At 65.6% G+C, this 57,671-nt stretch carries 41 protein-coding genes and 1 riboswitch (2 of these 42 cut by a window edge); of the genes, 27 read left to right on the top strand and 14 right to left on the bottom strand.

Going from position 1 to position 57,671, the window contains the following annotated elements:
• From BFN03_RS08390 to BFN03_RS08315, 16 genes are all read left to right on the top strand, one after another.
• Positions 1-63, top strand: the end of a protein-coding gene (locus BFN03_RS08390) for a tRNA (adenine-N1)-methyltransferase (RefSeq protein WP_070380735.1). The gene continues 792 nt to the left of window position 1, outside the view; only the last 63 of its 855 coding nucleotides appear in the window; its start codon lies off the left edge, out of view; it ends in the stop codon at positions 61-63.
• A 210-nt stretch (positions 64-273) separates the two neighbouring features.
• Positions 274-2,049: a proteasome ATPase gene (gene arc / locus BFN03_RS08385; protein ID WP_070378636.1), complete on the top strand. Its 1,776-nt coding sequence runs from the start codon at positions 274-276 to the stop codon at positions 2,047-2,049.
• A gap of 267 nt (positions 2,050-2,316) precedes the next feature.
• Entirely contained in the window at positions 2,317-3,660 is a 1,344-nt protein-coding gene (locus BFN03_RS08380) for an MFS transporter (protein ID WP_084385550.1), read from the top strand.
• Positions 3,661-3,734: 74 nt separating this feature from the next.
• Positions 3,735-4,112: a nitroreductase family deazaflavin-dependent oxidoreductase gene (locus tag BFN03_RS08375; RefSeq protein ID WP_070380734.1), complete on the top strand. Its 378-nt coding sequence runs from the start codon at positions 3,735-3,737 to the stop codon at positions 4,110-4,112.
• Positions 4,113-4,185: 73 nt separating this feature from the next.
• Entirely contained in the window at positions 4,186-5,685 is a 1,500-nt protein-coding gene (dop, locus tag BFN03_RS08370) for a depupylase/deamidase Dop (protein WP_070378634.1), read from the top strand.
• Positions 5,686-5,855: 170 nt separating this feature from the next.
• Positions 5,856-6,050 (top strand): ubiquitin-like protein Pup, encoded by a 195-nt coding sequence (locus tag BFN03_RS08365; protein ID WP_070378633.1) that lies wholly within the window; start codon positions 5,856-5,858, stop codon positions 6,048-6,050.
• The gene (gene prcB / locus BFN03_RS08360) at positions 6,047-6,931 is read left to right on the top strand and encodes a proteasome subunit beta (RefSeq protein ID WP_070378632.1); all 885 of its coding nucleotides are present in this window, start codon (positions 6,047-6,049) and stop codon (positions 6,929-6,931) included. The genes BFN03_RS08365 and prcB overlap by 4 nt, the downstream gene beginning before the upstream one ends.
• Positions 6,928-7,710, top strand: coding sequence for a proteasome subunit alpha (gene prcA, locus BFN03_RS08355; RefSeq protein ID WP_070378631.1), 783 nt, complete (start codon positions 6,928-6,930; stop codon positions 7,708-7,710). Before prcB ends, prcA begins: the two co-directional genes overlap by 4 nt.
• Before the next feature lie 87 nt (positions 7,711-7,797).
• Complete coding sequence (gene pafA, locus BFN03_RS08350) at positions 7,798-9,156, top strand: Pup--protein ligase (RefSeq protein ID WP_198163430.1); 1,359 nt, start codon at positions 7,798-7,800, stop codon at positions 9,154-9,156.
• 78 nt (positions 9,157-9,234) lie between these two features.
• Complete coding sequence (locus BFN03_RS08345) at positions 9,235-10,224, top strand: helix-turn-helix transcriptional regulator (RefSeq protein ID WP_070378629.1); 990 nt, start codon at positions 9,235-9,237, stop codon at positions 10,222-10,224.
• Positions 10,221-11,198, top strand: coding sequence for a helix-turn-helix transcriptional regulator (locus BFN03_RS08340; protein WP_070378628.1), 978 nt, complete (start codon positions 10,221-10,223; stop codon positions 11,196-11,198). The genes BFN03_RS08345 and BFN03_RS08340 overlap by 4 nt, the downstream gene beginning before the upstream one ends.
• Positions 11,195-12,259, top strand: coding sequence for a 2-dehydropantoate 2-reductase (locus BFN03_RS08335; RefSeq protein ID WP_070378627.1), 1,065 nt, complete (start codon positions 11,195-11,197; stop codon positions 12,257-12,259). Before BFN03_RS08340 ends, BFN03_RS08335 begins: the two co-directional genes overlap by 4 nt.
• Before the next feature lie 78 nt (positions 12,260-12,337).
• The gene (tatA, locus tag BFN03_RS08330) at positions 12,338-12,607 is read left to right on the top strand and encodes a Sec-independent protein translocase subunit TatA (protein WP_070378626.1); all 270 of its coding nucleotides are present in this window, start codon (positions 12,338-12,340) and stop codon (positions 12,605-12,607) included.
• Between the two features lie 71 nt (positions 12,608-12,678).
• Positions 12,679-13,719 (top strand): twin-arginine translocase subunit TatC, encoded by a 1,041-nt coding sequence (gene tatC / locus BFN03_RS08325; protein ID WP_070380733.1) that lies wholly within the window; start codon positions 12,679-12,681, stop codon positions 13,717-13,719.
• Positions 13,720-13,737: 18 nt separating this feature from the next.
• On the top strand, positions 13,738-16,470 hold the full coding sequence (locus BFN03_RS08320) for a DEAD/DEAH box helicase (RefSeq protein ID WP_442971877.1): 2,733 nt from the start codon (positions 13,738-13,740) through the stop codon (positions 16,468-16,470).
• A gap of 101 nt (positions 16,471-16,571) precedes the next feature.
• Entirely contained in the window at positions 16,572-17,210 is a 639-nt protein-coding gene (locus tag BFN03_RS08315) for a DUF4333 domain-containing protein (protein WP_070378624.1), read from the top strand.
• 86 nt (positions 17,211-17,296) lie between these two features.
• On the opposite strand, the gene BFN03_RS08310 is transcribed toward BFN03_RS08315, so the two are convergent.
• The 5 genes from BFN03_RS08310 to BFN03_RS08290 form a co-directional block, all read right to left on the bottom strand.
• Complete coding sequence (locus BFN03_RS08310) at positions 17,297-18,031, bottom strand: S1 family peptidase (protein WP_070378623.1); 735 nt, start codon at positions 18,029-18,031, stop codon at positions 17,297-17,299.
• Between the two features lie 39 nt (positions 18,032-18,070).
• A complete protein-coding gene (locus BFN03_RS08305; protein ID WP_070378622.1) occupies positions 18,071-18,823 on the bottom strand; it encodes a S1 family peptidase in 753 nt (250 codons plus the stop codon).
• Positions 18,824-18,871: 48 nt separating this feature from the next.
• A complete protein-coding gene (locus BFN03_RS08300) occupies positions 18,872-19,597 on the bottom strand; it encodes a S1 family peptidase (protein WP_070378621.1) in 726 nt (241 codons plus the stop codon).
• 353 nt (positions 19,598-19,950) lie between these two features.
• Positions 19,951-20,667 (bottom strand): S1 family peptidase, encoded by a 717-nt coding sequence (locus BFN03_RS08295; RefSeq protein ID WP_157109580.1) that lies wholly within the window; start codon positions 20,665-20,667, stop codon positions 19,951-19,953.
• Between the two features lie 117 nt (positions 20,668-20,784).
• Positions 20,785-21,741 carry a 5'-3' exonuclease gene (locus BFN03_RS08290; RefSeq protein ID WP_070378619.1) on the bottom strand — a complete coding sequence of 319 codons (957 nt, stop codon included), beginning with the start codon at positions 21,739-21,741 and terminating at the stop codon, positions 20,785-20,787.
• 37 nt (positions 21,742-21,778) lie between these two features.
• Between BFN03_RS08290 and BFN03_RS08285 the strand changes: the two genes are divergently transcribed.
• Positions 21,779-22,918 (top strand): M24 family metallopeptidase, encoded by a 1,140-nt coding sequence (locus BFN03_RS08285; protein ID WP_070378618.1) that lies wholly within the window; start codon positions 21,779-21,781, stop codon positions 22,916-22,918.
• A 78-nt stretch (positions 22,919-22,996) separates the two neighbouring features.
• Complete coding sequence (locus BFN03_RS08280; protein WP_070378617.1) at positions 22,997-23,755, top strand: polyprenol monophosphomannose synthase; 759 nt, start codon at positions 22,997-22,999, stop codon at positions 23,753-23,755.
• Here BFN03_RS08280 and BFN03_RS08275 read toward each other — a convergent pair.
• Entirely contained in the window at positions 23,715-24,137 is a 423-nt protein-coding gene (locus tag BFN03_RS08275) for a pyridoxamine 5'-phosphate oxidase family protein (RefSeq protein WP_070378616.1), read from the bottom strand. The two genes, BFN03_RS08280 and BFN03_RS08275, sit on opposite strands and share 41 nt — an antisense overlap.
• Positions 24,138-24,226: 89 nt before the next feature.
• On the opposite strand from BFN03_RS08275, the gene BFN03_RS08270 reads away from it, so the two are divergent.
• From BFN03_RS08270 to BFN03_RS08250, 5 genes are all read left to right on the top strand, one after another.
• Positions 24,227-24,970, top strand: coding sequence for an SDR family NAD(P)-dependent oxidoreductase (locus BFN03_RS08270; RefSeq protein ID WP_157109689.1), 744 nt, complete (start codon positions 24,227-24,229; stop codon positions 24,968-24,970).
• Entirely contained in the window at positions 24,967-26,202 is a 1,236-nt protein-coding gene (cbiE, locus tag BFN03_RS08265) for a precorrin-6y C5,15-methyltransferase (decarboxylating) subunit CbiE (RefSeq protein WP_070380732.1), read from the top strand. The genes BFN03_RS08270 and cbiE overlap by 4 nt, the downstream gene beginning before the upstream one ends.
• The gene (cobM, locus tag BFN03_RS08260; protein ID WP_070378614.1) at positions 26,199-26,948 is read left to right on the top strand and encodes a precorrin-4 C(11)-methyltransferase; all 750 of its coding nucleotides are present in this window, start codon (positions 26,199-26,201) and stop codon (positions 26,946-26,948) included. The genes cbiE and cobM overlap by 4 nt, the downstream gene beginning before the upstream one ends.
• Before the next feature lie 2 nt (positions 26,949-26,950).
• Positions 26,951-27,703, top strand: a complete 753-nt coding sequence (locus tag BFN03_RS08255) for a cobalt-precorrin-6A reductase (RefSeq protein ID WP_070378613.1) — start codon at positions 26,951-26,953, stop codon at positions 27,701-27,703.
• A gap of 86 nt (positions 27,704-27,789) precedes the next feature.
• Entirely contained in the window at positions 27,790-28,131 is a 342-nt protein-coding gene (locus BFN03_RS08250; protein WP_070378612.1) for a hypothetical protein, read from the top strand.
• A 510-nt stretch (positions 28,132-28,641) separates the two neighbouring features.
• On the opposite strand, the gene BFN03_RS08240 is transcribed toward BFN03_RS08250, so the two are convergent.
• Positions 28,642-29,076, bottom strand: a complete 435-nt coding sequence (locus BFN03_RS08240; RefSeq protein WP_070378610.1) for a cupin domain-containing protein — start codon at positions 29,074-29,076, stop codon at positions 28,642-28,644.
• A gap of 204 nt (positions 29,077-29,280) precedes the next feature.
• Between BFN03_RS08240 and BFN03_RS08235 the strand changes: the two genes are divergently transcribed.
• Both BFN03_RS08235 and BFN03_RS08230 read left to right on the top strand, forming a co-directional pair.
• Positions 29,281-29,700, top strand: coding sequence for a hypothetical protein (locus BFN03_RS08235; protein ID WP_070378609.1), 420 nt, complete (start codon positions 29,281-29,283; stop codon positions 29,698-29,700).
• A gap of 12 nt (positions 29,701-29,712) precedes the next feature.
• Positions 29,713-30,132, top strand: a complete 420-nt coding sequence (locus tag BFN03_RS08230; RefSeq protein WP_070378608.1) for a hypothetical protein — start codon at positions 29,713-29,715, stop codon at positions 30,130-30,132.
• An 87-nt stretch (positions 30,133-30,219) separates the two neighbouring features.
• On the opposite strand, the gene mdlC is transcribed toward BFN03_RS08230, so the two are convergent.
• From mdlC to cobG, 4 genes are all read right to left on the bottom strand, one after another.
• Positions 30,220-31,806 carry a benzoylformate decarboxylase gene (gene mdlC, locus BFN03_RS08225; RefSeq protein ID WP_070378607.1) on the bottom strand — a complete coding sequence of 529 codons (1,587 nt, stop codon included), beginning with the start codon at positions 31,804-31,806 and terminating at the stop codon, positions 30,220-30,222.
• 142 nt (positions 31,807-31,948) lie between these two features.
• Positions 31,949-33,451: a precorrin-2 C(20)-methyltransferase gene (locus tag BFN03_RS08220; protein WP_070378606.1), complete on the bottom strand. Its 1,503-nt coding sequence runs from the start codon at positions 33,449-33,451 to the stop codon at positions 31,949-31,951.
• Positions 33,448-34,074, bottom strand: coding sequence for a precorrin-8X methylmutase (locus BFN03_RS08215; RefSeq protein WP_070378605.1), 627 nt, complete (start codon positions 34,072-34,074; stop codon positions 33,448-33,450). The genes BFN03_RS08220 and BFN03_RS08215 overlap by 4 nt, the downstream gene beginning before the upstream one ends.
• Positions 34,075-34,099: 25 nt before the next feature.
• Positions 34,100-35,233, bottom strand: a complete 1,134-nt coding sequence (gene cobG / locus BFN03_RS08210; protein ID WP_070378604.1) for a precorrin-3B synthase — start codon at positions 35,231-35,233, stop codon at positions 34,100-34,102.
• Positions 35,230-35,382, top strand: a riboswitch (cobalamin riboswitch). It overlaps the preceding gene by 4 nt.
• 57 nt (positions 35,383-35,439) lie before the next feature.
• Here cobG and cobN point away from each other — a divergent pair.
• Complete coding sequence (gene cobN / locus BFN03_RS08205) at positions 35,440-39,045, top strand: cobaltochelatase subunit CobN (protein WP_070378603.1); 3,606 nt, start codon at positions 35,440-35,442, stop codon at positions 39,043-39,045.
• Positions 39,046-39,105: 60 nt separating this feature from the next.
• On the opposite strand, the gene BFN03_RS08200 is transcribed toward cobN, so the two are convergent.
• The 3 genes from BFN03_RS08200 to BFN03_RS08190 all read right to left on the bottom strand — a co-directional run bounded on the left by BFN03_RS08200 (position 39,106) and on the right by BFN03_RS08190 (position 42,311).
• Positions 39,106-39,924, bottom strand: a complete 819-nt coding sequence (locus BFN03_RS08200) for an oxidoreductase (protein WP_070378602.1) — start codon at positions 39,922-39,924, stop codon at positions 39,106-39,108.
• Positions 39,925-40,152: 228 nt separating this feature from the next.
• The gene (locus BFN03_RS08195; RefSeq protein ID WP_070380731.1) at positions 40,153-41,190 is read right to left on the bottom strand and encodes an acyl-CoA dehydrogenase family protein; all 1,038 of its coding nucleotides are present in this window, start codon (positions 41,188-41,190) and stop codon (positions 40,153-40,155) included.
• An 83-nt stretch (positions 41,191-41,273) separates the two neighbouring features.
• On the bottom strand, positions 41,274-42,311 hold the full coding sequence (locus BFN03_RS08190) for an acyl-CoA dehydrogenase family protein (RefSeq protein ID WP_070380730.1): 1,038 nt from the start codon (positions 42,309-42,311) through the stop codon (positions 41,274-41,276).
• Positions 42,312-42,636: 325 nt separating this feature from the next.
• Between BFN03_RS08190 and BFN03_RS08185 the strand changes: the two genes are divergently transcribed.
• Positions 42,637-57,671, top strand: partial view of a non-ribosomal peptide synthase/polyketide synthase gene (locus tag BFN03_RS08185; RefSeq protein ID WP_070380729.1) — the 5' portion only. The gene runs 11,695 nt beyond the window's last position; only the first 15,035 of its 26,730 coding nucleotides appear in the window; its start codon is at positions 42,637-42,639; its stop codon lies beyond the right edge, outside the window.

Below are 57,671 nucleotides of genomic sequence, written 5' to 3'. Positions count from 1 at the left end.
GCGCGGCGACTGGCCGAGGGAACCGTCACCCCAAAGCCTCAGCGCCGATCCGGCAAGGGGTGACCTGTTACCTGAGGGGCACGGATTATCACGACGAATTCGTTGGTTGTGCAGAAGAAAGGAACTCGCGCAGCAGATAGTAGGGCACGATGTTGGATTCGGTGACCGGGGCGCGGTGTCGTATGCCAATTCGCAATCGGCAGAATCCGTGTCACGGAGCAGAACACGGGCCGTCCCGGTAGCGTTGATAGATCTCAGTGGGAGGAGACGCACATGAGCTCGACAGAGAACCCCGATCCGGTTGCGGCTGCACGAGAGCTCGAGGCGTTACGGGCGGAGGCGTCGGCACTACGCAGGCAGCTCGCGGAGACTCCGGAACAGCTTCGTGAGATGGAATCCCGAGTTGACTCGCTGTCCATCCGCAATACCAAGTTGATGGACACCCTCAAGGAAGCACGTCAGCAGCTCGTTGCGCTTCGGGAGGAGGTCGATCGCCTTGGCCAGCCCCCGAGCGGCTACGGCGTTCTCCTCGGCGTGCACGACGATCAGACGGTCGATGTATTCACATCCGGTCGCAAGATGCGGTTGACCTGCTCACCCAATGTCGATGCCGAGACTCTCAGTCTCGGCCAGACGGTGCGCCTCAACGAGGCACTCACCATCGTGGAGGCCGGTACTTTCGAGCGTGTCGGGGAGATTTGCACGTTGCGCGAGGTTCTCGACGACGGTCAGCGCGCGCTCGTGGTGGGTCACGCGGACGAGGAGCGGATCGTCTGGCTGGCCAAACCCCTCGCAACCGTCGTAGCCGACAGCGAGAAGGAAACGATCGCGTACGACGCGGACTCGCCCACCCGCAAGCTGCGCCCGGGTGATTCCCTGCTGGTGGACTCGAAGGCCGGCTACGCGTTCGAACGAATCCCGAAGGCCGAGGTCGAGGATCTGGTCCTGGAAGAGGTCCCGGACGTGCACTACGACGACATCGGTGGCCTCGGTCGGCAGATCGAGCAGATCCGGGACGCCGTCGAGTTGCCATTCCTACACAAGGATCTGTTCCACGAATACGAACTCCGGCCACCGAAGGGTGTGCTGTTGTACGGTCCACCCGGCTGCGGCAAGACGCTCATCGCAAAGGCGGTGGCCAACTCGCTGGCGAAGAAGATCGCGGAAGCCCGGGGGCAAGACAGCAAGGAAGCCAAGTCCTACTTCCTCAACATCAAAGGTCCCGAACTGCTGAACAAGTTCGTCGGTGAGACCGAGCGGCATATTCGGCTCATCTTCCAGCGGGCCAGGGAGAAGGCGTCCGAAGGCACTCCCGTGATCGTGTTTTTCGACGAGATGGATTCGATTTTCCGCACTCGCGGATCGGGTGTCTCCTCCGACGTCGAGACGACCGTCGTACCACAGTTGCTCAGCGAGATCGACGGCGTCGAGGGGCTGGAGAACGTCATCGTGATCGGTGCCTCCAACCGCGAGGACATGATCGATCCAGCGATTTTGCGTCCTGGCCGTCTGGACGTGAAGATCAAGATCGAACGCCCCGACGCGGAATCGGCGCAGGATATCTTCTCCAAGTACCTCGTCGAGACACTTCCGGTACACACCGACGATCTGGCGGAGTTCGGGGGTGATCGCACCGCCTGCATCCGGGTGATGATCGAGCGGGTTGTCGACCGCATGTACGCCGAGAGCGAGGAGAACCGGTTCCTCGAGGTCACTTACGCCAACGGCGACAAGGAGGTCCTCTACTTCAAGGACTTCAACTCGGGTGCGATGATCCAGAACATCGTCGATCGCGCCAAGAAGTACGCGATCAAGTCGGTACTCGACACCGGTGCCCCGGGACTGCGGGTCCAGCACCTGTTCGATTCGATCGTCGATGAGTTCTCGGAGAACGAAGACCTGCCGAACACCACCAACCCGGACGACTGGGCGCGCATCTCGGGCAAGAAGGGCGAGCGGATCGTGTACATCCGCACGTTGGTGACCGGCAAGAACGCGAGCGCGAGCCGCGCCATCGACACCGAGTCCAACACAGGTCAGTACCTGTAGCTCGTCTCATATCGCCGCGGGAACTCGAGCGCGGTGCCGGATCGGGCCTCGAACGCCGAACTCGGGAGTGCGCGATGCGCTGCGCCGGGCTGCCCCCGGTTCTGTGGTAGGTGTGGATCTGTGATGCTCATCAACCGCGAACCCCCTTTTCCCGCCCCACATAGCTGACCGTGGCGTGTGGGCGGGAAAGGAGTCGCGGTGCCCATCAGCAACGCTCGCACTCGAGGGCGATCTCAGGCCTCGCGCACTCGTGCAGGAGATGCGACTATGTTCGCGGCTCTTCTGCTCAGTGTGCTTGCCTTTCAGCTCAACTCGACGATGATCTCCCCGGCGATCCCGGAGATGGCGCGGTCGTTGGGGACCTCCGTAGACCGTGTCGCACTGTCCCAGACCCTGTTCTTTCTCGTCGCGGGGATCGCCGGCGTCGTGTTGTCCCGGTTCAGCGATTACGCCGGACGGCGCACTGTCCTCATTTGGGTTCTCGCGGCAATGTGTGTCGGCACCCTGATTGCCGTTTTCGCCCCCAATGTCTGGGTGCTGATCGTCGGTCGACTGATTCAGGGCGCTTCCGGGGTCACCTTTCAGATCGCCTACCTGGTGTTGCACGAGACGATGACACCCACCCAGTTCGGTGTCGCGCTCGGGGTGATCATCGCGGCCAATGGCGGCGTCGCCGGTGTCGATGGGCTCGTCGGCGGGATTCTCTCCGACACCCTGGGCTTCCGGGCCATCTTCGCTGTCATCGCGGCGTTGAGCCTGTTGGCGATAACACTTGCGGCCAGATACGTGCCCGGGACCATGCGTCGCTCTGCAGGGAGAATGGACTGGTTGGGTGCGATTGTGCTGTCCGCGGCCCTCACCTGCTTGAGTGTCGGACTCACGAACGGTTCGGCGAACGGCTGGACCAGCAATTGGGCGAGGATTCTCCTCTCCGGAACGATTCTGTTGGCGGTGGTGTTCTGGCACGTGGAAAAGCGGCGGCGCGACCCTCTGATCGCAGTGAAGCACCTGCGTTCGCGCCAGGTCTGGCCGATCATGGTGACGACGCTGTTTACGCTTGCCGGGTTCTTCGTCGCGATCAACATCACGGTTATCCTCCTGAGCCAGGACCCGCTCAACGGTTATGGCATGAACGCCACGATGTCCGGTTTGTTGTTCCTCGTACCGCTGTCTCTGATCGGATTCTTCTTCGGGCCCTTGACCGGGTGGTGGGCGCCTCGTGTGGGCTGGCGTCTGGTGCTACGGATCGGTCTCGTTGCGAGTATCGCAATGCTTGTCGTTGCCGCGATTGTTCCGAACCAGCAGTGGATCGTCTTCGTAGCGTTCGCCGCGCTGGGGGTGTCTTACAACGGCTTGACTCTGACCACCGTCAACGCGCTGGGTGTCATCCTTTCGCCGAAAGAGAGCCCTGGCGCGCTGCCCGCGTTCAACGGGGCTTGTTTCACCACGGGCGTTGCTGTGGGGATCGCGCTGGTTGCGCCGACTGCGGGCGCCGGCACGCTGTCCGGATACCAGAACGCACTGTGGATCTCCGTTGCGCTCGGTGCGGTCGCGCTTGCGGCCTCTCTTCTGGTGAAGGCGCCATCCGAGATCGAGGGAGAACGCGTGTGATCATGGCCTGAGAACACCGACCGAGGATCGGTATCGTCGAGATCAGGTAGTCCAGGGTCCGAAGGGGGATGGTCATGGTCTTACCGCGTTCGATGGCCCGATTCAACCGTGTCGCGACCAACCAGTTGACGCGCGGCGCCGCGAAGTACCTGCCCGGTTTCGCCGTCGTGGAGCACCGTGGGCGTCGATCGGGTAGGGCCTACCGCACCCCGGTCAACGTGTTCGTCGAAGGCGGCCACTATCGGTTCGCGCTTACCTACGGCGACAACAGTGATTGGGTGAAAAACGTGGTGGGGGCCGGTGGTTGCACGATCGAAACTCGCCATCGGACCGTCGAACTGATCGACCCGAAGATCGTCGAAGACGGCTCCCATGCCTGGGCCCCGCCAGGAGTGCGCACCGTACTCAGGGCGATTTCCGCGGACACGTACTTGGACTGTGTGGAGGCATAGGCGGCAGGCGGGGACGGCTCGCACATCGGGGAGTGCACCATGAGAGCGGCGGGTGATCGCATAGGCTCGCAACATGCAGCGGATCATCGGGGTCGAGGTCGAGTACGGAATATCTTCACCCAGCGAGCCTTCGGCCAATCCGATCTTGACGTCCACCCAGGCGGTGCTGGCGTATGCGGCGGCGGCCGGTGTGCCGCGAGCCAAGCGCACGAGGTGGGACTATGAGGTGGAGTCCCCGTTGCGCGATGCGCGCGGATTCGATCTGGGTAGGCTGAGCGGTCCGGCACCGGTCATCGATGCCGACGAGGTCGGCGCAGCCAACATGATCCTCACCAATGGTGCGAGGCTGTATGTCGATCACGCACACCCCGAGTACTCGGCTCCGGAGGTCACGGATCCTCTCGACGCCGTCATCTGGGACAAGGCCGGCGAGCGTGTGATGGAAGCGGCGGCGCGGCACGCCTCGAGCGTCCCCGGCGCGCCGCGACTTCAGTTGTACAAGAACAACGTAGACGGCAAGGGTGCGTCTTACGGCACCCATGAGAACTACCTCATGTCCAGGGCAACTCCGTTTTCTGCGGTGATCAACGGGCTGACGCCCTTTTTCGCATCCCGCCAGGTGATTTGCGGCTCGGGCCGGGTAGGGTTCGGCCAGTCCGGTGACGAGGCCGGGTTCCAGTTGTCGCAGCGCGCCGACTACATCGAGGTCGAGGTCGGGCTCGAGACCACGCTCAAGCGGGGGATCATCAACACCCGTGACGAACCTCACGCGGATGCGGACAAGTATCGGCGGCTTCACGTCATCATCGGCGACGCGAATCTCGCCGAGATGTCGACCTACCTGAAAGTGGGTACGACAGCGCTCGTACTCGATCTCATCGAGGCCGGTATCGATCTCACTGACCTGCAATTGGCCCGTCCGGTCACGGCGGTGCATCACATCAGTCACGATCCCACGCTCCGCGCCACGGTCGCTTTGGCGGACGGTCGTGAGTTGACAGGGCTTGCCCTGCAGCGGATCTACTTCGACCGCGTCGCGAAATTCACGTCGGCCGAAGGCAACGACGACCCCCGAGTCACGGACATCCTCGAGAAGTGGGCGATGGTGCTCGACCTCCTCGAGCGAGACCCTATGGAATGCGCTCACCTCCTGGACTGGCCGGCGAAGCTTCGCCTCTTGGAGGGCGTACGTAGCAGGGAGGGCCTTGGCTGGGCCGCACCGAAACTGGGCCTGATCGACCTGCAGTACTCCGATGTCCGTCTGGACAAGGGCCTGTTCAACCTCTTGGTGTCGCGGGGCTCGATGGAACGGCTGGTCACCGAGCAGCAGGTCCTCGACGCCGTGGACTCGCCCCCTACCGACACGCGCGCATACTTCCGCGGTGAATGCCTGCGCAAGTTCGGTGCCGATATCGCGGCGGCGAGCTGGGATTCGGTGATCTTCGACTTGGGTGGCGATTCGCTGGTACGCATCCCCACCCTCGAGCCGCTGCGAGGCAGCAAGGCGCACGTAGGGGAGTTGCTCGAGTCTGTTGAGACGGCGAAAGACCTAGTCGACGAGCTCACGAACTGAACGGTTGACCGAATTTGGACGGATTCGCACCGAACTCTCCGTCGCGTCGGCGCCCGCAAGGCGTCGCCGCTCGGTAGGGTGAAGGTCCGAGCGGATGAGCTAGTCAGACTGCTTGGCGGGACAGGACGCTCGGAAAGATGAGCTCCCTTTGAACAAGGAGGTCGGCGGCGATGGCACAAGAGCAGACCAAGCGAACTGGCGGCGGTGACGAGGACGACACCCCTGGTGGGGATGGATCGGCTGGTCAGGAACGTCGTGAAAAACTGGCCGATGACACCGACGATCTTCTCGACGAGATCGACGACGTGCTCGAGGAGAATGCCGAGGACTTCGTCCGGGCCTACGTTCAGAAAGGCGGCCAGTGACGGCGGATCGACCGGCACTGCAGATCGGCGACACAAGGCTCAGTTTCGGTTCGAATCTGTCCTCGTTCACCGAGTACCTACGTGGTCATGCGCCAGAAATGCTGCCGGAGAACAGGATCGACCATCGTTCGTATTCGATGACGACACGGGGTGGTGACGGGATGGGGAGCGGTGATCTCGCTCCGCACGGAACGACTATCGTCGCGCTCACCTACAAAGGTGGCGTCGTCCTTGCGGGCGACCGTCGCGCGACACAGGGGAACTTGATCGCGAATCGTGATGTGGAGAAGGTTTATGTCACTGACGACTACTCCGCGGCCGGTATAGCCGGTACCGCGGGGATCGCCATCGAACTGGTTCGGTTGTTCGCTGTCGAACTCGAGCACTACGAGAAGATCGAGGGTGTTCCGCTGACCTTCGACGGCAAGGCCAACCGCTTGGCGTCGATGGTCCGAGGCAACCTCGGCGCTGCGATGCAGGGCCTCGCGGTGGTACCCCTCCTCGTCGGATACGACCTCGACGCCACAGACGATGCGCACGCAGGCCGGATCGTGTCGTACGACGTCGTCGGTGGACGGTACGAGGAACGCACCGGATATCACGCCGTCGGCTCGGGGTCGTTGTTTGCGAAGTCGGCGCTGAAGAAGCTCTACGTGCCCGACAGTGACGAAGAGACGGCCCTGCGCGCGGCGGTCGAATCGTTGTACGACGCCGCCGATGACGACTCGGCGACTGGAGGCCCGGATCTGTCGCGGGGCATTTATCCGACAGCGGTCACGATCACACGGGCCGGAGCGGTGCACGTACCGGTGGAGACGACGTCCGAGTTGGCTCGCAGCATCGTCGCCGAGCGAAGCGAAGAAGGGGGGTCTGCGCGATGACCATGCCGTATTACGCCTCGGCCGAGCAGATCATGCGGGACCGCTCGGACTTGGCGCGCAAGGGAATTGCCCGGGGACGCAGCGTCGTGGTGCTCACCTTCCACGACGGTGTGCTCTTCGTGGCGGAGAATCCATCCACCGCCCTGCACAAGGTCAGCGAACTGTACGACCGTCTCGGGTTCGCTGCCGTCGGGAAATACAACGAGTTCGAGAACCTGCGGCGGGCGGGGATCGTGCAGGCCGACATGCGCGGCTACTCCTACGACCGCCGCGACGTGACGGGTCGATCGCTGGCCAACGCCTACGCACAGACACTCGGCACGATCTTCACCGAGCAGCCCAAGCCGTACGAGGTGGAGATCTGTGTCGCGGAGGTCGGGCGTGCGGGCGGCGAGAAGCCGCCTCAGCTGTATCGCATCACCTACGACGGATCCATCGTCGACGAACAGCATTTTGTCGTGATGGGTGGCACGACCGAGCCGATCGCGGCTGCCATGAGCGAGTCGTATCGGCCCGACCTCGACCTCGAGGCGGCTGTCGGGGTAGCGGTCGCAGCGCTCCGTCACGGTGGTTCGAGTGAGGGCGAGGAACGAGAGGTCGACGTCGCCAGCCTCGAGGTAGCCGTGCTGGATCAGTCGCGGCCGCGTCGAGCGTTTCGCCGGATCGTCGGATCGGAACTCGAACAGTTGCTCCCGGAGGTGCCCAAGGATCTTCCGGGGCCCGCTGCCGAATCGAAGCCGGATACCGAAGCGAAGCCGAGCGATACTACCGATGAGTAGCTGCGGGTTCGCCGGCCCGGTGTAAGTGTGCGGTGCTACCGGAGGGTTTTCCTCTCCGGTGGGTGCCCGGCGTTGTACTGTCGAGGTGTGCAGCGGCGAATCATGGGAATTGAGACAGAGTTCGGCGTGACCTGCACCTTCCATGGTCACAGGCGGCTGAGCCCGGACGAGGTCGCGCGCTACCTGTTTCGTCGGGTGGTGTCTTGGGGCCGCAGTTCCAACGTATTCCTCCGCAACGGCGCCCGCCTGTATCTGGACGTGGGATCTCACCCCGAATACGCGACTGCCGAGTGTGACAACCTCATCCAGTTGGTCAACCACGACCGAGCGGGCGAACGGGTGCTCGAGGAGTTGCTGATCGACGCGGAGCAAAGGCTCGCCGAAGAAGGCATCGGCGGTGACATTTACCTGTTCAAGAACAACACCGATTCTGCGGGCAACTCCTACGGCTGCCATGAGAACTTCCTCGTGGCCCGTGCCGGCGAGTTCTCCCGGATCTCGGATGTGCTGTTGCCGTTCCTCGTCACACGACAGTTGATCTGTGGCGCGGGCAAGGTCCTGCAGACGCCGAAGGCGGCCACCTTCTGCCTGTCGCAGAGGGCCGAGCACATCTGGGAGGGAGTCTCGTCGGCGACGACTCGGTCGAGGCCGATCATCAACACCCGTGACGAACCTCACGCCGACGCGGAAAAGTATCGCCGCTTACACGTGATCGTGGGCGATTCGAACATGTCGGAGTCCACCACCATGTTGAAGGTGGGCACCGCCGCACTCGTACTCGAAATGATCGAGGCGGGGGTGTCGTTCCGCGACTTTGCCCTGGACAACCCGATCCGGGCGATTCGCGAGGTCAGCCACGACATCACCGGTCGGCGGCCGGTGCGCCTGGCCGGCGGCAGGCAGGCCAGTGCGCTCGACATTCAGCGTGAGTATTACGCGCGGGCGGTGGAGCATCTGCAGAGCCGCGATCCAGATCCGCAGGTCACGCAGGTGGTGGACCTTTGGGGACGAATGCTGGACGCCGTCGAATCGCAGGATTTCGCGAAGGTCGATACGGAGATCGACTGGGTGATCAAGCGCAAGCTGTTCCAGCGCTACCAAGACCGCCACGGCTTCGAGCTCTCCGACCCGAAGATCGCGCAGTTGGATCTGGCTTACCACGACATCAAACGAGGTCGCGGCGTATTTGACGTCCTGCAACGCAAGGGATTGGTGAAGCGGGTCGTCGAGGACGAGACGATAGAGGCGGCGGTAAACACTCCGCCGCAGACGACGAGGGCAAAGTTGCGCGGTGAGTTCATCATCGCAGCCCAGGAGACCGGGCGCGATTTCACGGTCGATTGGGTCCATCTCAAACTCAATGACCAGGCCCAGCGGACGGTGCTGTGCAAGGACCCGTTCCGGTCGGTGGACGAGCGAGTGGAGCGGCTGATCGCCTCGATGTAGTTGCGCTCGCCAAGTCTGCGCTTGTCGTGTCAATGCTTGTCACGTCAGTGGCCGGGCTCACCCGATAGGCTTCCGGGCGTGTCGACGTCAAAGATCGAGCGCTTGATGAACCTGGTGATCTGTTTGCTGTCCACCAGGCAGTTCCTCACCGCTGAGAAGATTCGGGAAAGCGTTGCCGGGTACGGCAACTCTGCCAGCGACGAGGCCTTCAGTCGTATGTTCGAGCGTGACAAGAACGAACTTCGAGATCTGGGCATCCCCCTCGAGACCGGACCGGCGTCGCGGTTCTCGACGATCGAGGGATATCGGATCAGTCCCACCGCCTACGGGCTTCCCGACGTCGATCTCAGCCAGGAAGAGTCCGCCGCGGTGGCGGTCGCCGTCCAGTTGTGGAAGTCGCCCGAGCTGGCGGCGGCGGCGCAACGCGCGCTCCTCAAGTTGAAGGCCGCCGGTGTGCAGGTGAACCCGCACTCGGAGGCCACGCCGATCACTGCCGTTCCCGCCCGAACCCGGGGGTCCGAGCCCGCGATGGGCAAGCTCCTGGCGGCAGTGGATGCGGGTCGCGCCGTTCGCTTTCCCCATCGCGGCGCCCCGAACGAGCCGTTCACCGAACGCACCGTCGAACCCTGGGGTGTCGTCACCGCGCACGGCCGCTGGTATCTCGTCGGTCACGACGTCGACCGCGGCGCGGTCAGGACGTTCCGGCTGTCCCGGATCGGAGGCGGTGTGACCGAGTTCGGTCCTTCCGGAGCGGTCCACAAACCTGAAGGTGTCGAGCTCCGCGAGATCGTTGACCGGGCCACCGGTTCGGGTGAGGTCACAGGCACTGCCACCGTGTGGGTGGCCGAGGGCCGCGCTCACGACCTGCGCCGCCTCGCGACGACGACGGCGGACGAAGACATGAATGATCGAACCGGAAGTGTGCTCGAGATTCCGGTCCGTTCGTGGGACTGGATTGCGCGCCTGATCGCAGGGCACGGAGCCGAAGCGCTGGTACTCGCCCCGCCGGAATTGCGCCACAACGTGTTGACGAAGCTGCGAGATGCGGCCGGGAAGGGAGAGCCATGAGCAGCAGATTGTCGACGAGATTGTCCCGGCTCCTGAATCTGGTGCCGTTCTTCATCGCCAACCCGGGGATGAGTGCGGCCGAGGCCGCCGCGGAGCTGGGAGTCACCACCACCCAGCTGATGTCCGACCTCAACCAGCTGTGGGTGTGTGGTCTGCCCGGCTACGGCCCCGGCGACCTCATCGACCTCTCGTTCTCCGAGGAAAGTATCGAGGTGACCTTCTCTGCAGGTATCGATCGTCCTCTGCGCCTGACGTCTACGGAGGCGACCGTGCTGCTGGTTGCCCTTCGGTCGTTGGTGGAGATGCCAGGAATGGTCGACCCGTCCGCCGCACACAGCGCGATCGCGAAGATCGAGGACGCCGCCGGCGCCGCCGCGCGGGGGAGGATTTCGGACCCCGTTGGGCAGGATTCGGGCGAGGACGTCGAGGAGGATCCGATCGCGGCGTCGGTGCGGTCCGCCCTGCATCACCACCGCGCACTGGCGTTGACGTACTACTCGGCATCTCGGGACCGGGTCAGTGAGCGCACCGTGGATCCGGTACGGATCGTGCTGGTCGACAATCACAGTTACCTGCAGGCGTGGTGTCGTCAGGCCGAAGGTGTTCGTCTGTTCCGTCTCGACCGAATTTACGCCGCCACCGGACTGGACGAGCCGTCGGTGCCACCGGCCCAGGCCCTCGAGCCCGATTCGAACCTCGAGCTGTTCAGTGGCGACGCGTCCCTGCCTCAGGCGCGGTTGCACATCGCTGCAGACTGCGTGTGGGTGCTCGACTACTACCCGATGGACACGATCGAGGTCGGCGCGGACGGCTCGGTCGAGGCGAGCATGAGTTACGGGGCGCTCGACTGGATGGCACGGCTGGTGCTGGGCTTCGGTGCGGGAATCACTGTGATGGAGCCACCGGAACTGGTCGACGAGGTGCGTCGTCGAGCTGTCGAGGCGCTGTCGGTGTACGACAGCGTGGACGCATGAGCGGGGGTACGCGTCCGATACGGATCGCCGTCTTCGGCGCCGGCAGCATCGGATGCTATGTCGGTGGGCGACTCGCCGCGGCGGGTGCCGCGGTGAGTCTGATCGGTCGCGAACGTATCGGCAACGAGATACGCGAGCACGGGCTGCGATTGACAGATCTGCGCGGTGCCGACGTGCGCGTCGATGCGGATGCGGTCAGTTTCGCTACCGACTTCGATTCGGTGGATACACCCGATCTCGTCATCGTGTGTGTGAAGTCGGCGGATACCGCCGAGGTGGCCGCGACGCTGGCGTCGGCGATCGACCCCGGTTCCGTCGTGATGAGCGCGCAGAACGGGCTCGGCAACGCGGACGCGTTGCGGGAGGCGATTCCGGAGAACGTCGTTCTGGCAGCGATGGTCCCGTTCAATGTGGTCCGCCGCGGACCCGGGCATTTCCATCAGGGTTCCGAAGGCGACCTGGAGATCGAACGCCATCGGGCCGTTGACGGGTTCGCATCGAGTTTCGCCGCCGCGGGATTGCCGTTGCGCGAGCACGACGAATTCCGTGCGGTGCAGTGGGCGAAGCTGTTGCTCAATCTGAACAATCCGGTCAATGCACTGTCCGATCTGCCCCTCCGCGAGGAACTGTCGCAGCGGCCGTTTCGGCGTGCTTTCGCCCTCGCTCAGCGAGAAGCGCTCGATCTATTGGCCGCGCGGGGAATCGCGGTCGCCAAGCTCACCCCGCTGCCGCCGCATTGGATTCCCCGGCTACTCGATGTCCCGGACTGGTTGTTTCGGGTGGCGGGAAGTCGAATGCTGGCCATCGATCCGCATGCACGGTCATCGATGTGGGACGACCTGGAAGCGGGCCGGCGTACCGAGGTAGATTGGATCAGCGGCGAGGTCGTTCGTTTGGCCGAATCGGCGGGTACGGATGCTCCGGTGAACGCGAGACTTGTCACGTTGATCCGGGAGGCCGAGGCGGGTGGTGAACGGCGGTGGACAGGAGAAGCGCTGGTAGCCGATCTGCGCGCACAACGGAATCCGGGAAACCCCACCGGCAAACGATCGCCGCATTAGTCTGCCGCGGACTTCCGTGAGGCTGGTGCCGGGTATGTCCGGTACCATCGGGAGACCGATCTTCTTTGGAGGTTTCACATGGGAGCTTTGAGCCCCTGGCACTGGGCCATCGTTGCGATTGTCGTCGTCATCCTATTCGGATCCAAGAAGCTGCCCGACGCGGCTCGCGGACTCGGACGCTCGCTCCGCATCTTCAAGAGTGAGGTCAGGGAGATGCAGAACGACGACAGCGAGCCTGCGCCTGCCCCGAAGCAGAGCGCACCTGCCGAACTGCCGGTCGCGGACACCAAGACCGACCCGGTCACCCCGCCGGCGCAGCCGCAGCACAACGATCCCAAGTCGGCTTAGTCCGAGCCGCCTGACGACCGGGGTGAACCATCACCCCGGTTGCCTGCTGACCAAGACTAGGGCGAACTGTGGTGCGAATTCCCTTCGATCCGCGAAACAGTAAGCGGAGGACCAACCCCGACGGCACGATGTCGTTGGTTGATCACCTCTACGAACTGCGCACGCGATTGCTGCTGTCGGTGCTCGGCGTCCTGATGACCACCGTGGTGGGGTTCTTTTGGTATTCCCACCAATTCTTGGGGATCGAAAGTCTCGGTGAGTTGTTGCGAGGTCCCTACTGCTCGCTTCCCGATTCGAGTCGAGCCGAACTCAGCAGCGACGGAACGTGCCGACTCCTCGCGACGGGGCCGTTCGAGCAGTTCATGCTCCGACTCAAGGTCGCGTTGACCGCAGGTATCGTCCTGGCCTGCCCCATTTGGCTGTACCAACTGTGGGCATTCATCACTCCCGGTCTCCATGCGAAGGAACGCCGCTACGCGGTGGGTTTCGTCGCCTCCGGTGCCGCGCTGTTCATCGCCGGTGCCGTATTGGCGTACGTGGTTGTCGCGAAGGCCCTGCACTTTCTGCTGACAATCGGTGACAACGTCCAGATCACAGCGCTCGGTGGCGCTGAATACTTCGGGTTCATCATCAACCTGCTGATCATCTTCGGTGTCAGCTTCGAGATCCCGCTGTTGATCGTCGCCCTGAACGTCGTCGGCGTCCTTCCCTACTCGAGGTTGAAGGCGTGGCGTCGGGGCCTGATCTTTGCACTGTTCGTGTTCGCCGCGATCGCGACGCCCGGGCAGGACCCGTTCTCGATGCTGGCGTTGGCGCTCGCGTTGACGTTGCTGTTCGAAGTCGCGGTGCAGGTTGCGCGCCTCAACGACCGCCGCAAGGCTCGTCGCACGGAGCAGGTGTGGGGATCGGTGAGCGACGATGAATCGTCGCCGATCGACGCACCGTCCGGACTGAGCGAAGAGTTCGATGTCAAAGCGACCGCGGTACCCGAACCCGCCGGTCGGTCTCGACGGTGGCGTAGATCCGGCAAGCCCGGCGCCGCGACCGGCAGCACTGGCATCGACACGAAGGGCGACAACGCACCGGGTCAGGACTTCTCCGACACGCTGTGACAATCTGGCGGGGTGGCAGTGAAACCAGGTGAGAAGGCGGGCGGAACCGAACTCGATGCGTTCTCGGCGCAGCTCGGCTTCGAGCTCGACCGCTTCCAAATCGATGCCTGCCGCGCACTCGAGGGTGAACACGGCGTCCTCGTGTGCGCCCCCACCGGTGCGGGAAAGACGGTTGTCGGCGAATTCGCGGTGCACTTGGCGCTCGCGGCCGGCCGCAAGTGTTTCTACACCACACCCATCAAGGCACTGAGCAACCAGAAATACGCCGACTTGGTGCGCCGCTACGGCAAGGACAGGGTCGGCCTGCTGACCGGCGACTCGAGCATCAACTCGGAGGCGCCGGTGGTCGTCATGACCACCGAGGTGCTGCGAAACATGCTCTATGCGGACTCGCAGACGTTGCGCGGGTTGTCTCACGTCGTGATGGACGAGGTGCACTTCCTGGCGGACCGATTCCGCGGCGCCGTGTGGGAAGAGGTGATTCTGCACCTGTCCGACGACGTCCGTCTCGTCAGCCTGTCGGCGACCGTCAGCAACGCCGAGGAGTTCGGTGCATGGATGGAAACCGTGCGCGGCGACACGACCGTGGTGGTCGACGAGAACCGCCCGATTCCGTTATGGCAGCACTTCCTGGTCGGACGTCGGCTGTTCGACCTCTTCGACGCACGGGCGGGAAACGGGGACGCGCGGAAGGATCTCGTGGTGGACCAAGATCTGGTGCGTCACGTCAAGCAGCGGCAGGCTCTGGACCGGGCGGACTCGTGGGACGCGGGGGGCCGCGGCCGCCGGGGCGGCCGAGGGTTCTCCAGCGGCTTCCGTCCGCTGCCGCGACCGGAGGTGATTGCCCGGCTCGACGACGAGGGGTTGCTCCCGGCCATCACTTTCATCTTCAGCCGGGCGGGGTGTGACGCCGCGTTGGCGCAGTGTGTGCGCTCACCGCTCGATCTGACCACGCCGGAGCAGGTCCAAGAGATCCGGACCATCATCGACGCACATACCGCGGAGCTGCCGAAGGCTGATCTCGAGGTACTGGGCTACCGGGAGTGGCGTAGGGCCCTCGAGCGGGGGATCGCCGCGCACCACGCGGGGATGCTGCCTGCTTTCCGGCAAACCGTCGAGGAATTGTTCGTCAAAGGTCTGGTGCGGGCCGTGTTCGCCACCGAGACACTGGCGCTCGGTATCAACATGCCTGCCCGTACCGTTGTGCTCGAGCGGCTGGTGAAATACAACGGTGAGGCCCATGCCGAACTCACCCCCGGGGAGTACACCCAGCTCACGGGGAGAGCCGGGCGGCGCGGTATCGACGTCGAGGGGCATGCCGTGGTCCTCTGGCAACCCGGCGTGGAGCCGGTCGACGTGGCCGGCCTCGCCTCGACCCGGACGTTTCCTCTGCGCAGTTCGTTTCGACCCGGCTACAACATGACCATCAATCTCGTCGACCGCATGGGTGCGACAGAATCGCGTGCCCTCCTCGAGCGATCGTTCGCGCAGTTCCAGGCCGACCGTTCGGTGGTGGGTCTGATCAGAGGTATCGAACGCAACGAGGCCGCCCTCGTCACTCTCCGTGAACGGCTGGGCGGCGAGGACGGTGAGTATCTCGAGTACGCGCGGTTGCGGGAGGAATTGAGCAGCCGAGAACGGTCACTCGAACGGGAGAACCGAGCGCAGCGCCGCGACACCGCCGTTGCGTCGCTTGTGGCGCTCCGTCGGGGCGACGTGATTTCGATTCCGGTGGGCCGTCATTCCGGCCTGGCCGTGGTACTCGAGCCGGACCGCGATGAGACGGATCCGAAGCCGCTGATCCTGACCGAGGCGAAGTGGGCGGGCAGAGTGTCGGCAGGCGACTTCCCCGAGCCGGCGCAGTCTTTGGGGTCCATGCGGCTACCTCGGCGCTTCGATCACCACACCGCACGTTCGCGACGAGATCTGGCGTCCGCCTTGCGCAGCACCGGTATCGTCGCGCCTGGCCGGCGGAAGCGGAAGAAGTCGGGTTCTGCCCGTGGCGACGCCGAGATCGCTCGATTGCGCCGCGAGATTCGTCAGCATCCGTGCCACAGTTGGCCCGACCGCGAACAACTGAGCCGGATCGGTGAACGCCACAGCAGGCTCGCCCGTGAGACCGAGACCATGCGGCAGAAGGTGGCCGCGACCACGAACTCGTTGGCCCGCACCTTCGATCGCATCTTGTCGCTGCTGGCCGAGCGTGACTACATCTCGGCGGGCAAGCACCCCGAAGCGACCGAACATGGAACGAGGTTGAGCCGAATCTATTGCGAGAGCGACCTCTTGGTTGCCGAATGCCTCAGGCGGGGTGTCTGGAAGGGGCTCGGACCCGCGGAACTTGCGGCCGTGGTCTCCTCGGTGATCTTCGAGTCCCGCCGGGAAGGGGACACCGTCGAGTACGGGTACCCGGGAGCGTTGCAGCGTGCGCTGGACGAAACCGTGCGGGTGTGGCGCGAGCTGCGCGCTGACGAGATCCGGCACAAGCTGCCGCCGACGCGGGAACCGGACCTCGGGTTCGCCTCCGCCGTATTCCATTGGGCGAGCGAGAATTCACTGGTCGAGGCGTTGATAGCGGCGGGGGATCAGGGACGTGCGCTGTCAGCTGGCGACTTCGTCCGGTGGTGCAGACAGGTGATCGATCTACTCGAGCAGGTTCGTTCGACGGCGCCGGACCCCGAGGTCGGCAAGGCCGCGGGTCGCGCGGTGGCGGCCATCCGTCGGGGTGTCGTTGCGGTAGATGCCGCGTGAGATGATCGGCCTGGCTAGATCTGCAAAGCTGTGCGAAGGCACGAAACGTTGGTTGGGCACTACGGTTGATACGACACCGGACACGCGAGCGGGAGGCAACGATGAGCGGCCCTTACGGACCGAATGACCCGAATGGGCAGTGGGCTCAGGGGCAGCAACCGGGTGGGGGCGACCCCGACCAAACCGGCGGCCAGCACTGGGGGCCGCAGTACGGCCAGCAGCCGCCTCCCGGTCAGCCGTGGGGGATGCCGGCACCGGGCCAGCCGCCCTACCCAGGCCAGCAATCCCCAGGCCAGCAACCTCAGTGGGGCCCGCCGCCGCAACCTCAGTGGGGTCAGCAGCCCGGGCAGCAAGCCCCGTGGGGGCAGCCCCAACAATGGGGGCCTCCTCCCGGGCAGCAGCCGTGGGGTCCGCCGCCGACGTCGAAGAACACGAAGTTACCGTGGATCATCGCCGGTGCCGCGGCGCTGATCGTCGTGGTGGGTGTTGTCGTGACGCTCGCGTTCACCGTGTTCCGCACGGACACACTCGATCAGCAGGCAGCAGAGGCGGGCGTCGAACGCATCGTCACCGATTCGTATGGCGCCGAGGATGTTTCGGGAGTCAGCTGCCCATCCGGTCAGGAAGTGAAGAAGGGCAACAGCTTCACCTGCGACCTCGTCGTCGACGGACAGGACATGCAGGTCACTCTCACCTTCACCGACGACAACGGCACCTACGAGGTGAGCCGACCGAGCTAGCGATACCGACGGCCGTCGGTATCGAAGGCGCTGTCAACGCCTCGCCGTGGATCGTTCTTCCGATCCACGGCGAGGCGACGTAACTGCTAACTGCCGAACGGTGAGGTCTCGCCGGGTGCGGCGGGTCCGTCTATGGTCGTCAGCATGTATCCGCCGGCCTTCTCGAGAGCGGCGGACAGCGAGTAGGACCTGCCATAGTCGACGGGGAGCAAGGCGCCGCGTGCCGAGTGAATTCCCAGCGCAGCGTTGTCGCTGGTGCGGATCAGGGGCGCGCCGCTGTCGCCCGGTGCCATCTCGAGATTGGTCCAGATCCAGTCACCGGTGGTAGCTGTGACCACACCGCACTGCCATCCCGAGGTGATCCCGTTGCTGCACACGTCATCGCCCACCCGAGCCTTCCCCACAGACTCCGGCGACACCGTGGCTGAGGCGGCAAACGGCTCGGCCGTTTCGTTCAGTGCGATGGTCGCCCAATCCGGTGAGATGGGATCCCACTTCTCCTCGAAGGAGGACTTGTCGGTCTCGCCGATCAACTTTCCGTCGACATACACCTTCATTCCGGGAAAGGCGCAATGGCCCGCCGTCACCGCCACCGGATCGCCCGACGGAGTCGTTGCGGTAAACGCGACAGTGCACCCCGCCCACGAACCCTCCGGTGTCTCGACAGTGATCTTGGTTCCCGGCGCTACGGGAACCGTCGCTTTCGCTGCCTTCTCGGCCACCTTCTCGTCTGCGGGGGCAGCGGATGCCACCCCGAATCCGAAGCTCGCCATAGTGAGCGCGGCGGCGGTAGTGGCCATGATCTTGCGGGTGTTGCTCATGCAGACCTCATTTCGAGTGTGATCGGACGAGATTCGACATCAGGAACTGCCCAAAGAACCCAGTGGAGATGTCTCGGGTGCGGGGGCGGGTCCGTTGACGGTCGTCAGTTCGTACCCTCCAGCCTCTGAGAGGGCATCCGGCAGCGAGTGAGCCTCGCCCCATGCGGAGTTGAACACCGACACCTCTGCCACGTGAATTCCCAGGGCGGCGTTGTCGCTGGTGCGGATGATCGGCCCGCCGCTGTCACCAGGCGCGTTCTCGAGGTCGTACCAGATCCGGTAGCCAGATACGCCGGTCACTTCACCGCATTGCCATCCCGAGGTCGACCCCTGCAGGCACACCTCATCGCCCACCCGAGCCTTCCCCACAGACTCCGGCGACACCCTGTCCGAAGCAGCGACCGGCTCAGCCTGTTCGTTCAGCGCAATGGTCGCCCAATCCGGTGCAAGGGATCCCGAATCCTCAGTTCGCGACGACTTGTCGGTCTCACCGATCAACTTTCCGTCGACATACATCTCCCATCCGGGGAGAGCGCAATGCGCTGCAGTCAACGCCACCGGCTGGTCCGAGGGGGTAGTCGCGATAAACGCGACCGTGCACCGTGTTCGGCTGCCGTCGGGTTTCTTCGCGATGATCGTGGTCCCCGGCCCCACGAGGATAGCGGCCGAGGCCGCCTTCTCATCGGATGCCGCCTTTCCCTCTGCGGGTGCGGCGGATGCCACCCCGACTCCGAGGCTCGCCATAGTGAGCGCGGCGGCGGTAGTGGCCATGATCTTGCGGGTGATGCTCAAGTGAACCTCTTTGCTCGACGGGTCGGTGGCTGGGAACGATGGGCGCGACTAACTACCGAACCGTGAGGAATCCACGGGTGCGGCGGGGCCGGACTCAGTCGCCAACTGGTAGTCACCGGCCGCTTCGAGAGCAGCGGACAGCGAGTAGGCCGTGCCGTATTCCACGCCCAACATGGTGGCGCTTCCGGAGTAGATCCCTAGGGCCGCGTCATCGCTGGTACGGATGATCGGCGAGCCGCTGTCACCGGGCTCCCGGTGAACGTTGTGCCAGATCATGTCACCCGTGACGGCGGTCACTCGACCGCATTGCCATCCCGTCTTGACCCCGTCCGAGCACACACGATCTCCTACCCGGGCCTTCCCGACCGACGAAGGGGACACCTTGTCTGATGCGGCAACCGCCTGAGCATTTTCGTTCAGCGTGATCATCGCCCAATCCGGTTCGAGGGGACCCCACTCGTCGCGCTCCTCCAGCGACGACTTGTCGGTCTTGCCGATGAGCACTCCGCCGATATATGCCCGTGTTCCTGAGGGAGCGCAATGCCCCGCTGTCACCGCCACCGGTTGGTTCGACGGGGTCGTCGCGATGAACGCGACCGTGCACCAGGTCCAGTCATCGGCTCTCTCGAGGGTGATCTTGGTTCCCGGCCCCACGGAGTAGGCGGCCTGCTCGGCCTTCTCCTCTGCGGGTGCGGCGGAGGCCACCCCGACTCCGAAGCTCGCCATAGTGAGCGCGGCGGTGGTAGTGGCCATGATCTTGCGGGTGGTGCTCAAGTGAACCTCTTCGCTCGACGGTGTGACGGGTGGACAGGATAGCGAAGTCTCAATCTCCGCAATTCGGACACACTCAGGTCACACCGCCTGCGATATCGCATGGGGGCCAAAATTTTCCGGAACATGCGCGGATCCGGCCGAACCGTCGGCCAGGTCCTGTTATCCGTCACAAATCGCCACTGCAGAGTTGAGGCGAGATCTCAGACTTCCTGGCGAGTCCGCAAACCCCGGCATCTTCTCGAGGCGCCCGGCGGTGTGCGCGATACCCACTTGCTCCAACAATTCGCAGGACCGTGCCGGTCGTGTTGTCGTCCAACCGGCACGTACACCGCGCCCAAATCCGTTCAGGGCGACTAACTGCCGAACAGTGAGGATTCTTCGGGAAGGGGGGCGGGCCCGTCGACGGTGGTCAGCAGGTATCCTCCGGCCTTCGTGAGAGCTGCAGGCAGTGAGTACGATTCGGCATAATCCTCGTCGAACCTCCATCCCGAGTGAATCCCCACCGCGGCGTTGTCGCTGGTGCGGATGAGCGGCCCGCCGCTGTCGCCGGGTGCGTGCTCGAGATCGGAGTAGATCCAGTCACCGAGGATGCCGGTCACCTCACCGCATTGCCATCCTGAGGTCGACCCCTGCAGGCACACCTCGTCGCCCACCCGAGCCTTCCCCACAGACTCCGGCGATACCTTGTCCGAAGCAGCGACCGGCTCAGCTCTATCGTTCAGCGCGATGGTCGCCCAGTCGGCTGAAAACCTGCCACCGTCTCTCGATGACGTCTGGTCGGTCTCGCCGATCAACCTTCCGTCGACATACACCTTCGATCCGGGGATTGCGCAATGCCCGGCTGTCAGGGCCACCGGTTGATTCGACGGAGTCGTTGCCGCAAACGCGACGGTGCATCTCCATCGGGAACCATCGGGGTGCTTGACAGTGATGGTGGTTCCCGGCCCCACGGAAGTAGTCGCTGATGCGGCCTTCTCATCTGCGGGGGCAGCGGATGCCACCCCGAACCCGAGGCCTGCAAAGGTGAGCGTGGCGGTGGCAGTAGCGGCAATCTTTCTGGCAGTGCTCAAGTGAACCTCTTCGCTCGACGGGACGATGGGCGAGAATGATAGCGAAGCCCACAATCCTCCCAAATCGGACATACGGAAGTCGGACAGCCTGACTGCCGCCGCAGGAGCGGGGCGATGTCAGGAAGTTCGAGCAGTCGCCGCCGACCTCAGCGCCTTTTCGAGGCGTCCGACGGAGTTCGCGATACCCAGTTCCTCCGACAGTTCGCCGAGCCGGTCCGGGTCTACCGGGGTGGTGGGCAGCGCGTCGTCCCCCGAGAACGAGACATCGGCGTCACGCACCACCTGGACGACCGGAAGCGCGGCGTCCAGGTAGTCGGCTGCGGCTGCGAACTTGGTGCGGACGCCCTTCGCCATTTCGGAGTCGGGATCGAGTGCGGCGGCACGCACGTTCTCCAGCGATCCGTATTTCACGATGAGGCTGGAAGCGGTCTTCTCTCCGACCCCCTTTACCCCCGGCAGGCCGTCGGACGAATCACCGCGCAGGAGAGCAAGTTCCGCGTACGCTTCACCCGCCCGGTCGACGGGCAACCCGTACTTGGCGGCCACTTCCGCCGGACCGAGTAGTTCGGCTTTGGCAAGTCCGCGTCCGATGTAGAGGACCCGCACTGGGACGGGGTCGTCGGCAACCACCTGCAGGAGATCGCGGTCGCCGCTCACGACGACGGTGGTGTCCCGGTCCTCACGGGTCGTGAGGGTACCCAACACGTCGTCGGCCTCGAGGCCCTCTGCTCCCGCCGTCGCGATTCCCGTCGCGGCGAGCACATCCAGGATCATCGCTACCTGTGGAGTCAGACTGTCGGGCACCTCCTCCTCGGCCCCGTCTGACTCTTCGGCGACTCGGTGCGCCTTGTATGTCGGTACGGCGGCCACCCGGAAGGCGGGGCGCCAGTCGAGATCGAGGCACACGGCGAGCCGTGCGGGTTCGAACTTTGCGATGAGGCTCGACAGCATGTCGGTGAAACCGCGAACTGCGTTGACGGGCCGACCGTCGGGCGCCGTAATCGAATCGGGTAGCGCGTAGTACGCGCGAAACCACATGCCGGCACCGTCGAGGAGAAGCAGAGGTCCACTCATGGGCTCATATATTGCCAAAGCGCACTAGCCTGAACCCATGAGTTCCTCAGGCACCCCGACGTCCCGCTTCCCTTCCGCTGTCTACGCCGACAGGATCTCCCGCGCGAGTGCGCTCGCTCGCGAGGCCGGGCTCGACGGCCTGCTCATCACGCCCGGGCCCGACTTGCGATATCTGCTGGGCTCTCGCGCGGAGTCGTTCGAACGGCTCACCTGCCTGGTGATTCCGGCGAGTGGCGACACGGCGACGGTGGTGGTGCCGCGACTCGAACTGGCCTCTCTCGCCGAATCCGCGGCGTCCGAACTGGGTCTGAGGATTCGGGATTGGGTCGACGGCGTCGACCCGTACCGCGCAGTCGCCGAGCTCCTGCCGACTCCGGCGCGCACGGCCGTTGCTGATGCGATGCCCGCGCTGCACCTGATTCCACTGGCGTCCGCACTGGGTTCGCTCCCGGTCCTCGCCACGGCCGTGCTGCGCGAGTTGCGAATGATCAAGGACGACGACGAGATCGACGCGCTACGGAGGGCGGGACGAGCCATCGACCGTGTACACGGTCGGATGGGGGAGTTCCTGAAGGTCGGCCGCACCGAGGCCGAGATCGCCGCCGACATCACCGCCGCCATCCTCGAGGAAGGGCACACCGAGGCCGCGTTCGTCATCGTGGGCTCGGGCCCACACGGAGCCGATCCACACCACGAGGTGTCCGAACGCGTCATCGAGTCGGGCGATGTCGTGGTCATCGACATCGGCGGTCCCGTCGAACCCGGCTACAACTCGGACTCCACGCGCACCTACAGCATGGGAGAACCCGACCCCGTGGTCGCGAAGAGGTTCGCTGTGCTCGAGCAGGCACACGCTGCGGCGGTCGGCCTGGTACGCCCCGGTGTGACGGCGGAAGCCGTCGACACGGCAGCCCGCGATCTGTTGGCGGCGCAGGGGTTGGCCGACGCCTTCGTGCACAGGACGGGGCACGGGATAGGGCTCTCCGTACACGAAGAGCCCTACATCGTGGCGGGGAACTCGATGGAGTTGGCGGAGGGCATGGCGTTCAGCGTGGAGCCGGGCATCTATTTCCAGGGCGAGTGGGGTGCGAGGATTGAGGACATCGTCATCGTGACCGCCGACGGATGCGAACCGGTGAACACCCGCCCGCACGGGCTGGGGGTACTCCCCGGATAATATTTGCCATTTGTTCATGTCCGCATCCGTCGTTGTTCACAGCGGCGAGTGTGGAAACACAGATCACGCGAAGGTGTCATGGAGAGCGTTCCCCCGAAGGTAACCGTCGTTGTACCGACCTACAACGAACGCGACAGCCTGCCCAAGATCGTCGGACTGCTCGCGGCGTTGGGCATCCCGAACATGCATGTACTGGTTGTCGACGACAATTCGCCGGACGGCACGGGCGAGGTCGCCGACAAACTCGGAATCGACGGTCCGATTCCGGTCGGTGTCCTGCACAGGACGGTCAAGGACGGCCTGGGCCGCGCCTATGTGGCCGGGATGAGTCGCGCATTGGCGGAGGGCGCGGACATCGTGATCCAGATGGATGCCGATCTGTCGCACCCCTGCGAGGCGATTCCGCGGATGCTGGAAACACTGGGGACGACCGACGCGGCCGTCGTGCTCGGATCCCGTTACGTGACCGGTGGCGCGGTCGCCGCCGACTGGCCTTGGTACCGCAAGGCACTGTCGGCCTGGGCGAACTTCTACGTCAATGCGATTCTGCGGCTGCGTGTCAAGGACGCGACCGCCGGATTCAAGGCGTGGCACGCTGACACCCTGCGTGCGATCGACGTCGATGGCGTGCAGAGCAACGGTTATGCATTTCAGGTGGAGATGAACTACCGCACGGTGCGGCAGGGCCTGAGAATCGCCGAGGTGCCGATCCGATTCGAAGAGCGCACCGACGGGGTGTCCAAGATGAGTCTCGCCGTCCAGCTCGAGTCCGCCTTGGTCCCGTGGAAGCTGCGGTTCAGCGGCGACACACCGCGGCCGAGCCGAGTACGCGGCTGACCGCGATCTCGACGACGACCCGGGCCGGATTCTCTTTGGGAGTGCCGTAGCGGGGGTACCGGGCGGCGTAGCGGGCGACCGCGTCGGCGACCGTGTCCGGGTCGGTCAGGACCCGGGATGGCCCCTCCAGCGTGATCCAGCGTTTTCCGTCTACCTGAGTCACCGCCGCGTACCCCCCACGTTCGGCGTTGAGTGCCTTCTGCGAGTGGCCAAAGGTGATCACCCGCGCCACCCCCTGGTCCTGATCCCAGGTGAAGCAGACGGCCACCACGTGCGGGGTGCCGGTCTTGCGGAGCGTCGTGAGTGTGGCCAGGTGATGTTCGCCGAGGAAGGCGAGCGCCTCGTCGGTCAGGTTGACAGGGGTACGGGGGGTGCGGTCCATGCCCCGACGTTAATCCAGGACAGTCGGTCCAGGACACTGGACGGGTGAGCCCTGGAACGAAGAACCACCGCGGGAAGCGCTCGGGCGGGATCGACGATCAAGGATCCGTACTCCTTCTCGGTGGTCGCAGCGAGATCGGCCTCGAAATCGCCTCCCGTCTCGCGCTTGGACGCACGATCGTCCTCGCAGCCCGCCGGAGCACCGAACTCGCCGCAGAACGGAACCTGTTGCTCGAGGCGGGTGCGGAGGATGTGAAGTGCGTGGAGTTCGACGCCGACGATCTCGACAGCCACGAACAGCTACTCCGCTCCGTCGCGGCCGAGTACGGCCCCCTGTCCACAGCGGTGCTCGCGTTCGGTGTGCTCGGTGACCAGGCGCGAGCCGAGCGGGACGCGCAACACGCGGTCGGGGTGGTTCACACCGACTATGTCGCCCAGATCAGTGTGCTGACTCATCTGGCCAACCTGCTCCGCGACCAGGGGTCGGGACGGATAGTCGTGTTCTCTTCGGTGGCGGGCGCGCGCGTGCGGCGCGCCAACTATGTCTACGGTTCTGCGAAGGCAGGACTGGACGGGTTCGCCAGCGGTCTCGGTGACGCCCTGCACGGCAGCGGTGTGTCGCTGATGCTGGTCCGGCCCGGGTTCGTGATCGGGCGGATGACCGAAGGCATGTCGCCGGCGCCGATGTCGAGCACCCCCGGGCAAGTAGCCGAGGCGGTCGTGCGCGGGCTGCACCGCGGTTCGAGTCGGGTGTGGGTGCCGGGGCAGCTTCGGTTCGCAATCTTCATCATGCGGATGCTGCCGCAGGCGATCTGGCGCCGGATGCCGCGATGAGCGACGTGCTGGTCGTCGTCGGCATCGGAGCCGACGGATGGGACGGACTGTCGCCGCGTGCGCACCGCGAGGTCGAGCGTGCCGAGGTCTTGATGGGGTCGCGGCGTCAGCTCGATCTGGTCCCCGACTCGAGCGCACTCCGGGTGCCGTGGCCCTCGCCGTTGGTCCCCGCGCTGCGGGGACTGCTGGACCGGCACGCCGGGCGGCGAATTTGCATTCTGGCCAGCGGCGACCCGATGTTCCACGGTATCGGCGTGACACTGGTCGACCTGTTGGGCGCCGAACGGGTACGGGTGATATCGCATCCCTCGTCGGCAACCCTCGCCTGCGCCCGCATGGGGTGGCCTGCCCACGCCACTTCTGTGGTTTCGCTCGTGGACAGCCCCGTCGAATCCCTGCTTCCCGCGGTCAGCGCGGGCGCACGGCTGCTGGTCCTGAGCCGGGACGAGCACACGCCCGCAGCCGTCGCCGCTCTGCTGACGCATCACGGTTTCGGTGAATCGCAGCTCAGTGTGCTCGGCGACCTCGGCGCGGCGAACGAGTCACGGATCGACGGCACGGCGTCGGAGTGGGCGTGCGAACCCGGTGCCCGCCTCAATGTCATCGCGATCGAGTGCCGAGCCGATCCTGGGAACGTGCGTCTGACCAGGATTCCCGGTCTGCCCGACAAGGTATACGCCGGTGACGGGCAGATGACCAAACAGGAGATACGGGCGGTGACGCTGTGCGCGTTGGCACCCGCGCCGGGCGAGTTGCTGTGGGACGTCGGAGGCGGTTCGGGCACCATCGCGATCGAATGGATGCGCACCCATCCACGGTGCCGCGCAGTCGCCTTCGAGCAGAATACGGATCGGCTCGAACAGATCGAGGAGAACGCTTCCCTGCTGGGGGTCCCGTCGCTGACGGTGCTCGGCGAATTTCCCACCGCCATCGAGGAGGTGCCGGTGACGTCGTCGTCACCCGATGCGATCTTCATCGGGGGTGGCCTCGCCCGGAACGGCCTGGTCGACGAGTGTTGGAACAGGCTCGGTCCCGGCGGTCGACTCGTCGCAAACGCTGTCACGATCGAAACGGAAATGCTGCTGCTGCAGTGTGTCTCGAAGTTCGGAGGACAGATTCGCAAACTTCAGATGTATCGCGGCGAGCCGCTCGGCGGGTTCACGGCGTGGCGTCCGCAGCTGCCGGTCGTGCAGTGGTCGGTGACGAAGCAGTTGGAAGGTGATCCGGCATGACGGTGTATTTCATCGGAGCGGGCCCGGGAGCCGCGGATCTCGTGACCGTGCGGGCGCAGCAGATCATTGCGACGAGTCCGGTGTGCCTGTACGCGGGAAGCCTGGTCCCGCAGGAACTATTGGCGCAATGCCCGGACGGTGCACGGGTCGTCGACACCGCGAGGTTGAATCTCGACGAGATTGTCGCGCTCATGCTCGACGCCGACGCCGCAGGTCACGACGTGGCGCGCCTACATTCGGGTGATCCGTCGATCTTCAGTGCCGTCGCCGAACAGGCCCGTCGGCTCGACGCTGCAGGCGTCGCGTACACGATCGTCCCCGGAGTCCCCGCCTTTGCCGCTGCGGCCGCGTCTTTGGGGCGGGAGTTGACGGTTCCCGGTGTCTCCCAGACGATTGTGCTGACCAGGGTATCCACCCTGTCTACCGCGATGCCGGAAGGCGAGGACTTGCGCTCATTGGGCAGTAGCGGTGCCACGATGGTGGTGCATCTGGGTGCGCATCGAATCGACCAGATCGTCGAGGAGCTCACCGAGAACTACGGGCCTACCTGCCCCTGCGCTGTTGTCGCGTTCGCTTCTCGGTCAGACGAGATCGTGCTACGCGGAACTCTCTCCACGATCGCTTCGCAGGTCAAGTCCGCCGGCGTGACGAAGACCGCAGTTGTGGTGGTCGGGAAAGTGCTTGCTGCCGAGGGGTTTCCGGACAGCTATCTGTACTCCGCCCTTCGCGAGCGGACCACCCACTGACGATGGCGCGAATCCTGATCCTCGGCGGCACCGGGGAGGCTCGGGCGCTCGCGGCTGCACTGGACGAAAATCCCCACATCGAGGTCGTGTCCTCGCTGGCCGGCCGGACTCGTGATCCTCGGGTGCCGGTCGGCGAGGTGCGCGTCGGTGGATTCGGGGGAGCGGACGGGCTCGGCAAGTGGTTGCGAGCGAATCCGGTCGATGCAATCGTGGATGCGACCCACCCGTTCGCTGTGCGGATCGCCGCGAACGCGGTCGAAGTCGCCAAGCGTTGTGGCATCCCGATCTTGGTTCTGCGTCGACCGGCCTGGGTACGTCGGGCCGGCGACGACTGGCATGAGGTGGCCGATGTCGGCGAGGCTGCGCAACTGTTGCCCCAGATGAGGTCTCGGGTGTTCCTCACCGTCGGCAGGCAGGGCGTCGAGGCCTTCGCCGCGTTGAGTTCTTTGTGGTTCCTGATCCGTGCTATCGATCCTCCCGACGCCGCAATGCCGGCTCGGTCTGCGCTTCTGCTCGCTCGGGGCCCCTTCACGGAGGCAGCGGAAGCGGCGCTGATGCGCGAGCACCGTATCGACGTCCTGGTCACCAAGAACAGCGGCGGAGACCAGACCCGCGCGAAACTCGACGCCGCGCGTGCACTGGGAATTCCCGTGGTCATGGTTCGCCGTCCACCGCTACCATCGGGTGTCCCCACTGTGGACGATGTAGCGGGAGCCCTTGCGTGGATTGGCTCGCGCGCCCACGTGCCCGAATAGCCTTCGACCCGAAGTCGTGCTGGGAGTTCACCTACTTCAACGGACTCAAGGCAGTGGGCCGTGAGATGTGTTCGTAGCCTGTCGTCGTGCGCATCCTGAATAGTCTTCATGCTTGGGCTTGGTTCTGCATGATCGTCAGCGTCACAGCGCTTGTCGCTGCGGTTGCTGGCGGTGACGCAAACTACCTATGGCTTTCCGCGCTCTCCGCTGCGCTGAGTGGGCTTTCCTGGTGGATCATCACCCGGAAAGCCCACCTGACGCGGTCTGGTGCGGGAGGACTCGGTGTGGTCCTGGCTGGAGCGATCGTCGCTTTTACCCCGTTCATCGAGATGGGCAGGAACCTTGGGGTTTTTATGATGTTGGTGGGCGTGGTCGTGTTCGCCAATGGCTATCAACGTTCGCTGAACGGGGGATCGCGAGACGCCTGACTGTACTTCCTCGACCGGCGTGTATCGAAGCCTTGCGCCCAGTGACGGGTAGGCGTGGCGTGCTGTGTCTGTCCGCCGGATCCGGCGGGGTAGCAATGGTTTTGGGTAGCGGCGGGCTGACAGTGGTTGTATCGACCCGAACAGGCGATAGATCCGGAGTACCCGAGCATTCAGCGAGTTCTCAGGCAGCGATGGACGGGCGTTGTTGGGATCGGGCTGGCCCTTGCACATAGCGCGCAGTCCAGCGCGGTGGCGAGGTCGAGCTTGGTGGGGCCATGACTTTGGCGCTGGCCTTGCCGCCCTTGCTTCCGCGGGGGGGGGGCTTGACGTGCACGGTAGGTGTCCTCGTTGAAATTGTCCCAGATCCACTTGCCGATGGAGTGGGCGGTGACGGGGATCTCGACGAAGGGCAGGGGGTCGGCGAACTGGGCGTTGATGGCGTGGCAGTGCTGGAGCACCAGGATTAGCCACTGGCCGAGGGTGCCGTCGACGGGCGCAGTGTGGCCTCAATCAGCATCGTGGGTCGGAAGCATTCTCGGACAGAGGGTCTCCCTCCGGTTGTACGTAGAGCGCGAGGAGGACGAGGGGGGCCGTGCCGAGGTTGGCGCCCATATGGACTTGGTTACTTCCGTGGCCCTCTGCGACGGTCTGACCCTTCGTCGTCGTGACGATCGTGCAGTCCTGGAGAGTTCGGGTGAGTGTTCCTGATTCGACGTACGCGTACACGGGACCGTCGTGGTAGTGCCAGCCCGTTGTGCCGCCCGGTGCGATCGCGATGCGCCGCAGGGTCAGCACCGTGGCCTCCGAAGTGCCGACGGCGGGAACCGTGGTTTCGAGGAGTGTCTGCGCGCTCACACCCGATGACGGCGTGGCACCGGCAGGGAAGGCGGGTAGAACCGCCGCAGCGGCACAGGTCAACGTGGCCAGAATCGGTTTCGAAATCATGTGACAACCCCTACTCGGCGGTACGACAGATTTCTACCAGCTGGTAGCGGACTTGCAGGGCAGTTCGCCGACCTGAGTATCGATCCGAAATCGACTTGTGACCATTGGAAAGTACCCGCCCGGACCGCGGTTTCACGGCCCGCGCGTACGACTTTCGGTTACAGTCGAACAGAGTTTGAGCTCAGCCAGCAAGGTGGATCGCATATGAACGTGATGAAGAAGTCGGCAGCTTCAGTTCTGGTGGCCGCAACCGTGACGCTCGGAGCGGGGACAGCTCATGCCGACCCGATGGCGGCAGATCCCGGCATTCCGGCGCCCCCACCACCGGCTCCCGCCATGCCCATGCCCGACCTCTTCGGTCCTCCTCCGTCGCCGGAGAAGCAGGCCGCACTCGAGAACATGCTCAACGAACTCGGAATGGGTTGGGCCAACGGTGGGGCAGCCGGAACGGCGATCGGCGCGCTCATCGGCCTCGGCGTCGGGTGCGTGTCGATGTTCCCCGGTAGCCTCGCGGGCTGCATTATCGGTTCACCGCTCGGGGCAGTCACCGGCGCCGTCGTCGGGATCGGGCAGGGGAACCCCAATGCGCAGCAGGCGATCGACGAGTATCTCAACACTCCTTAAGGCGGGTCGCGTATGAACGTGATGAAGAAGTCGGCAGCTTCAGTTCTGGTGGCCGCAACCGTGACGCTCGGAGCGGGGACAGCTCATGCCGACCCGATGGCGGCAGATCCCGGCATTCCGGCGCCCCCACCACCGGCTCCCGCCATGCCCATGCCCGACCTCTTCGGTCCTCCTCCGTCGCCGGAGAAGCAGGCCGCGCTCGACAACATGCTCAACGAACTCGGAATGGGTTGGGCCAACGGTGGGGCAGCCGGAACGGCGATCGGCGCGCTCATCGGCCTCGGTGTCGGGTGTGTGTCGATATTCCCCAATTTCGTCGCGGGCTGCATCGTTGGCACGCCTATCGGCGCAGTCACCGGCGCTGTCATCGGTATCGCACAGGGGAACCCCAATGCGCAGCAGGCAATTGAGGAGTACCTCAACACCCCATAAGCTGCATCAACGATGTGTGGCCGTTCGGAGACGCAAATCCTTGTCGCAAATCCTTGTCAAGGGTCGGTGCCGAACCGACACGAGCCACTACTCGGGTTCGGTGACGGCGGTCTCGACTTCGATCACAGCAGGATGATTGCCCGCCAGCGCCTCCTTGAGAGCGCTTACGAAATCGCTTGATGTTCGAACCGAGGTCGCCGCGACACCGTACCCGGACGCGATGGCGGCGAAGTCGATTCCGGGGACGTCCAACCCGGGGGCCTTGTCGGCATCGAGGATCCGGGCGAACCATCGGAGTGCCCCGTACGTTCCGTTCTTCAGGATCACGATGATTACCGGGATGTCGTATCGGGCGGCGGTCCACAGGGCGGTGATGCCGTAGTTGGCGGATCCGTCCCCGATCAGGCCGACTACCTGGCGGTCGGGGAGCGCGAGTTGCACCCCGACCGCGGCCGGAAGTCCGAACCCGAGACCGCCGGATGCGGGGAAGTAGAAGGTGTTCGGTCGAGGCAAGTCCATCTGAGACCAGAAGGCCCCGCTCGTCGATGTCGACTCCTTCACGTAGACGACATCGCCGGGCGCGCTCTCGCGCAGCAGCGCGAACAGTTGCTCCGGGTGAATGCCGTCCGGTGACGTTCGGGCAGGCGGTATCTCGGCAAGCGGGGGGAGCGGCGCATCTCGTCCGGGCACCGCATCGGCCAGACGGGCCAGGGCGTCGCGAATGCCAGTGACCCACGCGTCGCCCATCGGTGCCCGCGCGGCCTCGCCAGCATCGCTCGTCAGCTGGATCAACCGCGCACCCTCGGGCAGGTGCTCACCGGGCGCGAACTGGTGGTATCGGAAGACCGGGGCTCCGACGACGAGAATAAGGTCGTGTCCGGTGAGCGCGTAGGCCACTCCCCGAACGGCAGCCGGTAGCACGCCCCGAAAACTGCGGTGGCGGGTAGGGAAGGGGCACCGGGACGGCGATGGTGCGATCCACACCGGAGCGCAGAGGGCGTCCGCGAGGCGCACAGCTTCGTCGTTGGCGCGCTCGGCGTCCACTTCGGGGCCGAGGACGAGGACGGGGTGCTGGGCACGCTCGAGGGCCTCGACGAGGGTGCGGAGTTGATCCGCGCTCAGGGAGTTGGCAGGCGCCGTTGTGCGTTCGGCCAGATGTCGGGTGGAGGAGGGGGCCTCCTGCTCCCAGTCGTCGTACGGCACCGACACGTATACCGGCCCCTTGGCGGGCAGGTTCGCGATGTGAATTGCCTGGCTGATCGTCCTGGGGACGTCTTGTGCACATGCCGGCTCGCTCGACCACTTCACGAGTGGTTTCGGCAGTGTCGGCGCGTCGACGTTGGCCAACATCACTTCCTGGCCGATCGTGGAGCGGACCTGCTGGCCTGCGGTGATGATCAGCGGGGTGTGTGAGTACACCGAGTTGGTGAGCGCACCCATCGCATTGCCTGTGCCCGCCGCCGCGTGCAGGTTTACGAATGCCGCACCGCCCCGCGCCTGCGCATACCCGTCCGCCATGGCGAGCACGGCCCCCTCGTGCAGGCCCAAGATGTAGCGAAAATCGTCGGGTAATCCCGCCAGGAAGGGCAACTCGTTCGACCCCGGATTGCCGAAGATCGTCGTCAGCCCGTGGACCCGCAGCAGGTCGTAGGTTGCCTTGCGCACGTCAGCCATGAGAGTTCTCCGTCCGTTCCACGGTTCGGTGACCTGAGCCCGGCATGGACGCGGGCGCGGTAGTTCCGATGATGTGGCGAGAGTCGGAGGAGAACAAGGCGCCGTGTTCGGTTTCCTCGCTGACCGACGGGCGCAGCCGTAGTCAGCCTGGGTATCGGCGAGGAGTGAAGACCCTTCTTCCATGTTCGCCCTCGACCACTGTGGTCTTGGACGAGCCGACGATCAGCAGGCATCGCATGTCGATCTCGGCCGGGTCGAGGTCGGCGAGTCGCACGACCCGCACCGACTCCTGGGGGCCGCCCACGTCGCGACCGATGACCACCGGAGTGTCGGGGGATCGGTGTTCGAGCACGAGGTCGCGCATCGCCCCGACCTGCCAGGTGCGCGATTTCGAGGCGGGGTTGTAGACAGCAAAGGCCATATCGGCGCCCGCGACCGCGGAGATGCGCCGCGCCACGACGTCCCAGGGCTTGAGTCTGTCGGACAAAGACAGAACCGCGTAGTCGTGTCCGAGCGGGGCACCGACGCGACTGGCCACGGCGTTCGCGGCGGTCATTGCGGGCAGGACGCGCACCGGAACGTCGCGCCACTGATCCTCGTCCGCCACCTCGAGGACCGCGGCCGCCATCGCGAACACGCCCGGGTCTCCGGACGACACCACGGCAACACGGGCCCCGTTCTTCGCCAGGTCGAGCGCCATCGCCGCGCGTTCGGCCTCGACCCTGTTGTCACTGCGGTGGCGGCGCTGCCCCGGACGTTCCGGCACCCGGTCTATGTACGGGCCGTATCCGACGATGTCGGTGGCCAACGACAATTCGTGCTGCACCTCGGGTGTCGTCCACGACAAATCGCCGGGGCCGAGCCCCACGACGACCAGCTCCCCACCGGGGGCTGCGTCGTCGGGCCGGGCATTCGACGGACTGGGAACGATGGCGATCGAGAAGTAGGGGACGTCGCTGTCGGAGACATCGTCGGCTTGGTCGATCCGCTCACGGGCGGTGCTGGCCCGCTCGACATACCAGGTTTCGTCGATCCGTCCGGAGTCCCTCAACGCCTTCCGGACGGTCGGATACGTGCGCCCGAGCTTGAGGATCGCGGCAGCGTCCGTCTCGCGTAGCCGCCGCGTCAACTCGCCCTCCGGCAGGGTGCCGGGCAGAACGGTGAGAATCTCCTCGCCCTCGACGAGCGGGGTTCCCAACGCGGCGGAGGCGGCGCTGATCGACGTGATACCGGGAATCACCTCGGCCTCGAACCGCTGCGACAGACGCTTGTGCATGTGCATGTAGGAGCTGTAGAAGAGCGGATCTCCGGCTGCGAGAAGCGCCACGGTGCGGCCGGCCTCGAGGTGGGCCGCGAGTCGCTCCGAGGACTCCTCGTAGAACTCGTCGATCGCGCCTTGATACCCACCGGGATGGTCGACGGTTTCGGTGGTGACGGGGTAGACGAGATGCTCCTCGATCTGACCTTCACGCAGGTACGGCTCCGCGACGGCCCGAGAGATGCTCTTGCCGTGGCGGGCGCTGTGGAAGGCGACGACGTCGGCCTCGCCGATGATCCGTGCGGCCTTGACCGTCACCAGCTCCGGGTCGCCCGGCCCGATGCCGACGCCCCACAGCTTCCCGGGCCTGTGCGCCTCGGAGTTCATTCTGCTTCACTCGCAATCGCGTTCAGGGCCGCTGCCGTGATGGCGCTGCCACCGCGCCGACCGCGTACCACCAGGTAGTCGAGCCCGCTGGGGTGCTCGATCAGCGCCTCCTTGGACTCCGCGGCACCGATGAAGCCGACCGGACCGCCCACGACCGCGGCGGGCCGGGGCGCACCCGATTCGATCATGTCCAACAGGTAGAACAGCGCGGTCGGTGCGTTGCCGATGGCGACGACGGCGCCCTCGAGCTTGTCGCGCCACAACTCGAGAGCGGCGGCGGAACGGGTGTTGCCGATTCGCTCCGCCAGTGCGGCGACGCGGGGGTCACGTAGCGTGCACAGCACCTCGTTGTCTGCGGGCAAACGCTTTCGCGTCACCCCGGCTGCCACCATCTGCGCGTCGCACAGGATGGGTGCGCCACCGGCGAGTGCCGTGCGGGCGGCCTTGACGACACCGGGGGTGAACGCGACATCGCCCGTAAGATCGACCTGGCCGCTGGCGTGGATCATCCGGACCACGGCCTGCGAGACGTCCGCTGGGAAGTTGCTCAGATCCGCCTCGGCGCGGATCGTCGCGAAGGACTGGCGGTAGATCTCCGCGCCGTCTCGGATGTACTCGGTCATTCGGGTCACGATAGAGGTGCGCCGCTCACGGCCTGTCCACCCGGTAGCCGGTCGCGGTCGCAATGACGTCGATCACCTCACCGCGGGGACGCCCGCAGCGCCGCTCGCATCCCGACCAGTGCCGGTGCTCTCCGTCGACGAGTTCACCCGCCTCGACGGCCTCTCGCGCGTCGGCGCGCACGTCGGCATGTGCCTTGTCGCATCCCGGCTGCCCGGTGCAGGCGCTGACGTCCAGCCAGGGCGAGTTCTCGTCGAAGATCAGGCCCATCGGGGCCAGGACGCGCACCACCTGCTCGGCGGACCATTCGTCGAGGTCGCACAGCAGCAATGACTTCCACGGGGTGACGATCACCGGCCTGTCGATCGCGGCGAGGAACTGCGCCATCCTTTCATCGAGGATTCCGAACGCGAGACCACCGCCGAGCAAGACTCCCCCGTCCGGCTGGTCGAGCCACCCGATCGGTGCCCGATGTTCGGTAAACCCGATGACCGGGTCGGCGGTGGATACGAGGCCGAGCGCCGCGAGCGTGCGTTCCACCGCATCGGTGATCTCGGACAGTCGCCACTGCTGATCGCGAAGTTCCAGGAAGACGCGAGCCGCGTTCAAGAGCACGGTCACCGCCTCCGTCAGCGCGATTCGGGCGCCGCTGTCACGACCGGCGAGAACCAGGGCGGCCTCGGTCTCGCTGACCGCGTGAATGCCGAAGTCACCACCGAGCGCAGAGACGTCACCGCGTCCGTCGTCGAGGGTGAAGACGGTGCGGCCCGGCAGTTCCGCCAGGGCGGGGTCGGCACACAGCTCCCGGTCGAGTTGGTCGACCACCCCGCGCAGATCCGTGAGGCCGCCGAGGCGCCCGGTCAGCGGCGAGGCGAGGATATTGCGGACGCGTTCGTGAGTCTCCGAGGGCAACAGTCCCGCGCCGCCGAGGCGGCGGGCCAACTCCCGCGGATCGCTGACAGCCCGCAGTTGCACGTTGCCGCGCGAGGTCAGTTCGATCTCGCCGTTGCCGAGGTCGCGCGCCGACTCCGCGAGTGCCTGGACCTGGGCGGGAGTCAAGACGCCGCCGGGAAGCCGGACGCGGGCGAGTGCCCCGTCGGCGGCCTGGTGGACCTGGAACGCGCCGGGGCAGGCATCGGGACGGGAACGGGAGTCGACCATGGTCCCAGGCTACGGGTGGCGCCCGGTAGCATCACGAGCACTTGCGGCTCCAGGAGAGGAAACCGGCGGAAATCCGGTGCGGTCGCGCCACTGTGAGCTCGCCGAACCCGGCGGGCGAGCCAGACCCTCGCCTGCCGCCCGATCCAGACCCACGGCTTACGTGGAACCACCGCCACGGGGCGCGACACCCCAGGAAGGCCCCACCTGTGATCCTGCTGCTCTCCACCTCCGACACCGACCTGCTCAGCGCGCGCGCCAGCGGCGCGGACTATCGATGGGCGAACCCGGCACGACTGCTCGTCGAGGAGGATCTGCCGGGACTGCTCGAGGGCGCCGATCTCGTGGTCGTGCGCATCCTCGGTGGACGGCGGGCATGGGAGGAGGGCCTCGCCGCGGTTCTGGCCGCCGGGTTGCCCGTGGTCGTGGTCGGTGGCGAGCACGCCCCCGACGCCGAGTTGATGGAGTGCTCGACGGTTGCCGCCGGGGTCGCTGCCGAGGCGCACAATTACCTCGCCGAGGGCGGCGCCGACAACCTCGCGCAATTGCACCACTTCCTGTCGGACACGGTGCTGCTCACCGGTCACGGGTTCGAGGCGCCGGTTCGCCTGCCCAGCTGGGGGATAGCACCGTTCGCCCCGAACCAATCCGACGGCGACCGCCCCACGGTCGCGGTCCTGTACTACCGGGCCCAGCACCTGGCGGGAAACACCCGCTACATCGAGGCGCTGTGTGAGGCCGTCGAGGCCGCCGGTGCACATCCGCTGCCGATCTACTGCGCCTCGCTGCGCACCGCCGAACCCGAGTTGCTGCAGACCCTGCGCCGCGCCGACGCACTGGTGGTCACCGTCCTCGCAGCCGGAGGAACGAAACCGGCCGGGGTCTCGGCCGGAGGTGACGACGAGTCCTGGGACGTCGCCGCCCTCGCCGCACTCGACGTACCGATCCTGCAGGGCCTGTGCCTGACCAGCAGTCGCGAATCGTGGGAGTCCAACGACGACGGACTGTCCCCGCTCGACGTGGCGACCCAGGTCGCGGTACCCGAATTCGACGGCCGGCTGATCACGGTGCCGTTCTCGTTCAAGGAGATCGACGCCGACGGCCTCTCCACCTATGTTCCCGACGCCGAACGCGCGGCCCGGGTGGCGGGCATCGCGGTCCGGCACGCCCGACTGCGCCGCATCCCCGCATCGGAACGGCGGATTGTGCTGATGCTGTCGGCGTATCCCACCAAGCACGCCCGCATCGGCAACGCGGTTGGTCTCGACACCCCCGCCAGCACGATTCGGCTGCTCACCGAGATGCGCGCGGCCGGATACGACCTGGGGCCCGAAGACGGGCCGGACGCCGTGCCCGGACTGGCTGCGCAGGACGGGGATGCGCTGATTCATGCCCTGATCGCCGCTGGCGGTCAGGACCCGGACTGGTTGACCGCGGAGCAACTCGAGGGCAATCCGATCCGTATCTCCGCCGCCCGCTACCGCGAGTGGTTCGCGGCGCTGCCCGCGGATCTGCGCGAGGGCGTCGAGGAGCACTGGGGCCCGGCGCCCGGCGAGCTGTATGTCGACCGGTCCCAGGATCCGGACGGTGAAATCGTCATCGCGGCAATGCAGTTCGGCAACCTTGTGCTCATGGTGCAACCGCCACGTGGATTCGGTGAGAACCCGGTCGCGATCTACCACGACCCGGACCTTCCGCCGAGTCACCACTACCTCGCCGCCTACCGCTGGATCGCCGCAAGCGCGACGGCCGGCGGTTTCGGGGCGGATGCGCTCGTCCATCTCGGCAAGCACGGAAACCTCGAATGGTTGCCGGGCAAGACGCTCGGCATGTCCGCGTCGTGCGGAACCGATGCCGCGCTCGGCGACCTGCCGTTGATCTATCCGTTCCTTGTCAACGATCCCGGAGAGGGCACCCAAGCAAAGCGGCGTGCCCACGCGACCCTGGTCGACCACTTGATCCCGCCGATGGCCCGCGCCGAGAGCTACGGCGACATCGCTCGGCTCGAACAACTCCTCGACGAGCACGCGAACATCTCCGCCCTGGATCCGTCGAAGTTGCCGGCGATTCGTCAGCAGATCTGGACATTGATGCGGGCCGCCAAGATGGACCACGATCTCGGTCTCGACGAACGCCCCGACGAAGACGTGTTCGACGACATGCTTCTGCACGTCGACGGCTGGCTGTGCGAAATCAAGGACGTCCAGATCCGCGACGGCCTCCACGTCCTCGGCCGGGCGCCCCGCGACGGCGCCGAGGTCGAACTTGTTCTCGCCATGTTGCGGGCCCGGCAGATGTGGGGAGGCGAGCAGACCGTTCCGGGGCTGCGGGAGGCGCTCGGCCTCAGCGAAGACGGCGACGAATCCCGTACCCGGGTAGACGATATCGAGAAGCAGGCGCAGGCGCTGGTGGAGCGCATGCACGACGCGGGGTGGCGGCCCGACGCCGCGGACACCCTCACCGATGACACCACGGTCGCTCAGATACTCCGCTTCGCGGCCACCGAGGTGGTGCCGAGGCTGCGCGAAACCGACAGCGAGATCGGCCAGGTGCTGCACGCGCTCGACGGCGGGTTCATCGCCGCGGGACCCAGTGGTTCACCGCTGCGCGGGCTGATCAACGTGCTCCCGACGGGCCGCAACTTCTATTCGGTCGACCCCAAAGCGGTGCCGTCGCGGCTGGCCTGGGAAACCGGCCAGGCCATGGCTGAATCACTGCTGGACCGGTACAAGTCGGACCACGGCGGTTGGCCGCGGTCGGTGGGCCTGTCGGTGTGGGGCACCTCCGCCATGCGGACCTCCGGTGACGATATCGCCGAGGTTTTCGCGCTCCTCGGTGTGCGGCCGGTGTGGGACGAGGCCAGCCGCCGGGTGACGAACCTCGAGGTGATCGGCCTCGACGAACTGGCGCGTCCGCGCATCGACGTCACGGTCCGCATCAGCGGCTTCTTCCGTGATGCCTTCCCGCACGTACTGGCGTTGCTCGACGACGCCGTCCGGTTGGTGGCCGCCCTCGACGAGCCTGCGGAGCAGAACTTCGTCCGAGCGCACGTACAGGCCGACCTCGCCGAGCACGGCGACGAGCGGCGGGCGACCACCCGCATCTTCGGTTCCAAGCCGGGCACCTACGGAGCCGGGTTGCTGCAGTTGATCGACTCGAAGAGTTGGCGCGGGGACGCCGATCTCGCCGACGTCTACACCACGTGGGGTGGGTTCGCGTACGGGCGCGGACTCGACGGCGCGCCTGCAGCCGACGACATGCGCTCCGCGTACCGCCGTATCGCCGTGGCGGCCAAGAACACCGACACCCGTGAGCACGACATCGCCGACGCCGACGACTACTTCCAGTACCACGGGGGGATGGTCGCAACGGTGCGTGCGCTCACCGGGACGTCACCGGAGGCTTACATCGGCGACAGCACCCGGCCGGAGTCGGTGCGCACCCGCACCCTGTCGGAGGAGACGTCCCGGGTGTTCCGTGCCCGGGTGGTGAACCCGCGGTGGCTCGAGGCGATGCGCCGTCACGGCTACAAGGGTGCGTTCGAGATGGCGGCCACCGTGGACTACCTGTTCGGATACGACGCAACCACCAACGTGGTCGCCGATTGGATGTACGAGAAGCTCGCCGAGTCGTACGTGCTCGACGAGCAGAATCGCAAGTTCATGGAGCAGTCCAACCCGTGGGCGCTGCACGGTATAGCCGAACGCCTCCTCGAGGGCGTCGAGCGGGGCATGTGGGAGCATCCCGAGCAGGCGACGCTCGACGGATTGCGGCAGGTGTACCTCGAAACCGAGGGTGAGCTCGAGGGCGACTGATCTCCCAGCGAGAACCCGTTCCGCTACGGCCGTCGCCCGAAGCTATCGGGCGGCGGCCGTTCAGGCGGCGGACATCGCCACGCGGTCGTATACCCTGTCGCCAAAGTACTTTCGGATGAACAGCAGTGGTCGCGCGTACTTGCCGGCCACGTATCGTGTCTTCGGTCTCTTGGAAGATACGGCTTTCGATACAACATCGGCGATGGCAGATGGGGGAGTAAGCGATCCCTGCTTTTCGTACCTGCTTCTCATGCCGTCGGCGACCCTTTTCCCGAAGTCCCTGTACGGTCCGCCGCTCGAGATCTCTTGGAGATTGTCCGCAGCGACGGTGCCCCACGCCGTCTGGATACCGCCCGGTTCGATAACGACCACATCGATCCCGAACTGCTTCAGCTCGAGTCGTAGGCAGTCCGACCAGCCCTCCAGCGCGTGCTTGGTGGCGTGATACCAGGCGCCGAGCGGTGTGTATACCTTTCCGCCCATCGACGACGTGTTGATGATCGTGCCCGCTTCTTGCTTTCGCATGTACGGCAGGACAAGCTGTGTCATCCGGGCCAGTCCGAACAGATTCACTTCGAACTGGTGTTTGGCTTTGTCGATCGAGGTCTCCTCGACGGAGCCATACAACCCATAGCCCGCATTGTTGAACAGTACATCGATACGACCCGCATCCTCTGCAACCGAATTCACGGCCTTTTCGAGGGTCGAAGATTCTGTCATCTCCATTTCCAACGGCTTACCGCCGGCACTCTCGATCTTGTTCGCGTCTTCTTCGGTCCGTGCGGAACCATAAACCGTATGACCTTCAGCTACAAGCTTCTCCAGCGTAGCGAAGCCGATTCCAGATGACGCACCGGTAATCACCACTACCTTCTTCACTTCGAACCCCCTTGCAATAGCGTGGCCTCGTTTACCGTTTCCGGTGGTGTACCCGCGGCCATCTATCTTGCTCGAATGTTGTGGTAGACATCCGCGATCCTCGAGGAATCGCTGTCGAACCCGCTTTGTCCGAAGTCAGCTCGCGCGAAGTCGCGATGAAGAAAATGCGTGTTCGGCAAATACGAATCAACGATATGTTGGTCGTTGGTTGAAGCGCAACGTCCGCACTCACGGCAGGGATGAAGCCAATGGGGCCGCCGCGGTGAATTGGTCGAGCAGTGCGGCGCGAACCTCGGGCCGCGACCCCACCACCATCGCCAACATGGACTCACGAACGAGCCGCTCGGCCGTGTTGCCTTTCACGGACGAGGAGCTACCCGTGGCCGCCACGAGGGCCGTGGCCGCTCGAACGGCCAGCGCCAAGGCCTCGGCCCGGGCGACGTGGAGGTCGTAGTCGCCGGACAATGTCGCGTTGAGATGGTCGCGGACGGTTGCCAGTTGCGCCATGAAGTTCGCCGTGTCCACGTCCCGTTCCTCGAGCCCTGCCAGACACCGCCGAGCGATACCAATGGGCATCGATGCGACGAATCTGGAAAGGAGAGTTTCTCCTGCCATGAATTCGTCCCGGGTGATCACGTTGCACACCCGATCGGCGGGAACCTGGAAGTTCTCGAATCGAATCCTGACCGTGTTGCTTGCGCGCGCGGCTATGAGTGGCAGCGTCTGCACAGACATTCCCTCGGCCGAGCGCGCATCGACAACGACCTCTACGATCGAGTCGTCGAGTTCGTCGCGGGCCAAGATGAGCATGACGTCAATGATGTTCCAACCAGTGACGAACGGCGCCATACCGTTGAGCACGTAGCCGTCGTCGGTGCGTCGCGCGTAGAGCAGCGGTGGTTGCGGAGCGGCTCCCGCGCCGGAGATGCCGCCCTTGATGGACCCGTTCAGGAGGCCATTCCAGTAGGTGTCGCGAAGGGCGGCGTTCGGCGACGTTGCCAAGTGATTGACGAGGCCGCCGTGCTGTGCCCATGTGAATGCGGTGGCCAGGCAAGCTCCGTGCAGGACCTCCAGCAGATCGGCCCTGTCGTCGACACTCAGATCGGGCCCGCCGAGCTCAGGGGGAACGTTGATGCCGTAGAAGCCTTCGACAGCCAGCGCCTCGAAGTGGCCGGGCGGGATCTTCCCCTCCGCGTCGACGGTGTTGGCCGCGGGCAGGAGCACCGTCTCGGCGATGTGGTGAGCGCGTTCGATCCAGTGGTTCACCACATCGAGCGTACCGCTCGATGTGATCGAACAAGGTGGCCGAACGATTCGGGCTGACGCCGTCGATGCTGCGTGACGACACTTCACAATCGGGATGAAGTCAGGGGGGCCGGCGCTGCGAGTTCATCGACTAGCGCCGTGCGAAGCTCCGGCCGCGATGCGACCATCATGGCCAGCATTGCCTCGCGTGCGAGTCGTTCGGCGGTGTTGCCTCTCACCGACGAGGAACTGCCGGTCGCCGCCATGAGGGCTGTGGCGGTTCGAATGGCCAGTACCGCGGCCTCCGCTCGGGCCTCGTTCCGGTCATATCCTCCGGTCAATGTGGCATCGAGATGGTCACGGACGGTCGACAGCTGTGCCGCGAAGACGGTTGTGTCGACTGCCCGCTTCTCGAGTTCCTGGAAGCACCGCCGGGCAATGCCCAACGGCATCGTTGCGTTGAACTTGGACAGAAGTGTCTCTCCGGCCATGAACTCGTCGCGGGCGAACACGTCGCACACCCGATCGCTTGAAACCTGGAAGTTCTCGAATCCAACTTTGACGGTGTTGCTTGCGTTCGCGGCGATCAGTGGCAGCGGGTGAACAGAAACCCCCTTGTTCGGGTGCGCATCGACAACCATCGCCACGATCGAATCATCGACCTCGTCGCGGGCCAGAAACAGCACGACATCGATGATGCCCCAACCGGTGACAAACGGCGCCACACCGTTGAGAACGTAGCCACCGTCGGTGCGCCGCGCGTGAAGCAGCGGCGGCTGCGGGGCGGCTCCCGCACCCGAGATGCCACTCTTGACGGATCCGGTTACGACGGCATCCCAGTAGGTGTCGCGCAGGGCGGCGTTCGGCGACGTGGCCAGCCGTCTCACGACGCCGCCATGCTGTGCCCAAGTGAATGCGGTGGCCAGGCAGCTGCCGAACATGGTTTCGAAGAGGTCTGCTCGGTCCTCGGGGCCCAATTCGGGTCCGCCGCGTTCGGGGGGTGCGCTGATCCCGTAAAAACCCTCCTTGGCCAGGATTTCGAAGTGGCTGGGCGGGATCTTCCCCTCGGCGTCGACGGTGTCGGCCACCGGAGCAAAGACGTTCTCTGCGACGTCGTGAGCGCGTTCGATCCAGTGGTTCACCAGATCGAGCGTACCCGCGCGATCTGATCGAGCACGGTAGCCAATCGATCCGGGTGACATCGCCGATATTGCTTCGGCCCAAGCATCAAGACCGTCTCGAATAGGTCTCTACACAGTACATTTGGCCTGGTCACGGCATCGTCACGAACGAATGGCCGAACAGCGACTCGCAAGCTGTGCAACTATGAATTCTTGTGTGCCCTAGTGATCGCGAACGCATGATCCGGGGGGCGAGGACAAGCGTCCGCCTCTCGCATGTGCGAGTCTGGATTCGGAGGTGGCCACGCTTTCACCGGTCGGGGAAACCCTACGTGGAGGTTTCGTCGTGACGCCCGAAAATTCGCGAAATCCGGCAACACCAATTTCGGGTCCAACGCATTTCCCGCTGTCTGCGGCGCAACGTGCCACCTGGTTTGCACAGCAACTCGACCCCGCGGTTCCGATCTCGGTAGCGCAATACGTCGAACTGCACGGCGACCTCGATGTCGAGCTGTTGAAACGAGAAATTGTCGCGGTCTGTCACGAGTTCCAGTCGCCCCACCTCCGGGTCACCGAGGTCGACGGGCAGCCGATGCAGTATGTGGATGACGCGGCCGACGTTCCGGTCCACGTCGTCGATTTTCGGGGTGCGGACGATGCGGTTGCTGCGGCGCACGAGTGGATGCACCAGGACTACCAGACCCCACTCGACCTCGAGGTGGACCGCCTGCTCGAGACCTCGATTCTGTGCGTCGGGGAGTCGCACTACCTGTGGTACAGCCGCATCCACCATGTTGCGCTCGACGGATACGGCGCCGTGACGATGGTCAACCGCATCGCGCATCGGTACTCGGCCGCGGTGGCCGGTCGCGAACCGGACCCGAGTCGAGCCGTGTCGCTGCGCGAGTTGTATGACATCGACGCCCGCAACAGGTCGTCCGAACGATTTGTCGCTGATCGCGAATACTGGTTGGAGCGAGTCGAGGGTGTCGAAGGATCAAGCCTGGCCACCGAGTCCGCTCCCGCGGTTGCAGTGAGCACGGTCGAGAGTGCCGCCTTGTCCGAGGCCGCCGTTGCCGGCCTTCAGCGTTCCGACAGGCAGGCTACTGCTGCTGCCACGATCATCGCCGGGTTCGCCTGCTACCTGTCGCGCGCTACGGGCCAGAGAACCGTATTCGTCAGTGTTCCGCTGTCCGGCCGGACGACGTCAGCGCTGCGCAACTCCGGCGGCATGATGGTCAACGTCGCACCGCTGTCGATCACGGTCGACGAGAAAGGCACGGTCGCCGAACTCGTGTCGCGGGTTCAACGTGAGCTGGTGGGTGCGTTGCGGCATCAGCGGTGCAGTCTCGATGACATCCGCAGGGACATGGGTGCGGGTAGGGGCGCCGGGCTGTACGGGCCGATGGTCAACATTATGCTCTTCCACCAGGAGGTTCGACTGGGTTCCCTGGTGGGCGAATTCCACATCCTCACTTCGGGTCCGGTAGAAGATCTGCTGGTCAATGTGTATCAGAGTGGCACCCCAGCCGGGTTCTTGGTCGACTTCCGGGCAAATCCGAATCGGTACGAGAATCCGGAGCTCCGCACGCACCACCGTCGCTTCGTCGAACTGCTCGAGGAGTTCGTCGAGGCGGACCCACAGGCCGGGCTCGCGACGATTCACGCGGCCACTGCCGAAGAAGGCGAGCGACGACGACTCGAGGCGGAGCGGCTCGACTATTGGACGGGGCGACTCTCGGGTCTTCCCGGATTGTTGACCCTGCCCTCCGACAGGCCACGGCCCGCCGCGCAGTCCCGACACGGCGATCGTGTGGCACTGCTGATCGGTGCGGATACACACCGCCGAGCCAGTGTGCTGGCGCGCGAGAACAACGCGACCCTCTTCCCCGTCCTGCATGCTGCCCTGGCCGTGTTGTTGAGCCGGCTCTCGGGTGTCTCGGATCTCGCGATCGGAACGCCGACCACGATGAACGGCTCCCAGGGCCTCGTGGTGCTGCGCAGCCGTGTTCACTCGAACATGCCCTTCACAAGTGTGCTGAGCCAAGTGTGCGAGGTCGACGAGGAGGCGTTCGCGCACGGCACCGTTCCTCTCGAGGCGTTGGCGCGAACCCTGGGGGTCGGCGTGTCCTCCGCGTTTGCGCCGATCGTCCAAGTGCTCTTCGAAACACGCGGGCGGGTAGAGACGCCCGGAAGCTCGGGGGCGTCCGCGAACAGCGCGAATCCGCACCCTGCGATCGGCCGATTCGACCTTCGGGTGACCGCGGCGGAGGTCCTCGGCGCTGACGAGGCCCCCTCCGGAATCGCGGTGACCCTCGGGTTCGCCACCGATCTTTTCGAGCCCGCGACGGTACTTCGACTCGGCGAGCGGTTCCGCAGAATCCTGGAGGCGGTCACCGCGGACCCGGCGATCGCCGTCGGCGACATCGACATCCTCGCCGAGTCCGAACGGACCGCTCTCGCCCCGGTCCACGGCGCTGTGGGCAGTTCCGGCCGCACACTGCCCGAGGTGTTCGAAGCGGCAGCAAGAAAAAACCCTGCCGGCACCGCACTGTCTTGTCTCGGTGTCGCGTTGACCTATCGAGAACTGGACGAGCGCTCGAACCAGTTGGCACGCGTCTTGATCGCCGGAGGTATCGGGTCGGAGAACTGCGTGGCACTGTGCCTGACCCGGTCGATCGAGTCGGTGCTGTCGATGCTCGCGGTTGCCAAGTCGGGCGCCGCTTTCGTACCGGTGGATCCGAACTATCCGGCCGAGCGCGTCGAGCACATGCTCGCCGATTCCGGTGCCGCTGTGGGCGTGACGGTATCCGCCGAGCGTTCGCGGCTGCCGGACTCGATTCCGTGGCTGGTGCTCGACGACGATGAATTCCTGACTCTCTGTGCGGCTGAGCCGGTGTCAGTGGTCACCGATGCCGAACGGGTGCGGCCATTGCGCATGAAGAACACCGCCTACGTGATCTACACGTCGGGTTCGACGGGCCGGCCCAAAGGAGTTTCGGTCACACACGCAGGTCTGGACAGCTTAGCGGTCGAGCAGCGCTCACGATTCGGAGCGACGCAGTCATCACGGATTCTGCACTTCTCCACACCAAGCTTCGATGCTTCTGTCTCCGAGTATCTGCACGTGTTTGGTGCCGGAGCGACCATGGTGATCGTTCCGCCCACGATCTACGGCGGCACCGAGTTGTCTCGGCTCGTGAAAGCCGAGCGAGTCACCCACGGATTCATCACGACGGCCGCGCTCGGATCGATCGAGCCGGACGGCCTTTCCGACTTTCAGAACGTGATAACCGGCGGCGAGGCGTGCCCGCCGGAATTGGTGAAACGGTGGGCGCCCGGCCGTAGGTTGTGCCAGGCGTACGGGCCGACCGAGGCAACCGTGATGTCGAACATCAGTGAACCGATCGCACCGGCGGGAGCTATCACGTTGGGCGGTCCGCTCAGCGGATTCCACGAGGTTGTTCTCGATGCCCGATTGCGGCCCGTGCCGGTGGGCGTGGCGGGGGAGTTGTATCTCTCGGGCAACGCCCTGGCGCGGGGATATCACGGGAAGTCCGGGTTGACGGCGGAACGGTTCGTGGCCGACCCCTTCGGATCACCCGGAGACCGGATGTATCGAACGGGCGACGTGGTGCGCTGGCGAACCGATCGCACGCTCGAATACGTGGGACGCAGCGATTTTCAGGTGAAGGTACGGGGCTTCCGCATCGAACCAGGGGAGATCGACACAGTCCTCCAGTCTCATCCGCGCGTGAGGACCTCCGTGACCATGCCGCGAACAGCGCCCTCCGGCGACGCGGTGCTTGTGTCTTATGTGCTACCGGCAGCCGGTGCGCGGCTCACGACTGCCGAGCTGATGGACTACGCCGGAGAGCAACTGCCGACGTACATGGTGCCGGCGGCGATGGTGATGCTCGACGCAATACCGATGACACCGGCGGGGAAGATCGATCGCGGTGGATTACCCGCGCCGGAGTTTCTCTCGTCGGGAACCGATTTCCGTGCCCCGGTCGACCCGGCGGAGCAGGCCGTGGCGCAGGTGTTCGCGGATGTCCTGGGTGTGCAGCGAGTCGGTCTCGATGACAGCTTCTTCGATCTCGGGGGAAATTCGCTGGCCGCGACCAGGGTGGTCTCGCGGGTCAATACCGCACTGGGGGTCGATGTCGGCGTGCGGGACCTGTTCGCGGCGCCGACCGTGGAAGCACTGGCAGTGCGGATCGAGCGCGCAAATCCCAATCACGCGGACCGCCCGGCTCTGGTGGCGCAGGCACGGCCGAACCGAATTCCGTTATCGCTTGCGCAGCAGCGCATGTGGTTCGTCAACCAGTTCGACACGGCCTCGCCCGCCTACAACATTCCGATGGCGATCCGCTTGTGCGGCGACCTTGATGCGCCGGCGCTTCAGGCGGCGATGGGAGACGTGTTCGAGCGTCACGAGTCCCTTCGCACCGTGTATCCGGGATCGGTGGATGGACCTTGCCAAGTAATCGTTTCGGTGGCGCAGGCCATTCCGGATCTGACGCCGAGGTCGGTCGCGTCCGGGGAATCGCTGCGCGATCGTATCGCGGAACTGTCCACCGAGGGCTTCGACGTGAGCGCGGGGGTGCCCGTGCGCGCTGCATTGCTGCGGACCGGACCCGACGAGCATGTCCTGATTCTGGTGGTTCACCACATTTCGGCGGACGGAGCATCACTGGCGCCGCTGGCCCGCGATCTGGCGGTTGCATATGCGACGCGGGTGCGGCAGCAGACGCCGGAGTGGGTTCCGCTTGCGGTGCAGTACGCCGACTACAGCCTGTGGCAGCGAGCGGTTCTCGGCAGCGACACCGACCCCGACAGCCTGATATCGAGGCAGTTGGGGTACTGGGAGCAGACGCTGTCCGGCCTGCCTGACGCGATAGACCTGCCTCTGGATCGACCCCGGCCCGCGGAGAGGTCGTTGTGGGGCGAGACCGCTGCGTTCCCGGTTCCCGCGGGATTGCATCAGGAGTTGCTCCTGCTCGCGCGCAGGCACGATTCGACGATGTTCATGGTGATGCACTCGGCGCTGGCGGTGCTGCTTGCCAGGTTGACCGGTTCCGCGGACATCGCGATCGGCACGCCGATCGCCGGGCGCGGCGCCGAGGCGCTCGATGATCTGGTGGGGATGCTCGTCAACACGCTGGTATTGCGGACGGCGGTGGAACCCGACGCGACGTTCGCCGAGGTGCTGTCGCACTCCCGGGGGGTGGATCTGGCGGCGTTCGATCACACGGAGTTGCCGTTCGAGAGCGTGGTGGACGCACTCGCACCGACGCGATCGACCGCATATTCTCCTCTGTTTCAGGTGCTTCTGGAGTTCCAGAACACGGACCCCGCCCATGTGAAGTTGCCGGGGCTGGCGGTGGAAATCATCGAGGTCGATTCGCAGGTGTCGAAGTTCGATCTGCAGTTGACGCTCGCCGAGCGCCACGACGAATCGGGGAACGCAGCAGGAATCTCGGCGGCGTTCACGTTCGCATCCGACGTCTTCGATCGGGAGACGGTGGCGGGGTTCGGGGAGCGGTTCGTCCGGATCCTGGAGGGCGTGGTCGCCGACCCGGGCGTGCTCGTCGGTGACGTCGCGGTTCTCGGTCCAGGTGAGCGGGAGCTGGTGCTCGAGACCTGGAACTCGACGGCGCACGAGGTGCCGGGCACCACTCTGGCTGCGTTGTTCGACGCGCAGGTCGCCCGCACACCCGACGCACCGGCGGTCACCTTCGACGGGACCACACTGACGTACGCCGAGTTCGATGCCCGTGTCAATCAGCTGGCCCGGCACCTGATCTCGGTGGGTGTGGCACCGGAGTCGCTGGTGGGGGTGCAGATTCGCCGCAGCACGGATCTGCTGGTGGCGATCCATGCAGTGATCAAGGCGGGCGGCGCGTACGTGCCGATCGACCCCGACCAGCCCGCCGAGCGGATCGCACACGTCCTCGGTACGGCCTCGCCGGTGTGCGTGCTGACCAGCGGACCGGAGGAGTTCGACGTGCCGGGCAAGATCCCGGTGGTCGACCTCGACACGCTGGATGTATCCGCACGGTCCACTCGGCCGGTGCGGGATCGGGACCGGGCGTCGCCGCTGCGCCCGCAGAACGCGGCGTATGTGATTTTCACGTCCGGGTCGACGGGTCGCCCGAAAGGCGTCGGGGTGACACACGCGGCGATCGTCAACCGGCTGGCCTGGATGCAGGGCCAGTACCGGCTCGGACCCGATGATGCGGTGCTGCAGAAGACGCCGGTCACGTTCGACGTATCGGTATGGGAGTTGTTCTGGCCGTTGCAGGTCGGCGCCCGGGTGGTGGTCGCGCGGCCGGACGGTCACCGTGATCCGCGGTATCTGGCGGCAGTCATCACCGAGCATTCCGTGACGGCGGTGCATTTCGTGCCGTCCATGCTGTCGGTGTTCACTACTGAGCCGGCGGCGGCGCAGTGCACGAGCCTGCGATGGGTATTCGCCTCGGGGGAGGCGTTGCCCGCGCAGACGGCGTCGAGGATGCGGTCGCTGCTGCCCGGTGCCGGGGTGCACAACCTGTACGGCCCGACCGAGGCCGCGGTGGACGTCACGTCACACGAGTTCACCGACACCGACACCGTCCGAGTGCCGATCGGTGCCCCGGTGTGGAACACACGCCTGTTGGTGCTCGACGCACGGCTACGCCCGGTGCCGGTGGGGGTGGCGGGTGAGTTGTACCTCGCGGGCGCACAGCTTGCGCGGGGGTATGTCTCCCGACCGGAGTTGACAGCCGACCGTTTCGTGGCGAATCCGTTCAGTGCACCGGGCGATCGAATGTATCGAACCGGTGATCTGGTGGCGTGGAACACCTCCGGTGAGCTCGAGTACCTCGGACGCACCGATTTCCAGGTCAAGTTGCGTGGTCAACGCGTCGAACCAGGGGAGATCGAGGCCGCGTTGTTGCGAAACGGGGACATCTCCCAAGCGGTGGTCACACTGCGCACCGACGGGCCGACCGGCGACGACTACCTCGTCGGGTATCTGGTGCCGGCCGATGGAGCGCAGGTGGACGAGCGGGTCGTCCTCGAGGACCTCGCGGCGGTACTTCCCGCGTACATGGTGCCGTCGGCGATCGTCGTGCTCCCGGAACTCCCGGTGAACGCGAACGGCAAGCTCGACCGAAAAGCACTTCCAGAAACCGAATTCGGATCGTCGACCGCCGGGTCCGTAGCCCCGCGCAATCCGGTCGAAGAGATCGTGGCCGCGGTCTTCGGCGATCTACTCGGAATCGCGCGGGTGGGGGTGCACGACAACTTCTTCTCGCTCGGCGGTAACTCCCTGATCGCCACCCGCCTGGTGGCGCGGATCAACGCGGTTATCGGAGACCGGGTCGGCATTCGCGACGTGTTCGACGCCCCCACCGTGGCGCGCCTGGCAGTGCTGGCGGAATCTGAGGACGGATCGAGAACCCGGCCACCGCTGAAACCGAGGGAAGATACGGCGGACGTCCCGGTTTCACTGGCGCAGCAGCGCATGTGGTTCATCAACCAGTTCGACACCTCCTCATCCGCCTACAACGTCGCATTCGCGCTCAGGCTCGAGGGCCACCTCGACGTGAGCGCTCTCCGGCAGGCCGTTGCCGACGTCATCGAACGGCACGAGGCCTTGCGCACGATCTTCCCGCTCACCGCCGACGGGCCGAGGCAGGTGATCGTGCCCGCAGAAGGTGCACGACCGGACCTCACGCCGATCCCCGTGCTGGGTGATGCCGAGCTCCGCGAGCATTGTTCGCGGGTGCTGTCCGCAGGATTCGACGTGACGGAGCAAGTCCCGCTTCGCGCACGCCTGTTCCGCCTCGACGAGCGTGTGCACGTGCTCGCGGTGGTGGTGCATCACATTGCGGCCGACGGCTTCTCGATGGGCCCGCTCGCCCGCGACGTCATGCTCGCCTACTCGGCGCGCACACAGCAGGAGGCGCCCGCCTGGGCGCCGCTGCCCGTGCAGTACGCCGACTATGCGCTGTGGCAGCGCGAATGGCTGGGCGCGGAATCCGATGAATCGTCCGTGATCTCGAGGCAGCTCGCCTACTGGGATACGACGCTGTCGAACCTTCCCGAGGTGCTCGAGCTCCCCGTCGACCGCCCGCGGCCTGCTGTCCGATCACTTCGTGGCGGCCGCGTCGATTTCATGATCGATTCCGATGTTCACGCCGGTGTGGTGCGACTGGCCCGCCGCCACAACACCACGGTGTTCATGACATTGCATGCCGCGCTGGCGGTCATGCTGGCACGGCTGAGTGGTTCGGACGACATCGCCGTCGGGACGCCGATCGCCGGCCGTGGACTCGAGGCACTCGACGACGTGGTGGGCATGTTCGTCAACACCCTCGTCTTGCGTACCCAGGTGGCGGAGGGTGCCGCGTTCACCGAGCTACTCGAGGTCGTGCGCGAAGCCGATCTGGGTGCCTTCACCCACGCGGACGCGCCGTTCGAACGAGTGGTGGAGGTCCTGAGTCCCTCCCGCTCGACCTCGTACTCGCCGCTCTTCCAGGTGATGCTCGAGTTCCAGGACATCGAGCGTCCGACACTGGAACTGCCCGATCTGCAAGTTCGGCGGCTCGATCTCGATATCGATACGACGAACTTCGACCTGCAACTGACCTTGGCCGAGCAGGTGGACGCAGAAGGCAATCCGATGGGTATCAGCGCGGGACTCGGCTATGCGGCCGATCTCTTCGACCACCACACTGCAGAGAGTTTCGCGGCTCGGTTCCTGCGCATCCTGGCGGCCGTGACCGCCGACCCCGACGTGCGGGTCGGCGATATCGACATCCTCTCCGGACCCGAGCGTGCGGAACTGACCCCGGTGCGGGGTGAGCCCTCGGCGACGGTCGCGACGCTGCCCGATCTGTTGGCGGTGGCCGCTGCCCACGATCCGGATGCCCAGGCGTTGGTCTTCGAGGGCCAAGAGGTGCGGTACCGCGACCTGGACAGGTACTCGAACCGGCTGGCCCGCAGTCTGATCGAGCGCGGTATCGGCGCGGAAGACGTCGTCGCACTGTGCATACAGCGGTCCGTGGAGGCCGTCGTGGCCGTCTGGGCGGTGGCCAAGGCGGGAGCGGCATTCCTGCCCGTGGACCCAGGTCATCCGGCGGCACGCATCGACTACATGCTCTCGGATTCGAATGCCGTGTCGGGATTGACGATGTCGGCGTACCGGCCCGCGCTCCCGGAGACGGTGCCGTGGCTCGTGCTCGACAGTGCGGAATTCGCCGATGGGCTGTCGACCTTCCCGGATACGGCGATCACCGACGACGAGCGGATATCGCAGGTGCGAGCCGACAACCCGGCCTATCTGATCTACACCTCCGGGTCCACCGGAAAACCCAAGGGCGTGGTCACCACACATCGCGGGCTGTCCAACTTCGTGATCGAGGAGAGGGAGACGTTCGGGACCACGGACGAGTCGAGAACACTGCACTTCGCGTCGCCGAGCTTCGACGCCTCCATTCTCGAGCTTCTCTTGGCGATCGGTCCGGCGGCCACGATGGTGATCGCACCGCCTTCCGTGTATGGCGGTGCCGAACTGGCGCGGCTCCTCGAATCCGAACGGGTCACACATTGTTTCGTCACTCCCGCAGCCCTGGCTTCGGTCGATCCCGCTGGCCTCACCGAACTCGAGTGTGTGGTGACCGGGGGCGAGGCTTGTCCACCCGAACTGGTCTCACGGTGGGCGCCGGGTCGGCGAATGTTCAACGCATACGGGCCGACCGAGGCCACGGTCGTGTCGAGCATCAGCCCCGAACTGGTGCCGGAAACTGCGGTCACGATCGGTACGCCCACTCGCGGCTTCCGGGAGGTGGTGCTGGACTCGCGACTGCAGCCGGTGCCGGCCGGTGTGGCGGGGGAGTTGTATCTCGCGGGTCCTGCCCTCGCACGGGGCTATCACCGACGATTCCCGCTGACCGCGCAGAGCTTCGTTGCCGATCCCTTCGGTCCGGCTGGAAGCCGGATGTATCGCACCGGCGACCGGGTTCGTTGGACGTCTGATGGGCAGCTGGAGTACCTCGGGCGCACCGATGCGCAGGTGAAGATCCGGGGCTTCCGTATCGAATTCGGTGAGGTGGAATCGGCGCTGCTGGGCCATGACGACGTGGCTCGTGCTGCGACGAGTGTGTGGAGCGACGGCCGCGGCGATCGGCTGATCGGGTACGTGGTACCCGAACCCGGGGTGACGATCGATACGAGGGCGGTCCTCGATTTCGTCGGCGGCCGACTGGCGCCGTACATGGTCCCGGCGGCGCTGGTGGTGCTCGAAGAGCTCCCGTTGACGGTGCACGGCAAACTCGACCGCACAGCGCTCCCGGCACCCGACTTCGCGGCGGCCGCGACACGGGGCAGGCCGCCGCGAACCGAGACCGAGATGCTTCTCGCCGGACTGTTCGAGGAGGTGCTCGGACTGGCCTCGGTGAGCGTCGAAGACTCGTTCTTCGCGCTCGGCGGCGACAGCATCATGTCGATACAGTTGGTGGCCCGCGCGAAAGCGGCGGGGGTGATCCTGTCTCCCCGCGACGTGTTCGAGCACCGGACTGTCGCTGCACTCGCCGAGTCGGCGCGATTCGACGATGCCGACGTGGTGGTGCTCGAGGAGTTGCCGGGCGGTGGTGTGGGCCCCCTGCCGCCGACGCCGGTGGTGCGCTGGATGCTCGAGCGCAGTGATGGGCTACTCGACAGATTCTCGCAGGCACTGTTGCTGGCGACCCCCGTCGGACTCACCCACGAGGTGCTGGTCGCAGGCATCGAGGCGGTACTCGACCGGCACGACATGCTCCGTGCGCGATTGGTCACGGGCGAGCCCGGGCGGTGGAGCCGCGCCGGCGCCGCCGGCCAAGGGGGGATGGAGGTGCTACCGACCGGATCGGTGTCCGCGGGGCCGTTGGTCCGTCGAGTGCCGGTCGATTCGGTGGAGGGAGACAACTTCGCCGCGCTCGCTGCCGCGGAACTCGAGGCCGCCGCGAACCAGTTGGATCCGGCCGCCGCGAGCATGCTGCAGATGGTCTGGTTCGACGTACCGAACGAGGCCGGACGACTGCTCATGGTGGTGCATCACCTCGTGGTCGACGGGGTCTCGTGGCGCATCCTCGTCGCGGATCTCGCCTCGGTGTGCCAACATCAGGCCGGCACGGAAGCCTCGCTGCCTGCTGTCGGAACATCGATGCGCCGCTGGGCGCACGGCCTGCACGACGTCGCCCGGCAACGGGCGCACGAACTCGAACTGTGGGAGACGATCCTGGGCGGAGAGGATCCACCGATCGGTTCTCGCCCACTCGATCCCGCGGTCGACGTCGACGCGACCGTGGACAGGGTCACCGTCGAAGCGTCGCCGAATGTGACCGATGCGCTGCTCACCTCACTTCCGGATGCGTTCCACGGAAACGTCGCGGACGGATTGGCGACCGCGCTGACGCTCGCTCTGATCGCCTGGCGACGAGAACGCGGCGCCGATGTTTCCGACGCGGTGATCACCCTCGAGGGACACGGCCGCGAGGAGCAACTCGTCGAGGGGGCGGACCTGTCCCGTACCGTCGGCTGGTTCACCACCCTGTATCCGGTGCGGTTGGACCTCACCGGAATCGATATCGGCGACGCGATGGCAGGAGGCCGCGCGGCGGGGCAAGCTGTCAAGGCCGTCAAGGAGCAGTTGCTCGCCATCCCGGACCGCGGGATCGGATTCGGAATGTTGCGGTACCTGGACGGGGAGGCGTCTGCCTCCCTCCGGCGATTCCCCGCTCCGCAGGTGAGTTTCAACTATCTGGGACGGACGCTCACCTCGAGCGGAACGGGAGACTGGCTGCCGGTGGAGGGCAGCGGTGAGCTCGGCGGAACTCAGAACCCCGACATGCCGGTCGCCTCCGTGCTCGACATCAACGCCGTCGTCGTCGACGACCGCGTTCAGGGATCTCGCCTGAGGGCGACTTTTGCGTTTCCGACCGGGGTGCTTCGCGAGGCCGATGTCGAGGCATTCGCCACGTTGTGGCGGCGTGCCACAGACGCGCTCGCCGCGCATGCGCAAAACCCCTGTGCGGGCGGCCTGACGCCATCCGACATTCCGCTGGTGCCGGTGAACCAGGCGCAGATCGACCGGTGGGAGGAGCGGTTCCCCGCGCTGCGGGAGGCGTGGTCATTGTCCCCGTTGCAGTCCGGGTTGCTGTTCCACGCCTCACTTGCCGCCGAGTCGATGGACGTTTATACGGCACAGTTGCGCATCGACCTCGAGGGTGCGGTCGACGCCGGGCGCTTGTGCGCCGCTGCGGCTGGGCTGCTGGACCGGCATCCGAACCTGAGGACCGCGTTCGTCTACGACGACGGGATCCCGGCTCAATTGGTGGTCGAGAAGGTGGACGTGCCGTGGCGGGAGGTGGATCTCACCGACGCCGGGGCGGCCACCGCGACCGAACTCGAACGACTCCTCGACGAGGACCGCGCCGCCCGGTTCGACCTCGCTCGGCCCCCGCTGCTGCGCCTGACGCTGTTCCGCACCGCGCCCGGCCGCTACGTGCTCGCGATCACCAACCACCACCTGATCCTCGACGGCTGGTCTGTGCCGCTGCTCGTGCGGGAGTTACTGGTGCGCTACGCCGGGGACGGCGAGTCGGCGCTGCCGCAGACACCCTCCCACCGCACATATCTGGAGTGGTTGGCGGGCAGGGACGTCGGCGAATCCGCCCGGGTGTGGGAAGAAGCACTCGACGGCGTCGACGAGCCGACGCTGCTGGCGCCGAAGGCGTCTGCCCCGCACTACGGTGTGCCCGACGACATTGAAGTCGACCTGCGCGCCCCGGTGCTCGATGCCCTCGCCTCACTGGTAGAGCGGGCCGGTGCCACGATGAACACGGTCGTGCAGGCTGCGTGGGGGCTGCTGCTGTCGCGGCTGCTCTCCCGCGACGACGTGGTCTTCGGTGCCACGGTCTCGGGTCGGCCGCCGCAACTGCCCGGCGTCGAGAACATGTTGGGTCTGTTCGTCAACACCGTGCCCGTACGGGTGCGGGTGAACCCGGACGAGACTTTCGCCGAACTGCTCGCCCGCGTGCAGGAGGAGCAGGCGGCCCTGCTCGACCATCACCATCTCGGCCTCGGCGAGATCCAGGCGCGCGCCGGTCTGGGCAATCTGTTCGACACTCTCTCGGTGTTCGAGTCCTACCCGATCGACACATCGGGGCTGGACGAGAACGCGGACATCGGGGGAATGCGGGTAACCGGACTCGACGCCCGTGACGCCACGCACTACCCGATCACCGTGATGTCGATCGTCGAACCCCGGCTGCGGCTGAGTCTGCGCTATCAGCCGGGGGCGTTCGACCGCGCGGCGGTCACCCGATTCGCCGAGCGCCTGACCGTGATCCTCGAGGCGATCGCTGACGACGCCCACACCGCGGTCGGCGCGGTCGACCTCTTCACGCCGGGCGAGCGGGAGTTGGTGGTCGATACCTGGAATGCGACCGACCGCCCGGTGCCAGGGGTGTCGTTGGTGGGGCTGTTCCGCGCGCAGGCGGCCCGCACCCCGGACGCGGTGGCGGTGGTGTTCGAGGGTGAGACGTTGTCGTATGCGGGGTTCGACGCACGGGTGAACAGGTTGGCCCGCTTCCTGATCGGCGCCGGGGTGGGCCCGGAATCGTTGGTCGGGGTCGCGGTCCGCCGATCGGTGGACATGCTGGTGGCGGTCTACGCCGTCCTCGAGGCGGGTGGGGCGTACGTGCCGATCGCCCCGGATCAGCCCGCCGAACGGATCGCGCACGTTGTGGGGACCGCCGACCCGGTGCTGGTATTGACCACCGGAATGGATGCGGTGGCGGTGCCTGCAGAGGTCAGGGTCGTCGACGTGAATGCCCTGGACGTGTCGGAATACTCCGCAGACCCGATCGATGACCGGGAGCGGGTGGCACCGCTGCACCCGGGCAATGCGGCCTACGTGATCTTCACCTCCGGTTCGACCGGGCAGCCCAAGGGCGTGACGGTTTCGCACGCGTCGATCGTGAACCGGTTGTGGTGGATGCAGCAGCAGTACGGACTGGCCGGCGACGATGTGGTGTTGCAGAAGACACCGGTGACGTTCGATGTGTCGGTGTGGGAATTGTTCTGGCCGTTGATGACCGGTGCCCGCCTAGTGATTGCCGCCCCGGGCGGTCACCGGGATCCGGCCTATCTCGAGTCGGTGATCCGGGAGCAGTCGGTCACCACGGTGCATTTCGTGCCGTCGATGCTCGAGGTGTACCTGGCAGAGGCAGACCCGGGCCGGTGTGAGTCGTTGCGGCGGGTGTTCACCAGCGGTGAGGCGTTGCGTCCGGCAACGGCGTCCCGATGGCATCGGATGAGCCCTGCGGAGTTGCACAACCTGTACGGTCCCACGGAAGCCGCCGTCGACGTCACCCACTACGAGGCCGGACGGGAAGATGACGGACCGGACCGGGTCACGGTGCCGATCGGGGCGCCGGTATTCAACACACAGGTGTTCGTGCTCGATTCTCGGTTGCGTCCGGTGCCGGTCGGTGTGGCGGGGGAGCTGTATCTGGGCGGGGTGCAGTTGGCCCGCGGGTATCAGGGCCGCCGCGACCTGAGTGCGGAGCGGTTCGTGGCCAATCCCTTCGGGGCTCGATCGGCGAATGCGCCGGCGGGTTCGCGGCTGTATCGCACGGGTGATCTGGTGCGGTGGCTGCCGTCGGGGCAGCTCGAATACCTGGGTCGGACAGATTTTCAGGTCAAACTGCGGGGCCAGCGGATCGAGCTGGGGGAGATCGAGGCGGTGTTGTCCCGCCGTGAGGACATCGCGCAGGCGGTGGTGGTACTGCGCGGTGACGGGCCTACCGGTGACTACCTGGCGGCCTATGTGGTCCCAGCCGGTGCGGCGGCCGTCGACGAGAGGTCCGTGCTCGAAACCGCAGCTGCTGCACTGCCCGCGTACATGCTGCCGTCGGTGGTCGTCGTGTTGCCGGAACTCCCGGTGAGCGCGAACGGCAAACTGAACCGAAGAGCACTGCCCGAACCGCAGCTGCGCACGACTACGTACCGCGCTCCGACCACGGCCGCGGAGGACGCGATCGCAACGGCATTCTCCGATGTCATCGGAATCGACCGCGTCGGCGCCGACGACAGTTTCTTCGCCCTCGGCGGCGATTCGCTCAGTGCCACACGCGCAGTGGGCCGCATCAACAGCGCGCTCGACATCACTCTGACCGTTGCCGCACTGTTCGATGCGCCGGTGGTCTGCGACCTGGCGGCCCGAATCGACTCGGCCGCACCCCGAAGCTCCGCCCTCGCGGAGCTCACCGCCCGTCCGCGGCCGGATCGGATCCCGCTGTCGCTCGCGCAGCAGCGCATGTGGTTCATCAACCAGTTCGACCCCTCCTC

It is taken from the genome of Rhodococcus sp. WMMA185 (assembly GCF_001767395.1).
In the GTDB taxonomy this organism is placed as follows: domain Bacteria; phylum Actinomycetota; class Actinomycetes; order Mycobacteriales; family Mycobacteriaceae; genus Rhodococcus_F.
The sequence above is the reverse complement of the archived record's forward strand: the minus strand, read 5'-3'. Positions and strand labels throughout refer to the sequence as shown.

Excerpts from the sequence above, each read along its gene's own strand:
- BFN03_RS08315 (WP_070378624.1), top strand. The coding sequence starts at position 16,572 with ATGAGCGGCCCTTACGGACCGAATGACCCGAATGGGCAGTGGGCTCAG.
- BFN03_RS08335 (WP_070378627.1), top strand. The coding sequence starts at position 11,195 with ATGAGCGGGGGTACGCGTCCGATACGGATCGCCGTCTTCGGCGCCGGC.
- BFN03_RS08310 (WP_070378623.1), bottom strand. The coding sequence starts at position 18,031 with ATGAGCAACACCCGCAAGATCATGGCCACTACCGCCGCCGCGCTCACT.
- BFN03_RS08290 (WP_070378619.1), bottom strand. The coding sequence starts at position 21,741 with ATGAGTGGACCTCTGCTTCTCCTCGACGGTGCCGGCATGTGGTTTCGC.
- mdlC (WP_070378607.1), bottom strand. The coding sequence starts at position 31,806 with ATGGCTGACGTGCGCAAGGCAACCTACGACCTGCTGCGGGTCCACGGG.
- BFN03_RS08380 (WP_084385550.1), top strand. The coding sequence starts at position 2,317 with ATGTTCGCGGCTCTTCTGCTCAGTGTGCTTGCCTTTCAGCTCAACTCG.
- dop (WP_070378634.1), top strand. The coding sequence starts at position 4,186 with ATGCAGCGGATCATCGGGGTCGAGGTCGAGTACGGAATATCTTCACCC.
- BFN03_RS08340 (WP_070378628.1), top strand. The coding sequence starts at position 10,221 with ATGAGCAGCAGATTGTCGACGAGATTGTCCCGGCTCCTGAATCTGGTG.
- BFN03_RS08365 (WP_070378633.1), top strand. The coding sequence starts at position 5,856 with ATGGCACAAGAGCAGACCAAGCGAACTGGCGGCGGTGACGAGGACGAC.
- BFN03_RS08255 (WP_070378613.1), top strand. The coding sequence starts at position 26,951 with ATGGCGCGAATCCTGATCCTCGGCGGCACCGGGGAGGCTCGGGCGCTC.
- cobG (WP_070378604.1), bottom strand. The coding sequence starts at position 35,233 with ATGGTCGACTCCCGTTCCCGTCCCGATGCCTGCCCCGGCGCGTTCCAG.
- cbiE (WP_070380732.1), top strand. The coding sequence starts at position 24,967 with ATGAGCGACGTGCTGGTCGTCGTCGGCATCGGAGCCGACGGATGGGAC.
- BFN03_RS08230 (WP_070378608.1), top strand. The coding sequence starts at position 29,713 with ATGAACGTGATGAAGAAGTCGGCAGCTTCAGTTCTGGTGGCCGCAACC.
- BFN03_RS08215 (WP_070378605.1), bottom strand. The coding sequence starts at position 34,074 with ATGACCGAGTACATCCGAGACGGCGCGGAGATCTACCGCCAGTCCTTC.
- tatA (WP_070378626.1), top strand. The coding sequence starts at position 12,338 with ATGGGAGCTTTGAGCCCCTGGCACTGGGCCATCGTTGCGATTGTCGTC.
- BFN03_RS08240 (WP_070378610.1), bottom strand. The coding sequence starts at position 29,076 with ATGATTTCGAAACCGATTCTGGCCACGTTGACCTGTGCCGCTGCGGCG.
- arc (WP_070378636.1), top strand. The coding sequence starts at position 274 with ATGAGCTCGACAGAGAACCCCGATCCGGTTGCGGCTGCACGAGAGCTC.
- BFN03_RS08275 (WP_070378616.1), bottom strand. The coding sequence starts at position 24,137 with ATGGACCGCACCCCCCGTACCCCTGTCAACCTGACCGACGAGGCGCTC.
- BFN03_RS08285 (WP_070378618.1), top strand. The coding sequence starts at position 21,779 with ATGAGTTCCTCAGGCACCCCGACGTCCCGCTTCCCTTCCGCTGTCTAC.
- BFN03_RS08220 (WP_070378606.1), bottom strand. The coding sequence starts at position 33,451 with ATGAACTCCGAGGCGCACAGGCCCGGGAAGCTGTGGGGCGTCGGCATC.
- BFN03_RS08375 (WP_070380734.1), top strand. The coding sequence starts at position 3,735 with ATGGTCTTACCGCGTTCGATGGCCCGATTCAACCGTGTCGCGACCAAC.
- prcA (WP_070378631.1), top strand. The coding sequence starts at position 6,928 with ATGACCATGCCGTATTACGCCTCGGCCGAGCAGATCATGCGGGACCGC.
- cobM (WP_070378614.1), top strand. The coding sequence starts at position 26,199 with ATGACGGTGTATTTCATCGGAGCGGGCCCGGGAGCCGCGGATCTCGTG.
- BFN03_RS08280 (WP_070378617.1), top strand. The coding sequence starts at position 22,997 with ATGGAGAGCGTTCCCCCGAAGGTAACCGTCGTTGTACCGACCTACAAC.
- BFN03_RS08235 (WP_070378609.1), top strand. The coding sequence starts at position 29,281 with ATGAACGTGATGAAGAAGTCGGCAGCTTCAGTTCTGGTGGCCGCAACC.